This is a genomic window from Mesorhizobium sp. HAY1-8B, from assembly GCF_056868045.1.
The window spans coordinates 954,631-1,011,277 of record NZ_CP200321.1 but is presented as its reverse complement, the minus strand read 5'-3'; the positions used below and the strand labels follow the sequence as shown (position 1 = coordinate 1,011,277).

51 protein-coding genes (2 of these 51 running past the window's edge) are annotated in these 56,647 nt (G+C 64.2%); 26 read left to right on the top strand and 25 right to left on the bottom strand.

The annotated features are described in order from the left end of the window. Positions 1-1,926 carry the 3' portion of an ABC transporter ATP-binding protein/permease gene (locus AC1VON_RS05070; protein ID WP_483120754.1) on the top strand. Its footprint begins 138 nt before the window's first position, so 1,926 of the gene's 2,064 nt are visible here — the last part of the coding sequence; its start codon lies off the left edge, out of view; its stop codon occupies positions 1,924-1,926. An 18-nt stretch (positions 1,927-1,944) separates the two neighbouring features. Here AC1VON_RS05070 and AC1VON_RS05065 read toward each other — a convergent pair whose 3' ends face one another. From AC1VON_RS05065 to AC1VON_RS05045, 5 genes are all read right to left on the bottom strand, one after another. Then, the gene (locus AC1VON_RS05065) at positions 1,945-3,459 is read right to left on the bottom strand and encodes a malonate--CoA ligase (RefSeq protein WP_483120752.1); all 1,515 of its coding nucleotides are present in this window, start codon (positions 3,457-3,459) and stop codon (positions 1,945-1,947) included. Between the two features lie 168 nt (positions 3,460-3,627). Beyond that, positions 3,628-4,371: a GntR family transcriptional regulator gene (locus AC1VON_RS05060; RefSeq protein WP_483126273.1), complete on the bottom strand. Its 744-nt coding sequence runs from the start codon at positions 4,369-4,371 to the stop codon at positions 3,628-3,630. A 453-nt stretch (positions 4,372-4,824) separates the two neighbouring features. Then, positions 4,825-5,502: a ribulose-phosphate 3-epimerase gene (rpe, locus tag AC1VON_RS05055; protein ID WP_172347651.1), complete on the bottom strand. Its 678-nt coding sequence runs from the start codon at positions 5,500-5,502 to the stop codon at positions 4,825-4,827. A gap of 220 nt (positions 5,503-5,722) precedes the next feature. Continuing rightward, positions 5,723-9,589, bottom strand: coding sequence for a DUF7929 domain-containing protein (locus tag AC1VON_RS05050; RefSeq protein ID WP_483120749.1), 3,867 nt, complete (start codon positions 9,587-9,589; stop codon positions 5,723-5,725). 10 nt (positions 9,590-9,599) lie between these two features. After that, positions 9,600-11,855, bottom strand: coding sequence for a hypothetical protein (locus AC1VON_RS05045; RefSeq protein WP_483120747.1), 2,256 nt, complete (start codon positions 11,853-11,855; stop codon positions 9,600-9,602). A 207-nt stretch (positions 11,856-12,062) separates the two neighbouring features. Here AC1VON_RS05045 and dnaK point away from each other — a divergent pair, with 207 nt between their 5' ends. The 9 genes from dnaK to AC1VON_RS05000 all read left to right on the top strand — a co-directional run bounded on the left by dnaK (position 12,063) and on the right by AC1VON_RS05000 (position 19,570). Continuing rightward, positions 12,063-13,979: a molecular chaperone DnaK gene (gene dnaK, locus AC1VON_RS05040; RefSeq protein WP_056573851.1), complete on the top strand. Its 1,917-nt coding sequence runs from the start codon at positions 12,063-12,065 to the stop codon at positions 13,977-13,979. Positions 13,980-14,202: 223 nt separating this feature from the next. Then, on the top strand, positions 14,203-15,333 hold the full coding sequence (gene dnaJ / locus AC1VON_RS05035) for a molecular chaperone DnaJ (protein WP_172347654.1): 1,131 nt from the start codon (positions 14,203-14,205) through the stop codon (positions 15,331-15,333). Positions 15,334-15,482: 149 nt separating this feature from the next. Next, the gene (pmtA, locus tag AC1VON_RS05030) at positions 15,483-16,088 is read left to right on the top strand and encodes a phospholipid N-methyltransferase PmtA (RefSeq protein WP_140770892.1); all 606 of its coding nucleotides are present in this window, start codon (positions 15,483-15,485) and stop codon (positions 16,086-16,088) included. Positions 16,089-16,231: 143 nt separating this feature from the next. After that, positions 16,232-16,828: an NADPH-dependent FMN reductase gene (locus AC1VON_RS05025; protein ID WP_483120744.1), complete on the top strand. Its 597-nt coding sequence runs from the start codon at positions 16,232-16,234 to the stop codon at positions 16,826-16,828. Positions 16,829-16,854: 26 nt separating this feature from the next. Beyond that, a complete protein-coding gene (gene pyrF / locus AC1VON_RS05020) occupies positions 16,855-17,553 on the top strand; it encodes an orotidine-5'-phosphate decarboxylase (protein WP_483126272.1) in 699 nt (232 codons plus the stop codon). A 179-nt stretch (positions 17,554-17,732) separates the two neighbouring features. Further along, on the top strand, positions 17,733-18,020 hold the full coding sequence (locus AC1VON_RS05015; RefSeq protein WP_483120742.1) for a DUF1330 domain-containing protein: 288 nt from the start codon (positions 17,733-17,735) through the stop codon (positions 18,018-18,020). A 308-nt stretch (positions 18,021-18,328) separates the two neighbouring features. Then, positions 18,329-18,649: an ArsR/SmtB family transcription factor gene (locus tag AC1VON_RS05010; protein WP_056573871.1), complete on the top strand. Its 321-nt coding sequence runs from the start codon at positions 18,329-18,331 to the stop codon at positions 18,647-18,649. Then, the gene (locus AC1VON_RS05005) at positions 18,646-19,110 is read left to right on the top strand and encodes an SRPBCC family protein (RefSeq protein ID WP_483120740.1); all 465 of its coding nucleotides are present in this window, start codon (positions 18,646-18,648) and stop codon (positions 19,108-19,110) included. The genes AC1VON_RS05010 and AC1VON_RS05005 overlap by 4 nt, the downstream gene beginning before the upstream one ends. A gap of 43 nt (positions 19,111-19,153) precedes the next feature. Further along, a complete protein-coding gene (locus tag AC1VON_RS05000) occupies positions 19,154-19,570 on the top strand; it encodes a GFA family protein (protein WP_483120738.1) in 417 nt (138 codons plus the stop codon). Positions 19,571-19,585: 15 nt separating this feature from the next. On the opposite strand, the gene AC1VON_RS04995 is transcribed toward AC1VON_RS05000, so the two are convergent. The 8 genes from AC1VON_RS04995 to AC1VON_RS04960 all read right to left on the bottom strand — a co-directional run bounded on the left by AC1VON_RS04995 (position 19,586) and on the right by AC1VON_RS04960 (position 29,132). Then, a complete protein-coding gene (locus AC1VON_RS04995; protein WP_483120737.1) occupies positions 19,586-20,854 on the bottom strand; it encodes a low temperature requirement protein A in 1,269 nt (422 codons plus the stop codon). Positions 20,855-20,969: 115 nt separating this feature from the next. After that, positions 20,970-22,043, bottom strand: coding sequence for a D-alanine--D-alanine ligase family protein (locus AC1VON_RS04990; RefSeq protein ID WP_483120735.1), 1,074 nt, complete (start codon positions 22,041-22,043; stop codon positions 20,970-20,972). A gap of 244 nt (positions 22,044-22,287) precedes the next feature. Beyond that, positions 22,288-23,169: an SMP-30/gluconolactonase/LRE family protein gene (locus AC1VON_RS04985; RefSeq protein ID WP_483120733.1), complete on the bottom strand. Its 882-nt coding sequence runs from the start codon at positions 23,167-23,169 to the stop codon at positions 22,288-22,290. Next, positions 23,169-23,807 carry a 2-dehydro-3-deoxy-6-phosphogalactonate aldolase gene (locus AC1VON_RS04980; RefSeq protein WP_483120731.1) on the bottom strand — a complete coding sequence of 213 codons (639 nt, stop codon included), beginning with the start codon at positions 23,805-23,807 and terminating at the stop codon, positions 23,169-23,171. The genes AC1VON_RS04985 and AC1VON_RS04980 overlap by 1 nt, the downstream gene beginning before the upstream one ends. Beyond that, positions 23,804-24,757 (bottom strand): 2-dehydro-3-deoxygalactonokinase, encoded by a 954-nt coding sequence (locus AC1VON_RS04975; protein WP_483120730.1) that lies wholly within the window; start codon positions 24,755-24,757, stop codon positions 23,804-23,806. The genes AC1VON_RS04980 and AC1VON_RS04975 overlap by 4 nt, the downstream gene beginning before the upstream one ends. Then, positions 24,754-25,521: an SDR family NAD(P)-dependent oxidoreductase gene (locus tag AC1VON_RS04970; protein WP_172347663.1), complete on the bottom strand. Its 768-nt coding sequence runs from the start codon at positions 25,519-25,521 to the stop codon at positions 24,754-24,756. Before AC1VON_RS04970 ends, AC1VON_RS04975 begins: the two co-directional genes overlap by 4 nt. A gap of 256 nt (positions 25,522-25,777) precedes the next feature. Further along, positions 25,778-27,127: a putative bifunctional diguanylate cyclase/phosphodiesterase gene (locus tag AC1VON_RS04965; RefSeq protein ID WP_172347664.1), complete on the bottom strand. Its 1,350-nt coding sequence runs from the start codon at positions 27,125-27,127 to the stop codon at positions 25,778-25,780. Positions 27,128-27,338: 211 nt separating this feature from the next. After that, positions 27,339-29,132 carry a GtrA family protein gene (locus AC1VON_RS04960; protein WP_483120727.1) on the bottom strand — a complete coding sequence of 598 codons (1,794 nt, stop codon included), beginning with the start codon at positions 29,130-29,132 and terminating at the stop codon, positions 27,339-27,341. A gap of 164 nt (positions 29,133-29,296) precedes the next feature. On the opposite strand from AC1VON_RS04960, the gene AC1VON_RS04955 reads away from it, so the two are divergent. From AC1VON_RS04955 to AC1VON_RS04940, 4 genes are all read left to right on the top strand, one after another. Beyond that, the gene (locus AC1VON_RS04955; protein WP_172347666.1) at positions 29,297-30,301 is read left to right on the top strand and encodes a glycosyltransferase; all 1,005 of its coding nucleotides are present in this window, start codon (positions 29,297-29,299) and stop codon (positions 30,299-30,301) included. 4 nt (positions 30,302-30,305) lie between these two features. Next, positions 30,306-30,680, top strand: coding sequence for a GtrA family protein (locus AC1VON_RS04950; RefSeq protein WP_483120724.1), 375 nt, complete (start codon positions 30,306-30,308; stop codon positions 30,678-30,680). Positions 30,681-30,838: 158 nt separating this feature from the next. Further along, a complete protein-coding gene (gene gshB / locus AC1VON_RS04945) occupies positions 30,839-31,780 on the top strand; it encodes a glutathione synthase (protein WP_172347668.1) in 942 nt (313 codons plus the stop codon). 182 nt (positions 31,781-31,962) lie between these two features. Continuing rightward, complete coding sequence (locus AC1VON_RS04940) at positions 31,963-33,495, top strand: YifB family Mg chelatase-like AAA ATPase (protein WP_172347669.1); 1,533 nt, start codon at positions 31,963-31,965, stop codon at positions 33,493-33,495. Between the two features lie 63 nt (positions 33,496-33,558). On the opposite strand, the gene AC1VON_RS04935 is transcribed toward AC1VON_RS04940, so the two are convergent. After that, positions 33,559-33,924 (bottom strand): DUF4267 domain-containing protein, encoded by a 366-nt coding sequence (locus tag AC1VON_RS04935; RefSeq protein ID WP_483120722.1) that lies wholly within the window; start codon positions 33,922-33,924, stop codon positions 33,559-33,561. A 118-nt stretch (positions 33,925-34,042) separates the two neighbouring features. Between AC1VON_RS04935 and AC1VON_RS04930 the strand changes: the two genes are divergently transcribed. From AC1VON_RS04930 to efeO (AC1VON_RS04910), 5 genes are all read left to right on the top strand, one after another. Further along, entirely contained in the window at positions 34,043-34,615 is a 573-nt protein-coding gene (locus AC1VON_RS04930; RefSeq protein WP_483120720.1) for a TetR/AcrR family transcriptional regulator, read from the top strand. Positions 34,616-34,852: 237 nt separating this feature from the next. After that, positions 34,853-35,698 (top strand): iron uptake transporter permease EfeU, encoded by an 846-nt coding sequence (efeU, locus tag AC1VON_RS04925; protein WP_483120718.1) that lies wholly within the window; start codon positions 34,853-34,855, stop codon positions 35,696-35,698. Next, positions 35,695-36,870, top strand: a complete 1,176-nt coding sequence (gene efeO, locus AC1VON_RS04920) for an iron uptake system protein EfeO (RefSeq protein WP_483120716.1) — start codon at positions 35,695-35,697, stop codon at positions 36,868-36,870. The genes efeU and efeO (AC1VON_RS04920) overlap by 4 nt, the downstream gene beginning before the upstream one ends. After that, a complete protein-coding gene (gene efeB, locus AC1VON_RS04915; RefSeq protein ID WP_483120715.1) occupies positions 36,867-38,162 on the top strand; it encodes an iron uptake transporter deferrochelatase/peroxidase subunit in 1,296 nt (431 codons plus the stop codon). Before efeO (AC1VON_RS04920) ends, efeB begins: the two co-directional genes overlap by 4 nt. Positions 38,163-38,200: 38 nt before the next feature. Further along, positions 38,201-39,016 carry an iron uptake system protein EfeO gene (gene efeO, locus AC1VON_RS04910; protein ID WP_172347675.1) on the top strand — a complete coding sequence of 272 codons (816 nt, stop codon included), beginning with the start codon at positions 38,201-38,203 and terminating at the stop codon, positions 39,014-39,016. A 91-nt stretch (positions 39,017-39,107) separates the two neighbouring features. Here the strand turns inward: efeO (AC1VON_RS04910) and AC1VON_RS04905 are convergent, their stop codons facing one another. Next, on the bottom strand, positions 39,108-39,761 hold the full coding sequence (locus AC1VON_RS04905) for an outer membrane protein (RefSeq protein ID WP_172347676.1): 654 nt from the start codon (positions 39,759-39,761) through the stop codon (positions 39,108-39,110). Between the two features lie 213 nt (positions 39,762-39,974). Between AC1VON_RS04905 and AC1VON_RS04900 the strand changes: the two genes are divergently transcribed. Beyond that, a complete protein-coding gene (locus tag AC1VON_RS04900) occupies positions 39,975-40,250 on the top strand; it encodes a GNAT family N-acetyltransferase (RefSeq protein ID WP_172347677.1) in 276 nt (91 codons plus the stop codon). Positions 40,251-40,504: 254 nt separating this feature from the next. Here AC1VON_RS04900 and AC1VON_RS04895 read toward each other — a convergent pair whose 3' ends face one another. The 5 genes from AC1VON_RS04895 to AC1VON_RS04875 form a co-directional block, all read right to left on the bottom strand. Further along, the gene (locus AC1VON_RS04895) at positions 40,505-42,676 is read right to left on the bottom strand and encodes a malate synthase G (RefSeq protein WP_483120712.1); all 2,172 of its coding nucleotides are present in this window, start codon (positions 42,674-42,676) and stop codon (positions 40,505-40,507) included. A 335-nt stretch (positions 42,677-43,011) separates the two neighbouring features. Beyond that, the gene (locus AC1VON_RS04890) at positions 43,012-45,054 is read right to left on the bottom strand and encodes a hydantoinase/oxoprolinase family protein (RefSeq protein WP_172347679.1); all 2,043 of its coding nucleotides are present in this window, start codon (positions 45,052-45,054) and stop codon (positions 43,012-43,014) included. Between the two features lie 325 nt (positions 45,055-45,379). Further along, the gene (locus tag AC1VON_RS04885) at positions 45,380-46,006 is read right to left on the bottom strand and encodes a CDGSH iron-sulfur domain-containing protein (RefSeq protein ID WP_483120710.1); all 627 of its coding nucleotides are present in this window, start codon (positions 46,004-46,006) and stop codon (positions 45,380-45,382) included. 121 nt (positions 46,007-46,127) lie between these two features. Next, entirely contained in the window at positions 46,128-46,499 is a 372-nt protein-coding gene (locus AC1VON_RS04880) for a hypothetical protein (RefSeq protein WP_483120708.1), read from the bottom strand. A 127-nt stretch (positions 46,500-46,626) separates the two neighbouring features. Further along, a complete protein-coding gene (locus tag AC1VON_RS04875) occupies positions 46,627-46,875 on the bottom strand; it encodes a DUF1127 domain-containing protein (RefSeq protein ID WP_246740871.1) in 249 nt (82 codons plus the stop codon). Positions 46,876-47,104: 229 nt separating this feature from the next. Between AC1VON_RS04875 and AC1VON_RS04870 the strand changes: the two genes are divergently transcribed. Continuing rightward, positions 47,105-48,622, top strand: coding sequence for a winged helix-turn-helix domain-containing tetratricopeptide repeat protein (locus AC1VON_RS04870; protein ID WP_483120706.1), 1,518 nt, complete (start codon positions 47,105-47,107; stop codon positions 48,620-48,622). Between the two features lie 12 nt (positions 48,623-48,634). Here AC1VON_RS04870 and AC1VON_RS04865 read toward each other — a convergent pair whose 3' ends face one another. From AC1VON_RS04865 to AC1VON_RS04855, 3 genes are all read right to left on the bottom strand, one after another. Then, the gene (locus AC1VON_RS04865; protein ID WP_483120704.1) at positions 48,635-48,991 is read right to left on the bottom strand and encodes a hypothetical protein; all 357 of its coding nucleotides are present in this window, start codon (positions 48,989-48,991) and stop codon (positions 48,635-48,637) included. A 68-nt stretch (positions 48,992-49,059) separates the two neighbouring features. Beyond that, positions 49,060-50,547 (bottom strand): pyridoxal phosphate-dependent decarboxylase family protein, encoded by a 1,488-nt coding sequence (locus tag AC1VON_RS04860; protein WP_483120702.1) that lies wholly within the window; start codon positions 50,545-50,547, stop codon positions 49,060-49,062. A 13-nt stretch (positions 50,548-50,560) separates the two neighbouring features. Beyond that, a complete protein-coding gene (locus AC1VON_RS04855; protein ID WP_172347686.1) occupies positions 50,561-51,649 on the bottom strand; it encodes a PLP-dependent cysteine synthase family protein in 1,089 nt (362 codons plus the stop codon). A gap of 216 nt (positions 51,650-51,865) precedes the next feature. On the opposite strand from AC1VON_RS04855, the gene AC1VON_RS04850 reads away from it, so the two are divergent. The 5 genes from AC1VON_RS04850 (at position 51,866) to AC1VON_RS04830 (ending at position 55,623) form a co-directional block, all read left to right on the top strand. Beyond that, positions 51,866-53,890 (top strand): transcriptional regulator, encoded by a 2,025-nt coding sequence (locus AC1VON_RS04850; protein WP_483120699.1) that lies wholly within the window; start codon positions 51,866-51,868, stop codon positions 53,888-53,890. A 147-nt stretch (positions 53,891-54,037) separates the two neighbouring features. Then, positions 54,038-54,217, top strand: coding sequence for a hypothetical protein (locus tag AC1VON_RS04845; RefSeq protein ID WP_172347688.1), 180 nt, complete (start codon positions 54,038-54,040; stop codon positions 54,215-54,217). 78 nt (positions 54,218-54,295) lie between these two features. After that, complete coding sequence (locus tag AC1VON_RS04840; protein ID WP_172347689.1) at positions 54,296-54,676, top strand: YkvA family protein; 381 nt, start codon at positions 54,296-54,298, stop codon at positions 54,674-54,676. A gap of 108 nt (positions 54,677-54,784) precedes the next feature. Further along, on the top strand, positions 54,785-55,267 hold the full coding sequence (locus tag AC1VON_RS04835; RefSeq protein ID WP_483120698.1) for a DUF2127 domain-containing protein: 483 nt from the start codon (positions 54,785-54,787) through the stop codon (positions 55,265-55,267). A 62-nt stretch (positions 55,268-55,329) separates the two neighbouring features. After that, a complete protein-coding gene (locus tag AC1VON_RS04830; RefSeq protein ID WP_483120696.1) occupies positions 55,330-55,623 on the top strand; it encodes a hypothetical protein in 294 nt (97 codons plus the stop codon). A gap of 23 nt (positions 55,624-55,646) precedes the next feature. On the opposite strand, the gene AC1VON_RS04825 is transcribed toward AC1VON_RS04830, so the two are convergent. Together AC1VON_RS04825 and AC1VON_RS04820 are read right to left on the bottom strand one after the other, a co-directional pair. Then, positions 55,647-56,186, bottom strand: coding sequence for a cytochrome b (locus AC1VON_RS04825; protein WP_483120694.1), 540 nt, complete (start codon positions 56,184-56,186; stop codon positions 55,647-55,649). Between the two features lie 236 nt (positions 56,187-56,422). Beyond that, positions 56,423-56,647, bottom strand: the 3' portion of a protein-coding gene (locus tag AC1VON_RS04820; protein ID WP_483120692.1) for a UBP-type zinc finger domain-containing protein. It continues 84 nt past the right edge of the window; 225 of the gene's 309 nt are visible here — the last part of the coding sequence; the start codon falls outside the window, past its right edge; its stop codon occupies positions 56,423-56,425.

The window sequence follows — 56,647 nt, the reverse complement described above, 5'->3', positions numbered from 1 at the left end:
ACGTCGACCGTCGAAGCCGCAGCGTCCGAGATCGTCGACGAAACACCACCGCCGGAGGCCGTCGAACCCGATCCGGAGCTGACGCCCAAGCAAGCCGAAGAGGCGCGCAAGAAGTACCTGCTGAAGCGGTTCTGGATCAGCGGGCGCGGCTATTGGGGACGGCACGGCGACAAGCTCGGCTGGCCGTTGACGATCGGGCTGTTGATCCTGATCGGGATCAATGTCGGCTTCCAGTACGGAATCAATGTCTGGAACCGCGCCATATTCGACGCCATCGAGAAGCGCGACGCCCACACAGTGTATTTCCTCAGCGCCGTGTTCGTGCCGCTCGTGATCGGCAGCATGAGCCTCGTCGTCGCACAGGTCTACCTGCGCATGACCATGCAACGCCGATGGCGCTCCTGGCTGACCACCTCGGTGATAGCGCGCTGGCTCGCCAATGGCCGCTATTACCAGCTGAATCTGGTCAAGGGCGACCACCAGAACCCCGAGGCCCGCCTCTCGGAAGATTTGCGTGTCGCCACGGAGTTCCCCGTCGATTTCGTCGCCGGGGTCATTTCCGCTTTTTTGTCAGCCTCGACCTTCATTGTGGTGCTGTGGACGATCGGCGGGGCCTTGAGCGTCACTCTGGGGGGCTCGACCATCACCGTGCCCGGATTCCTCGTCATTACCGCGGTAATCTATGCCGCGATCACCTCCACATCGATGTTCCTGATCGGCCGCGATTTCGTGCGGCTGTCGGAGGAGAAGAACCAGGCGGAAGCCGAATTCCGCTACGTGCTGACGCGCGTGCGCGAAAACGGCGAAAGCATCGCCTTGCTGGGCGGTGAGGATGAGGAACGCAGCGGTATCGACAAGACCTTTGCCGGCGTGCTGAAGCGTTGGGCGCAACTGACCGGCCAGCACATGCGCACGGCGGTGGTTTCGCAGGGCTCCAGCCTGTTCGCGCCTGTCGTGCCGGTACTGCTGTGTGCGCCAAAGTTTCTCGAAGGGTCGATGTCGCTCGGCCAGGTCATGCAGGCCGCCTCCGCCTTCGCCATCGTGCAGGGCGCCTTCGGATGGCTGGTCGACAATTATCCGCGCCTGGCCGACTGGAACGCCTCCGCACGGCGTATCGCTTCGCTGATGATGTCGCTCGACGGGCTGGAGCGCGCCGAGCAGAGCGACGAGCTCGGCCGCATCCAGCATGGCGAGACCAAGGGCGACGCGATGCTTTCGCTCGACGATCTGTCCGTGACGCTCGACGACGGCACGTCCGTGGTCAAGGAAACGGAGGTCGTGGTCGAATCGGGCGAGCGGGTGCTTGTGTCCGGCGAATCCGGCTCGGGCAAGTCGACGCTGGTTCGGGCGATCGCCGGCCTCTGGCCATGGGGAAGCGGCGGCGTCAATTTCCATCCCGACAAGCAATTGTTCATGCTGCCGCAGCGGCCCTACATCCCTTCTGGCACGTTGCGCCGGGTGGTCGCCTATCCCGCGGCGGCCAACAACTGGAAGCTCGACCAGATCAAGGCCGCCCTCGACAAGGTCGGCCTCAGCCACCTCGCCGGCCGGATCAAGGATGAAGCGCCCTGGGACCAGACCTTGTCGGGCGGAGAAAAGCAGCGGGTCGCCTTCGCGCGCCTATTGCTGCACCGCCCGGACATCGTCGTGCTGGACGAGGCGACCTCGGCGCTGGACGAAAAGAGCCAGGACCAGATGATGGAAACGGTGATCCGCGAATTGCCCGAGGTCACCATCGTCAGCGTTGCGCACCGCACCGAACTGGAAGCCTTTCACACCCGCAAGATCACGCTCGAGCGGCACAAGGGCGGCGCGAAACTTGTCAGGGATATCGACCTCGTGCCGCGCAACCGCAAACGCGGCCTGCTCACGCGCGCCTTGTGGGGCTCGGGCACGACGACCGAAAAGCCGCGCAAGACGAAGTAACGGTGCGCCCCCCGCCACCTAGGACGCATAGAGATCCTTGTATGTCTCGCGCAGCAGGTTCTTCTGCACTTTGCCCATGGTGTTGCGCGGCAATTCGTCGACGAAGATCACCTGCTTCGGGTGCTTGTACCTGGCCAGGCGCCCGGCGATGGCACCGAGAATTTCGGCACCGGTGATCCGCGATGCCGGCGCCCGCACGACGACCGCCGTGACACCTTCGCCGAAATCCGGATGGGCGACGCCGATGACGGCGCTTTCGTTCACTCCATCAAGCGCGTCGATCTCGCTTTCGAGCTCCTTCGGATAGATGTTGTAGCCGCCCGAGATGATCAGGTCCTTGCCGCGGCCGACGATATGGACATAACCGTCGGCGTCGACCATGCCGAGATCGCCCGTGATGAAGAAGCCGTCGGCGCGGAATTCCGCCTTGGTCTTTTCCGGCATGCGCCAGTAGCCGCCAAAAACGTTCGGACCCTTGACCTCGAGCATGCCGATCTCGCCCTGGGCCAGCGGCTTGCCGCTATCGGGATCGGTGATGCGAAGCGACACGCCAGGCAGCGGGAAGCCGACCGTGCCGGCGCGGCGCTCGCCCTCATAGGGGTTGGACGTGTTCATGTTGGTCTCGGTCATGCCGTAGCGCTCGAGGATGGCGTGGCCGGTGCGCTCGCGCCAGGCCTTGTGCGTCTCGGCCAGCAGCGGCGCCGAGCCGGACACGAACAGGCGGATGTTCCTCGCCGCCTCGCGGTCCAGCCCGTCCTGCTGCAGCAGCCTGGTATAGAAGGTCGGCACGCCCATCAGCGCCGTGGCGCGCGGCAGCAGCGAGATGATGCGGGCCGGATCGAATTTCTGCTCGAACAGCATCGAGGCGCCGGCCATCAGGATGACGTTGGTGGCGACGAACAGGCCATGAGTATGGAAGATCGGCAGCGCATGGATCAGCACATCGCCTGATGTGAAGCGCCATTGGTCGACCAGCACGCGCGCATTCGATGCCAGGTTCCCATGGCTGAGCATGGCGCCTTTCGAGCGGCCGGTCGTTCCCGACGTGTAGAGGATTGCCGCGAGATCGTCCTCGCCGCGCTCGACATCATGGAAATCGGAGGATTGCCGCGATGCCTGGTCCGTCAGCGATCCCCGGCCATTGCGGTCGAGCGTGACCACGACGGCACCGGATGGTGCGACCATCCGCTCGATATCCGCCGATTTCGCCGGATCGCAGACAATGACCCGAGGCGTTGCATCCTCGAAGAAATATCCAAGCTCGGTCAGCGTATAGGCCGTGTTGAGGGGCAGGAAGACGGCACCGGCGCGCACGCAGGCGATATAGAGCAGCACCGCCTCCGGGCTCTTTTCGACCTGCACGGCGATCCGATCGCCGGGCTCGACATGCAATTGCAGGAGCGCGTGCGCGAGCTGCGCCGACCGCGCCAGCATGTCGCCATAGCTGAGCGAGCGCCCATCATCGGTTTCCATCAACAGGCGCCCGGGCGCCGGCATCCGGGACCGGAACGCGTCGAACAGATGATTGCTCATGAAATTTTCCTGCTGTGATGGCAATGGCGGCGCCGGCAATGCCCTTGGGGCGCGCAGAGTTCGCGTTTCCGGACCATGTCGTCAAGACCGCAAACGGCGGTCCGGCGCGTCACATCGGCCGAAAAGCCGCGAACGATGGCAACAAGCTCTGGCAAAAGGAAATGATCGTTACCGCCGAGCGCGTTCGGCCGAAGCGGCGGCTTTTGAGACTTCGCCTTGCTTGAAGCGCTCCATGCATATGGAAGCGGTCAGCTGGTAATGATCGATCAATGCCTGGACGGCGCCGTCGGCATTGCCGTCCAGCGCGTATTCGGCAATCCGCCGGTGTTCCCCGAAATCGTCGCGCTGGATGTTCTCGCCGTCATTGGCCATTTGCCGATAGCGATAGGCGTGATCGGAAAGCTGATCGCAGAAACCCACCAGCCAGTGCGACCGGCAGGCCGAGATCAGCACACGGTGGAAGGTGCGGTGCAATTTCTCCCAGTCCGGATCGAGCGACGAGAGATGTTGCGGCGAACGTCGCGAGGCGCGGCCCAGGCGATGCAGCGCCAGCACCAGTTGTTCTTCCCACTCGGTGGTGCGGTGCGCAATGGATTCGCGAAGCGCGCGTTCCTCGAGCCAGCAGCGGGTGCGCGTCAGCTCCTCGAGCTCCGTCGCACTGACCGGCATGATGAAAAAGCCGCGCTGATCGTGACGGCCAAGGAGTCCCTCGGAGGCAAGGCGATTAAGGGCTTCACGGACAGGGGAGGCACCGGCGCCATACTTGGAAACAACCCACTCGACCCGCAGCTTGCTTTCGGCTTCCAGAGCGCCGCCAAGAAGATCATCCCGCAATTGATGATAGACCGTACTGGCAAGCGTACTCTTGGATCCTGTGCCGTCGTCGTTCAGGTTGGCAGCGCCGTATGTCAAATTCGACTCCTTGTCCCCATTTCTCTCTGGGCAATTCGAGTCCGAAAAGAATCCTTCGTACATGTACCCTACAGTGCCTTCGTCAAGAGGCTCAAGCACGAGATGCCATCCTTGTACTTAAGCACGAAGGAATATGACGTTATCCGCCGCCTGATCGGGGGAATTCGCGCGCCTCTACAACCAATGGAAACTTAACATGTTTTTTATGCACGCAGAATCATCTGTTTCTTGTGTGCCCGTGCGAGCATCTTTTCTGTCGCGCGCAAAATAACGCACGGCTCGGCCGGCTCATACCTCCTGTACCGATCTGATTCGGACGGAAGCGGGCTCCTGAAGAACCGTATCCGCGCAACGGCTGTCAGACAGCCAGCCTGTTGGATTCGAAGCGGGATGATCGCGATGCGTTCGAGCAATTCAGAGCGGTTCACCGTTTCCTCGAAACGGCCAACCGCTCTAGCCGGCGGCGTTGTCGGCCGCTGTCCTGATCGCCTCGATGTTGGCACGGTACGCCTCGACGCTGCCGCCCTTGAAGATCGCTGCACCGGCCACCAGCACATCGGCCCCGGCTGATGTGACCAAAGGGGCCGTTTCGGGCGAAACGCCGCCATCGATCTCGATGCGGATCGGCCGGTCGCCGATCAGCGCCTTGACCCTTCTCACCTTCTCGACGATCCCCGGGATGAAGGCCTGGCCGCCGAACCCCGGATTGACGGTCATGATCAGGATCAGGTCGAGCCGGTCGAGCACATATTCGATCATCGTTTCCGGCGTCGCCGGATTGAGCGACACGCCGGCCTTCTTGCCGAGGTTCCTGATGGTCTGCAACGAGCGGTCGAGATGCGGCCCGGCCTCCGCATGCACCGTCATGCCGTCACAGCCGGCCTCGGCGAAGGCGGCGAGATAGGGATCGGCCGGCGCGATCATCAGATGGCAGTCGAAAAAAGCCTTGGTGCGGTTGCGGATCGCCTTGATCACCGGCGGACCGAAGGTGATGTTGGGGACGAAATGGCCATCCATGACATCGAGATGGATCCAGTCGGCACCAGCAGCCGCGACGGCTTCGACCTCGTCGCCAAGCTTCGAAAAGTCCGAAGCCAGCACCGATGGTGCGATCAAGGTCTTCTTGCTCATCTCGCGGCCTTTCCGGGCGTCCTTTTCATACCGTTCACCCTGGATCGACTGCCTAATGCCCGGCGGGTGACTTGTCGAGGGTGCAGGCGCGTGGGCTCCACAGGCTTGGGCGGCGTTGCGGCGTCTCCGATCCCGCCCAGCCAATTTCCGCTTGCCGGGACATGACGAAGAACCCGCCGGATTGCTCCGGCGGGTCCCAGGTCTGGCGTCGAGCGGACGGCTACTGCTGCTGGAGCTTCAGGATCCTGTTTGGTGCCGGATCCTGCTGCTGTTCAGCCTGCGGCAGGCGCCGTGGCAGGACCTGCTGCAGCAGCAGGCCCGGGTTGAGCTCCAGTGACGGCTGCCCGCGCATCGGTCGGCAGTTGGGATAGCGTCCAACCGTGCCTTCCGGACAGCGCCTCTTGAAGATCGGCTGGCACTGGCCATTGATCATCTGCGAGCCCGGTGCGCATTCCGTCTGTTGCCTGGATTTGCGGCATGCGCCGTCGATCACCTCGGTCCCACGCGGACAGACGCACTCGCCGCGCTTGTTGTGGACCTGGCCGCGTATGTCGCACTGCTCCACCTGCGGCTGCTTGCGCCGGCAGGCATTGCCTTTCACCTCGGTACCTCGCGGGCAGACGCAATCGCCGTTGGCATCGTGCACCTGACCCCGGATGGTGCACTGGTCGGGCTTCGGCCGGACCGGACGGCAAGCGCCGTTGCGCACCTCCGTGCCTTGCGGACAGACGCAATCGCCATCGGCATTGCGGATCTGGCCCGGGATGCGGCACTGCTGAGGCTTCGGCCGGACCGGACGGCAGGCGCCGTTGCGCACCTCCGTGCCTTGCGGACAGATGCAATCGCCATTGGCATCGTGGATCTGGCCACGGATGGTGCACTGCTCGGGCTTCGGCCGGATCGGGCGGCAGGCGCCGTTGCGCACTTCCGTGCCTTGCGGGCAGACGCAGTCACCATCGGCATCGTGGACCTGGCCACGAATGGTGCACTGCTCGGGCCTGTCGGTCCTGACGCAGGCGCCGTTTTCCAGCGCCGTGCCGCGCGGGCAGACGCAGCGCCCGTCCTCGGTACGGATCTGGCCTTCGAGCAGCACGCAGCGCTTCGGTGGCGGCGGTGGTGTCGGCAGAATGTTGGTGCCGCCGCCCGTGCACTGGCCGTTGCGGAAGGTGGTGCCTTCCGGGCAGACGCAGCGGCCGGCGTCGTTCATGACGAAGCCCGGCGAGCACTGGTTCTTCACCTCATGCGTGATGGTGAAGGGGTGGCAGGCATAGGCCTTGCCGCGATCGCCCTGCACATTGGTCGCATCCTTGGACAGCACGTCGCCGCCCTGGACCCGCGTGTCGGGAGACAGGACACCAACGCAGTTCTGGCCATTGACGTTGCCCTGCAGATTGGCAAGGCGCCCGTCGTCGGGAATGACCACGGTGACATGATGCGACTGGCTTTCGCCGGCGCCAAGCGTCAGGTTGGCTATGCAGGACAGAGGCAGGCTTGCCGGTTCGGGCGAGCAGCCGAAGGGCGGGTCGATCGAGGTGATCGCAACGCCGTCCAGCCGGCCGAGCCCTTCCACGCCGATCGCATCGCCGATGCGAACCGGGCCGGAGAACGGGCTCGTCCCGTCATTGGATATGGTGATGTCGAACGAGCAGGGCTGGCCGAGCCGGCATTCGCGATCGCCGGTCTTCTCGACACGGATGGTCGAGGAGCCACCGCCCTTGGCGCAGGCCTGGCCAATCGGGTAGACGACATCGTCGCCTTGCGCCGGCCCATAGGAGCCGCGCGCGCAGTTCTCGAACTCGCCAATGGCCGAGACCGTCACGTCGAAGTGGCGGCTGATCCCGGGCGTCATGACGGCACCGGGAATCTGGCACGACAGCGTGTTGGCCGGAACCGGTCCGCACGTCCATTCCGCGCCGTCTGGAGTGACGGTCTGGATCTGGACGGGCGCGCCGCCCGACACCAGCGTGGCGGCATCGTTGACCCGCACCGGACCGGTGGGGGCCGCCGTGCCGGCGTTGGAGACGGTGATGCGGCAAGAGACGGCCGCGGCACCGGCCAGCGAACCGCTGCACACCTTGGTGATGCGCAGGCCGGGCTGGCCACCATTGGGACGACGGATGCGTTCCTTGGCGCAGGCCTTGTTGTTGGTGAGGTCGACCTCACCGGGAATGGCCTTCACCTCGGCGCAGTTCTCGACCATGTCCGACCGGTAGTCGGCCGGCATGACCGCCTTGACGAAGATCGGCGTCGAGGCGCCCGCGGGCAGCGCGATGCCGGGATTGTCGCAGCGGAACTGGCCGGGGCCATTCGGGCCGCATGTCCAGGGCGGGCTCGGCCCGAAAGTCGAGGAGGCCGGCGCGCCGCCGGGATAGTTGTCGATCACCGTCAACGGCCCGTTATAGGTCGATGTGCCGTTGTTGATGATGTCGATCACGAAGAAACAGACGCCGTCGGCCGTGCAGATTTCGGTGCGGGCACGCTTCTTCAGGATCAGGTCGACCTTCTTCTCGACCGGCGGCTGGCAGTCGCGGTCACGATCGCCACGGCGGCAGATCGGGATCGAGGCGCAGCCACGGTCGTTAGACTGGCTGCCGAACAACGGCTTGCCGCTGGCGGCATAGTTGTAGGCGGCGCAGTTGCGCAGCGCACTGCCTTGCCAGCCCCCGGCCGGCTTGAAGCCGAGCTTGAGGTCGACAAAGGCCCCCGGATTGAGCGTGGTCACCGGATAGGTGCACGTCATCGGGGTGGTGCCGGGCACGCAGACCCAGGGCGGATTGGGCCCTGAACTCAACGTCGAGCCGACCGGCAGCGTCACCTCGTCGAGCACGATCTTGCCGTTGTAGGGCGCGGTGCCGACATTGGTGACCCTGATGGTGAAGTCGCAGCCGCCGGCCATGGTGCAGCGCGCGACATCGGCACGTTTCTCGACCTTGAGATCCGGCTCCTTGTCCCCGGGCGGGCACCGCTGGTCGCGCGGGATGACGATGTCGATGGTCTGCGTGCAGCACAGGCCCCAGCCCTCCTTCGGGCCGGCATAGGTCTCGATGCCGGTGACGATGAGGTGGATGACGTCGCCGGGCGATGCGCCGACGATCTTCCAGTTGAGCACGCCGCCGCCCACCGGCACCAGCTGGGTATCGGGGATGATGGTGATGCCGGGCGTGGTGGTCGACACCTGCACCCACTTGCCGCCCATCTCCGGGCCGACCGGCATGTGGTAGATGAAGGCGCCGCCGCCGGGCACACAATCGACCGTGCCGCGTTCCACCTTGAAGCATTCCTTGCCGGGAGGTGGTGGCGGCGGGTTGCACTTGGTGACATCGATCTTGATCGAGGTCTTCGCGCCGGTCTTGTAGTCGCCATCGTCAGGCTTGCTCGGATCCTGCGACGGGATGATGGTCCCGGTGCCGGCTCCGTTGCTCACCTTGATCAGGCCCTGATTGTCGATGATCGTCGGCGAGGGAAACGCCGCATGGTCGATCCTGGCCGTGATCTGGAAATTGATGACGCGTTCATTGGCGGCCCCGGCGCCGTCGAGATCGGCGGCGGAGAGCCGGAAATCGGACACCGTTGCCGTATCATTGGGACCCGCCGTATTGCCGATCGTCGCGGCCGGCAGTGGCCCGCCGGAGGCATCCGTGCCGTCGCCCGACAGGTTGACGTTGACGATCGAAAGGCCGTGCGGAAGCTGGTCCTTGAACTCGATCTTGAGTTTCTTCAGCAAGTCCACAAGGCCCGGATCGGCAAAGCCCCGCGGGTCACCGCGCAGGCCGAAGCTCAGGGAGTAGACAACATAGTCGCAGCCTCGCTGGGTGCCTTTCTTGGTGAAGAACGGCACGACCCGTTCCGGCCTCGGATTGACGACGCGCGAATTGTCGAGGTCGAGCCTCAATTCCGGTGTGATCGGAGCGGCGTCTTCCGCGTGGCTTGCGAGAGGGGTGAGCATGGCGACCGCGATACCGGCCGCCATCAGCCAGCGCGCGCCGCGCCTGGCGTATGACAGGGGTTTCATGATCGTCTCCATGACAGTTGACTGCTTGTCGGCTGAGTTGTTTCGCGCGAGCGGGGAGATTGCGAGATTGTTCATCTTCCCCTCCTCAACGTTCGCAGCTGACGGCTGGGGTGCGGAGCGGCAAGGTCATCTTGCAGCAAGGGTAGTAGCCACCCTTGTCCCTGTCGGACTTCCTGTAGAAGCAAAGTCCAATATCCACTCTGTCGCCTGGATAGTGGCCGGTGATGTTGATCGTGTAGGGCTTGCCCGGCACATGCGACATGGGTGTGGTCACCCCGACGCCGGGCGACCTGGACTTTGTCTCATTCGAAGGCTGGGCCTTGATCGAATCGCCGCCAAAGCCGGCATGGTCATGGAGATAGAGATCGGCCTCGAGGCCCGAAGGCGTGCAGTAATACCTGATATCTTCAACATCGAGACAGGGAGGCAGGTTGCCGGGCGGTGGGAAGTCCGGCGGGTAGAAGGGTGGCAGATAGCCGCCCGGGATTTCTTCATAATAGCCGGCGCGGCCCTCGCATGGGTGCCAGACAGCGACGTCGCCGACATGGCCTTCCACCTCGGGATCCTCGAAATAGCCGTCGAAATCGACGAACCAGGAGCCGAAGGGCGGCACGTTGGCCGGCTTGACCAGATCCTTGGGCGTGATCTGCACGCCATGCACGGCAAGCGGTCCGCCGGCGGCGAGTTGCTCGGCAAGGGTTGGATTGTCGCGCAATTTGTCGCCGGTGTTGACCAAGGTCTGGGTGCAGACCGACGTGTCCAGATTGCCGTCGGCGTCATAGCCATATTGCAGGTCGAGGCCGCCGGCCGACTGCCGGTTGCCCTGCGGGAAGCCGACCGCGTATTCCTGCGGCGCGTCCACCCAGACCGATTCCGTTGCCGGATCGTCGGGATTTTCTCTGAAGTAGCGGATGACCTCGCCCTTGCCGGAATCGGCGAACCGGCTGTAGTCGTAGCGGTTCTCGATCGGGCCGCGCTGGGCGAGGTACATGAAGCCGCTGTTGTCGAAGGCAATGTCGGTGACGGCGTAGTCCTTGTCGGCCTTGACCGTCAGCTCCCAGCGCGGGTCGCCGGCAAAGCTGCCGTCTCGCGCGATGCCGACCGACCAGATCTCCGACTTTTCGCCGACCGAGTAATAGAGACGGCCGCCATGATAGGAGACGGCCCAGACGCGGCGCTCGTCCTGGGTGTAGCCCCAGGTCTCGGGGTCCTCGGTGTCGAAGGCCGCGCCCTGTATGTCCATCACCGCGCCGTCGTCGGCGACGGGAGCCAGGCCATGCGCCGGTCGCCCGGCGACGCCATGATCGAAGGTGTCGATAAGCTTGCCATTGGCGTCCATGCGATGGATCAGGCCGGTGTCGAGGTCCGAGGCGAAGAACTGGCGGTGGTTGGGATCGAATGTAATATTGCCGATGCCGGGACCACTGTTGGTGTCGATGTCGGCGAATTTAGCGACCTGGCCGGTGATACCGTCGATCTTCCAGATGGTGCCCGGCCCGCCACCATTTTCGGTGCCGAACTGGCCATCCATGAAGGTCGCGCCTGCCGTGCCGCGGCGCTGCCGCTCCGGCCTGCCATCCTTGTCGGCGTCCGGCGTGACGATCTCGATGCCATGCAGCGAGGTCGCGGCGACATAAAGGTTGGGAATGCCCGACGGGACACCATCGCGCACGCCGTCATCATAGGTGAGGCCGAACACCTCGCCGATCTGGCCTGATGTCACCTCGAAAGGCGGCGGCGTGAAGACGAGCTGGCCCGAGGCCGGCCCGCCGAGATGCGAAACGTCGAACACACGCAAGGTGGCGCGCGTGGTGTCGATGAAGGTTTCGTCGACCGGATCGACCCCGGGCGGCAAGCCCTCATCGAAATTAGGGATGACGGTGCCGGGAAAGCCGGTGACCGCCATCGAGCCTGGATAGATGATCTGGGTGTCCTGCGCCCGGGCGGCACCGCCGAGCCAAAGGCCGGCGGTCAGGGCGAATGCAAGAACGCCGCCGGTTGTCTTGATCAGGCGGCGCAAACGGCTGGCGCGAGAAGACACTGACAGGCCGTGATCGCAAGACATAGAACTCCCCCCGAAGTCTACGGGAGGAATCTCCGGCTGTGCCGCGCAAATCAGAGCAGGGCGCGGCGGTCCGGCACGTTCTTCCCTGATCGAATTGTCTGCTTTCCTCTTCATTACGATACGCCTGCTCTTACCTAGGGTCAACGGAATCAGCGGAAAGCCCAGCGCGTCGACCCCGTCCCGAAGGCGGTGGTCGCGCCGAGCTCCTGTTGTTCCCGGAGACCGCGGAGCCTCTGGGTTGCTGGTCATGGGGACTTCCTTTCCGGGCCGCACCATGCGGCACCTGGACGTCAGTCGCGCACGGAGGTGGAAAGGTTCATGGAAGCCTTGCGCAGAATGCTTGCGCCCGATGCTGCCTGTTCTTATATACGCGCCAAGCCGTGCGGCGGCGGAACACCGGTGCCGAACGGGATTTCTTATGAACAGGGGCTTTCGTCGGAACGCCTTCATGGGTCCTGAAAGCCTGCTTAGAGGAGAGAAAAAATGGCAAAAGTAATCGGTATCGATCTCGGCACCACCAACTCCTGCATAGCCATCATGGATGGCAAGGAGCCGAAGGTGATCGAGAATGCGGAAGGCGCGCGCACGACGCCTTCCATCGTCGCCATCTCGGGCGACGGCGAACGTCTCGTCGGCCAGCCGGCCAAGCGCCAGGCGGTCACCAATCCTGAAAACACCATCTTCGCGGTCAAACGCCTGATCGGCCGCCGCTACGACGATCCGGTGACGGAGAAGGACAAGAAGCTTGTCCCCTACAAGATCGTCAAGGGCGACAATGGCGATGCCTGGGTCGAGGCCGGCGGCAAGAAGCAGTCGCCCTCGCAGATCTCGGCCATGATCCTGCAGAAGATGAAGGAAACGGCGGAAGCCTATCTCGGCGAAAAGGTCGAGAAGGCGGTCATCACCGTTCCGGCCTATTTCAACGACGCCCAGCGCCAGGCGACCAAGGATGCTGGCAAGATCGCCGGCCTCGAGGTGCTGCGCATCATCAACGAGCCGACGGCGGCAGCGCTTGCCTACGGCCTCGACAAGAAGGACGGCAAGACCATTGCCGTCTATGACCTTGGCGGCGGCACGTTCGACATTTCGGTGCTCGAAATCGGCGACGGCGTGTTCGAGGTGAAGTCGACCAATGGCGACACCTTCCTCGGCGGCGAGGATTTCGACATGCGCCTGGTCGAGTACCTGGCGGCCGAGTTCAAGAAGGAACAAGGCATCGACCTGAAGAACGACAAGCTGGCCCTCCAGCGCCTCAAGGAGGCGGCTGAAAAGGCCAAGATCGAGCTGTCTTCGACGACGCAGACCGAAATCAACCTGCCCTTCATCACCGCCGACGCGACCGGGCCGAAGCACCTGACGCTGAAGCTGACGCGCGCCAAGTTCGAAAGCCTGGTCGAGGATCTCGTCCAGCGCACCATCGAACCCTGCAAGGCGGCGCTCAAGGATGCCGGCCTGAAGGCAGGCGAGATCGACGAAGTGGTCCTGGTCGGCGGCATGACCCGCATGCCCAAGATCCAGGAGATCGTGAAGCAGTTCTTCGGCAAGGAGCCGCACAAGGGCGTCAACCCGGATGAGGTCGTCGCACTCGGCGCCGCCATCCAGGCCGGCGTGCTGCAGGGCGACGTCAAGGACGTGCTGCTGCTCGACGTGACGCCGCTGTCGTTGGGCATCGAGACGCTGGGTGGCGTGTTCACACGGCTGATCGAGCGCAACACGACGATCCCGACCAAGAAGAGCCAGGTGTTCTCCACCGCCGAGGATTCGCAGTCGGCGGTGACCATCCGGGTCTTCCAGGGCGAGCGTGAAATGGCGGCCGACAACAAGGCGCTTGGCCAGTTCGACCTGGTCGGCATTCCGCCGGCGCCGCGCGGCGTGCCGCAGATCGAGGTCACCTTCGACATCGACGCCAACGGCATCGTCAATGTTTCGGCCAAGGACAAGGGCACCGGCAAGGAGCACCAGATCCGCATCCAGGCTTCTGGCGGTCTTTCGGACGCCGACATCGAGAAGATGGTCAAGGACGCCGAGGCCAATGCCGAGACGGACAAGAAGCGTCGCGCCGTGGTCGAGGCCCGCAACCAGGCCGAGGCGCTGGTGCATTCTTCCGAGAAGTCGCTGAAGGAATATGGCGACAAGGTCTCGGAAGCCGAACGCACGGCGATATCGGATGCGATCGCGGCGCTGAAGACCGCAGCCGAGGGCGACGACGCGGCCGACATCGAGGCCAAGAGCCAGGCACTTGCCGAAGCTTCGATGAAGCTTGGTCAGGCCATGTACGAGGCCTCGCAAAAGGAAGCGGCGGAAGCCGACGCCAAGGCGGATGCCGCCAAGGACTCCGACGTGGTCGATGCCGATTTCGAGGAAATCGACGAGGACGACGACAAGAAGAAGTCGGCCTGAGCCGCCCGACGGCAAAATAAAGCGGAAAGCCCGGCGTAAAGCCGGGCTTTTTTGCAACCCTCGCCGAAAAAGTGCGGGGCCTTGCCGAAAAAACGACAGAAAAGCCCGGACAGGCGCACGCCAGCACTGGCATCCGGGCGGCACCGATCCTAAATCGAGACGACGTGCCGGCAAACGACGCAACAATGCATCAAGACGTTGAGCATCCGGACAGCGGGAAAAAATGAAAGCTGATTTCTACGAAACGCTGGGCGTGCAAAAGGGCGCCGACGAGAAGGAGCTCAAGAGCGCTTTCCGCAAGCTCGCCATGCAGTTCCATCCCGACCGCAATCCCGGCGACCATTCCTGCGAGCACAAGTTCAAGGAAATCAACGAAGCCTACGAGACGCTGAAGGACCCGCAGAAGCGCGCGGCCTATGACCGCTTCGGTCACGCCGCCTTCGAGCAGGGCGGCATGAATGGCGGCGCGCAAGGCTTTGGCGCCGGCGGCTTCGCCGACATCTTCGAGGATATTTTCGGCGACATGATGGGCGGGCGTCAGCGCCGCTCGTCGGGTGGCCGCGAGCGCGGCGCCGACCTGCGCTACAACATGGAAATTTCGCTGGAAGAGGCCTTCGCGGGAAAGACCGCGCAGATTCGCGTGCCGGCCTCGATCTCCTGCTCCGAATGCTCAGGCAGCGGCGCCAAGCCGGGCACCCAGCCGGTGACCTGCTCGATGTGCAACGGCCACGGCAAGGTGCGCGCCACCCAAGGCTTTTTCTCGATCGAGCGCACCTGCCCGCAATGCCAGGGCCGCGGCCAGACCATCAAGGACCCGTGCCCGAAATGCGCCGGGCAGGGCCGCGTCACCGAGGAACGCTCACTGTCGGTCAACATTCCGGCCGGCATCGAGGACGGCACCCGCATCCGCCTGGCCAATGAAGGCGAGGCCGGCCTGCGCGGCGGGCCTTCGGGCGACCTCTATATTTTCCTGGCGGTGAAGCCGCACGAATTCTTCCAGCGCGATGGCGCCGATCTCTACTGCAAGGTGCCGATCTCGATGACGACGGCAGCGCTTGGCGGCTCCTTCGAGGTGACGACGCTGGACGGCAGCCAGACCAAGGTGAAAGTGCCCGAAGGCACCCAGAACGGGCGCCAGTTCCGGCTCAAGGGCAAGGGCATGCCGGTGCTGCGCCAGCCCAATGTCGGGGATCTCTATATCCAGACCGCGGTCGAGACGCCGCAGAACCTTACCCGCCGCCAGCGCGAGTTGCTGGAGGAGTTCGAACAGCTCTCCTCGCAGGATAATTCGCCCCAATCGAGCGGGTTTTTCGCCCGCATGAAGGATTTCTTCGAATCCTTCGGCGAGCGTTGACAGAGCAGGAATGGCACCGGACTCGATGAAACGCGCCGCATTTTGAGACGCGACGAAATCTATCTTATCCACGACATGCGTCTCGCTGCGCCTTGCCTTGCGTCAACCAGGTGTTAAGTAGCTTGCGGGGAGCCTTGAGGAGAGCTTGCATGACACGTGGTCACGGACTGCGGAAGGCGCTTGCCGAGAAGTTCGACGACGAACTCAAATTCTTCAAGGGCTGGATCGACAAACCGAAGACGGTCGGCTCGATCGTTCCAACCAGCTCGATCACCGCGCGCAAGATGGCCTCGATCGTCAATCCCAGGTCCGGCTTGCCGGTGCTCGAGGTCGGCCCCGGAACCGGTGTGATCACCCGCGCCATCCTCGCCCAGGGCGTGCGGCCCGAAAACCTCTACGCGGTCGAATACAACACGGATTTCGTGCGCCACCTGCGCCGCCTCTATCCCGGTGTCAACGTTATCGAGGGCGATGCCTTCAACCTCAACGCCACGCTTGGCGAGCGGAGCGGGATGATCTTCGATTCCGTCGTTTCCGGCGTGCCGCTGCTCAACTTCCCGGTCGCCCAGCGCATCGCCTATATAGAGAGCCTGCTTGACCGTATCCCCGCCGGGCGTCCCATCGTGCAGCTGACCTATGGCCCGATGTCGCCGATCCCGGCCGGCCGTGGCGACTATACGGTCAAGCATTTCGATTTCATCATCCGCAACATCCCGCCGACGCAGCTGTGGATCTATCGCAGGGAAGCGCATTGAGAGAGAGGGCAGTAAGGGAATAGGAAATGACGATTCAATTTCCGGACTGCTCCCGACTGCCCTATTCCCTTACTCCCTATTCCCCATCCAGCCGTTGATTTGGGCGGCCTCTGGCTGTACCTGTCCGGGAACAAGGATGGCCAATGGCAGTGATCCCGAGAATCCTCGTCTTCGCCGGCTCGAACCGGACGGGCGCCTATAGCGGCAGGACCGCCGACGTGGCACAGAAGGAACTTGCGGTGCAAGGCGCCGAGGTGACCCGCATTTCGCTCGCCGATTATCCCCTGCCGATCCTCGACGAGGACCTTGAGAAGGAAAAGGGCGTTCCGGAAAACGCCGTCAAGCTCGGCCGTCTGATCACCGCGCATGACGGGTTGCTGATCGCCACGCCGGAATATAACGGCTCGATCCCGCCGCTGCTCAAGAACACGATCGATTGGGTGAGTCGCGTGCGCCGCGATGGTGGCCGCCCGGTCAGGCCGCTTGCCGGCAAGGTGGCGGCCCTCTGCTCCTCCTCCAACGGACACTTCGCCGGCATCCGCTGCATCAACCATCTGCGCGCCGTGCTGGTGCGCTGCCAGATGGAGGTGGTGACGCCGGAATGCTCGGTGCCCGACGGCGGCGACGCCTTCGCCGACGGCGGCAATTTTCGTGACGAGAGACTGCACAAATCGATGGAGCATCTATGCCGCACGCTGATCGAAACCTCGCGCATGCTGTCCACGCGGATCGAGGCGTGATCGCCGCAACCATGCAGACCCAACCCATGCAGGCCAAATCCATGCAGGAAAGACTGATCGTCGGTCTCGACGTGCCGACCGTGAGGGAAGCCGAGCAGGTGGTGCGCGAACTCGACGGTGTCGTCTCCTTCTACAAGATCGGCTATCAGCTGGCCTTCGCCGGCGGATTGGACTTCGCCAGGGAACTGGCCAGCGGCGGCACCAGGGTCTTCCTCGACATGAAGCTGCTCGACATCGACCACACGGTGGCCAAGGGCGTCGAGAACATCGTCAAGATGGGCATGACCATGCTGACCATCCACGCCTATCCGAAGGCAATGCGCGCGGCGGTGGAGGCGGCACGCGGCAGCGACCTTTGCCTGCTCGCCGTCAGCGTGCTGACCTCGATGGACGAGCAGGACATGATCGATGTCGGCTATGAATATGATCCGCACACGCTGGTGCTCAGGCGCTCTGAACAGGCGCTGCACGCCGGCATGGGCGGCATCGTCTGCTCGGCCGCCGAAGCCGAAGCCGTGCGCCGCATCGTCGGACCCGACATGGCGGTGGTGACGCCCGGCATCCGGCCGGCGGGCAGCGACCATGGCGACCAGAAACGCGTGGTGACGCCGGCGCAGGCGATCCGCAACGGCGCCAGCCATCTTGTTGTGGCTCGGCCTATCGTCGCGGCGGCCAACCGACGCGAGGCGGCCGAAGCCATTCTGGAAGAAATGCGCTCGGCCTGAGGACCAGTTCCAACTCTGCTCCCACGGCGCTCTGGCGGCGTTTTCCGCGCTTCCGATGCTCATCCGCTTTGGGTACGCTGCGCTTGTCACCCTGCGGTGACCCAAGAATACCACGAGCCGTCTTGGAGCGATTCTTAAGACCGGTCTTCGCTTGACGGACAGAAACTCGGAGAAAAAGCATGCCCAAGGGATATTGGATCGCCCGCGTCGATGTGCGCGATGCCGAAGGCTACAAGGAGTATGTCGCCGCTTCAAAGCTGGCCTTCGACCGGTTCGGCGCGAAATTCCTGGCGCGCGGCGGCGCGCATGAAAAGGCCGAAGGGCCAGGGCGCGGACGCAACGTGATCATCGAATTCGAATCGCTCGCGGTCGCGCATGACTGCTACCACTCACCCGAATACCAGCGCGCGGTCGCCATTCGCCAGAAGGTCGCCGACGGCGAGATCGTGCTGGTCGAAGGCATCTGAGGCCCCATCCCGTCAGAACGGGAAGCGGGAATGATCCCGGCGAAGTCGTGAAGGCGAGCCCCGTGCTTGGCCCAAGGGCGGAGCACCCACTCCTGTCCCTACGTGTAGTCCTTGACGTTGTCAGCCAGCCATGCGGCCTGGCCGACGACCCGCCGGAGCCGTTGGGCGGCAACGAGGACGGCGCGCTAGCCATCCGGCAATCGACATCAGCGTCCGAATAGCCTCGTCGAGCAAGGCGAGGCGGAATGGTTGACGATTGACATGCAGGTATTTACCTGCATATTGTGACCCACAACAGATTGAGACCGATGGACGCCGACAAGGTTTTCAAAGCGCTGGGCGACCCGACACGCAGACGGTTGCTTGACCTTCTCTGCGAGAAGAACGGGCAGACGCTCGGCCAGCTTTGCGAACATCTGGACATGGCAAGGCAATCCGCCACCCAGCACATCGACCTCCTGGAGGCGGCCAATCTGGTGAGCACGGTCAAGCGCGGCCGCGAGAAGCTGCACTTCATCAACCCGGTGCCGCTGCACGAAGTCTACGAGCGCTGGGTGCGAAAATTCGAACGGCAGCGGCTCAGCCTGCTGCACGACCTGAAGCAAGAACTTGAAGGAGAGGGCCAATGACCCGAGAGACGACCAGTTTTGTCTACGTGACCTACATCCGCTCGACGCCGCAAAAAGTGTTCGAGGCCATAACCAGGCCCGACATGGCACGGCGCTACTGGGGTCACGAGAACGTCTCCGACTGGAAGGCGGGATCGAAATGGGAACATATCCGCGCCAATGACGAGCGCACCGTCGAACTGGTCGGCAAGGTCGTCGAAATCGAGCCTCCGACCCGTCTGGTGATGACCTGGGCGAACGCCTCGCAGGCCGACGACCCGTCGAAATACAGCCGGGTGACGTTCGGTATCGAGGAATACGACACCATGGTGCGGCTGACCGTCACCCATGACGAACTCGAAGCCGGCAGCGGCATGGCGAAAGGCATCAGCCAGGGCTGGCCGGCCGTGCTGTCCAGCATGAAATCCTTCCTCGAAACCGGCAGCGGCATCGACCTTTTCGCCAAGCCGAAATCGGCCTGACGTGCCGCGATATCGCGCGGAACCAGGCCAACGGAGAACGACAATGACCAAGCGCTATAGAGGCGGCTGCGCGTGCGGCGCCATCCGCTATGAGACCAGCGGCGAGCCGATCTTCCAGAACCATTGCCAATGCCGCGATTGCCAGAGGCGCGCGGGCACGGGCCACGGATCCTATCTGACCTTCGGCCAGCGCGCCGATATGGCGATTACCGGCGACGCGAGCACCTGGCGGGTGGCCGCTGACAGCGGCAACGAAAAGGTCCACGCCTTCTGCCCGACCTGCGGAACACCGGTCTGCCTGACATTCGTCGCCATGCCGGAGCTGATCGCCGTTCCCGCGACCAGCCTCGACGACCCCGGCGATTTCAAGCCGCAGGCCATCACCTACACGATCCGCGGCCATGGCTGGGATACCGTCGATCCTTCCTTGCAGGCATTCGAGCGAATGCCTACGGGATAGCCCGGAGCAGTCCGGCTAAGTCACCGTCGAATGCCCGTCGCTGGCCAGCGCTTCCGCCTGGTGGCGATGCCCGAGCGTTTCGTAACCGACGACGGTGACGGCCGGCGCCAGCATCAGGATCACGAGGCAGACCGCCATATCGACACCGGCAAGCGCGGCGAGGATGGCGAGCGCCACGACCGCCACTGTTGCGACCAGCAGCCAGATGTGGAACGGGTCGAAGCGCCTGACGAGATAGGTGTAGAGCGCATAGATCGCCGCCAGGAAGACACTGACGGGAATAGCGGTGGCAAGCAGCGTCGCAAGCGGACCGACATGCGCCTTGTGCTCGATGAAATAGGCCGCGACATGCAGGCCGGCGCCGGTCGCGACAATGGCGGTGACGATCAGCATCTGGCCATAGCCCCAGACGAAAGCGCGGTTGCGGTGGGCGTGCAATATCGGCGCGGAGGGCAGCATGTAATAGACCCACCACATGCCGAAGGTGAGCCCGGTGCCGGCGATGCAGACCAGGGCCGCATCCAGGGACCAGCCCTGTTCCTCAACCACGGCCGACAGGCTCGCGAGCGTGCCGACAACCCCTTCCCCCAGCGCGATGATGGCGAACAGGCTGTAACGTTCGGCCATGTGGTGCGCATGCCACGGCGTGCCGCCATCCCTGCGTTCGGCAATCACCGGCCCCGCCAGTTCGATGAGGCCGAGGATGACGGCCAGTATGATGCTGGTGCCGACCGGGAAATCGACAACGATCTGTACCACCCAGCCGATCTGGGCAACCGCGATTGCCTTGGCATAGGTAACGCAGGCGCGGCGCCGGGCGGGATCCTGTCTCGCGGCACGCAACCACTGGAAGATCATGGCCACCCGCATGATCACATAGCCCAGCACCATCACCGAATTGTCGAGATGCTCGCCGTGCTCGATGGAAGCGAACATGCGCGGCAGGCCGACGGCCAACACCAGCACGCCGATCATCTGCACCATGGTGACAAGGCGGAAAACCCAGTCGTCGGTGTCATAGGCCGAGGAGAACCAGGAGAAATTGATCCAGGCCCAGCAGATGGCGAAGCTGGCGAAAGCAAAGCCGAGCAAGGCCGAGGTGTAATGGCCTTCGGCCAGTGCGTGGGCTAGCTGCGAGGAGGCAAAGCTGAACGCCGTCACGAAGGTCAGATCGAACAGAAGTTCGAGCGGGGTGGCGACACGATGCCCTTCATGCGGATCGCGGCCGGTCATGCGCCTGATGTGATGGTGCAGGGTTTCAGGGATGACAAGCGTGGTGTTCATCGCGCGACCTTGGCAAGAGTAAGTTGTCAAGCCGACACTAAGGGCAGAGCGGGACGCGTCAAGGCGTGCAGCCCGCGCCACACGCCGTCAAGTTCGGCGGTTTCGGCGGTGCGGTCTAAATCAGGCGCTTCTGGCCGATCAGCCGGCTCGCCGCGGTTTCGGCCATGGCGTCGGCAAGCTCCAGACCCCACTGCTGGCGGCAGTAGGCGCGGAAATCGAAGCAGGGCAGGCCGGGGCAGACCTCGAATTCGATCAGATGCACCGTGTCGTCCGCCTCGACGCGCAGGTCGACGGAAAACACGTCGCGCAGACCAAGCCCGCTGATCAGCCGCCCGGCGATCGCACGAATCCTGGCGTCGGCGACGGGTTGAAGGTCGGCGACGGCAACCAGTTCCGGTTCGGCATAGAGTCCTGCCGCCTTCGCGGCCTCGCCGGTTTCACCGTAGAGCGCCAGACTGTCCGCCATGGTCTGGAAATCGCCGCCCGAATCGACAAAGGCAATGCCGAGCGCTTCGGTGCCGGTTTCCGGCGTCAGGCCGAGGAAGCTGGCGCGCACGTTGCGGCCGGCAACATAGGGCTGGACGACGACGTCGTCACGATAGGCGGCGAAGACGCGCCGGCTAAGCTCCAGCGCGTGACTGAGATCAGCCGCACGCGAATCCGGCCAGATGCCGATCTTGGCGCCCAGCCGGTTTGGCTTGACGAACCAGCCGGCGGCGGATGCTGGCGGCTCGACCAGCCATTTGCCATCCCGGGCAAGACCGGCCTGCGGCAATGGCAGGCCGAGCGCGCCGAGCACGGCACCGGAGCGGAACTTGTCCTGGCAGAGCGCGAACAACGAATCGTCGGCGCCGATGGTCCTCAATCCCTTGAGCCTGGCCAGCGCGGGTGCGGCGCCGCCACGGAAATAGGCGACGCCGTCCGACAGCGTCCAGACCAGCGTGTTCTCCGCATCCCCGCCGTCAAGCGCTTGGACAGCATCGTCGAGTGCCACCGGGCTAAAGGCGAGACCGCGCGCCTCGCAGGCGGCGGCAAGCGCACCGAATTCGGGGGCAAGATCAGTCGACTGCGCCAGGTAGGACGAGATTTCAGCGGCACGCTGCGGTGGGTGGCCGTCGGCGATCAATCGGTCGAAGCAGGCCTTTTCCGGCTCGTAGACAAGGATCAGCTTTGGCTTGTGGCTCGACATCAGATGAACGGTTCCTGGAGCATGATGCCGAAAAGCGTGGAGCGTTTTCGGACGACGTCATGCTCTATCTCTTTGATCTAGAAACGGATTCGGATTTCAGGCCGATTCGACCTGAAATCACCCGGCTCTGGCGGTGCGATCGCCTACCATCGCACGGCCAATGCAAACGGCTTTCGCGAAACCGACCCACGCCGGACGCCTGCGCGACAACACCGCCGGCAGCAGCGCCGATCGTCCAGTCGGTTCAGGCTATCAGCACGCGCGGCTCGAACCGGCCATTGACGGGAATGTCGAGCAGGAAAGTCATGCCGCCTTGCAGGTCGAGCAGGCGCTGCTTCTCACTCTTGCCCGACCAGGCCGACGTGACCGCCAGACGATCGGCGTTCTTGCCGACGAAGGCCGGACAGGATGGCTGTGTCACCGGCATGGCGACCGTGCGGACGAGCTTGCCGTCGGGTGCATAGGCCTCGATGACACTCCCGCCCCAGACGGCATTCCACAGGATGCCGTCGCGGTCGAGCACCGAACCGTCGATATAGCCCTTGGCAGAACGGTGATCGACGAAAATCTTCGGCTCGCCCGCCGGCAGGCCGGTCGCCGGGTCGCAGGCGACACGCATCAGCAATCCGGTCGATGTGTCGGTATAATAGGCAAGCGCGCCGTCGGCGGAAAAGCAGATCGAATTGGAGACGGTGATATCCGAAAACAGGCGGCGCAGTTCGCCCTTGAAGAACCAGTAGATCGAGCCGGCGCCCTTTTCCTCGCCCTTGCCCATCGTGCCGGTCCACAGCGCACCGCAGGGATGGACGCGCGAATCGTTGGAGCGGGTGACCGGATTGTCGGCTTCGATCGGCGTGTGCAGCGTCATCTTGCCGCTCGTGACATCGCGGACATGAAGTCCAGTCTCGGTGGCGATTAGCTGCCGCTTGTCGTCGATGATGGCAATGGCGCTCGCCATCTGGCCGAGCTCATGGACCTTGGTCGCGCCGCCGGACAGCTGCTTCTCCAGAAGCTGGCCGTTGACGATGTCGAACCAGAACAGCGCATCGGTGGCGGGATCGTAGCTTGGTCCTTCGCCGAGTTGGCAGACATGGTCGGAAAAAACAGAAACGATCGCCTCAATCATCATGCGTCTCCGAACACCGCATCCCAGGCCGTGACGGCGGCGTGCGCACGCCCTGCCACATCGTCGACGCTCATGCCGGGCTTGAACAGGCTGGAGCCGAGGCCGAAGACCGTGACCCCGACCGCCTTGTAGCCGGCAAAATCCTTTTCCGAAACGCCGCCGACCGCGCCGACCAGGGTCTGTGCCGGCAGCACGGCCCGGATCGCCGAAATACCGCCCGCCCCGAGCACGCTCGCCGGGAAGAATTTCAGGGCCGAAGCGCCCAACCGGATCGCCTGGAAAGCCTCGGTGGGCGTGAACACGCCGGGCATCGTCACCATGCCGTGGTGCATGGCACGCGCCATCACCTCGGCATCGATGTTGGGGCTGACCAGGAGCCGCCCGCCGGCCTGGTGCAGGCCGTCGACATCGGCCGCCGTCAGAACCGTGCCGGCACCGACCAGGGCCGACTTCGGCAGCACTTCGACAATCCTGGCGATCGATGAGAAAGGCTCGGGCGAGTTCAGCGGCACCTCGATCGCCTCGATGCCGGCATCGAACAGCGCCTGCCCCATGGCAATCGCCTCCGTGGGTTTCAGGCCGCGCAGGATGGCGACCAGTCCGCGCTTGAGTTTCGGAAAGGCTGCGGTCTCGGTCATGCCAAGGCTCCGGTTGTGGCGATCATGCCGTTCTCGCGCGCGGCCTCGATCAGGCCGGCGCGCACCGCTTCATCCGCATCGACCGTGCGGAAGGCAAGTCCTGCAAGGTCGAGCGCTGCCGAATAGAGCGAAGCGAGCGCGCCGGACGCGATCAGCACGATCGGCGCATGGCCGGCGCCATAGCGGCGCTTCGCCGAGGCGATCTCGCCGCCGATCAGAAGCCCTGACAGGCAGGCCGACGCATCCTGCGACCGCAGGTCCTGAAGGAGCCCGGCGGCACGGATGGCAAACAGCTTCGAGGTGACATCGCCGCCCTCCCCAAGCGCCCGTTCGCACCATTGCCGGAAGAATGGGTTGTCGACCGTCACCGGAGCCGGATGCTCGCCCAGCGAATGCTTGAGGATGGAATGCGCCGATAGTACCGAGAACAATTCGCCCGTCGGCCAGGTGCCGAAGCCGGCGACCGCGCCGTCCTCGACCACGACCCATTTCGAGTGCGTGCCCGGCATGCAGGCGAGATGCCGCCCCTTTGCCGGCAAACCAGCGCCGGCAAGCTGTGTTTCCTCACCGCGCATGACATCCGGCGCGTCAGCCAGACGCTGGGCGAGGCCCGGCACGATGCGGATGTCGCGGCGCCCGTCCTCGATGCGGACCGCACCGCGCAGGATGGCGCCGATCGGCGCCGGCACGGACACATAGGGCGCCTCGATCCAACCCTGGCGGGAACCAGCCATGCCGCAGATGATGACGGGCAATTTTTCCGGTGCTCCCATGGCGCCAAGGTGACCCTCGAGGACGTTGGAGAACCCTTTTTCGCGCGCCGTGATCAAGCCATCATCGCCGCGACGCTCCGCCAGCACCTTGCCGCTGCCGTCAATGAGCCATGCCCGAAGCCGGGTCGTGCCCCAATCGAGCGCCGCGACCGCGGGAGCCTTGCTGGCTGGGCTCACAGGAAGCCTCCGTCGACGATCAGCATTTGCGCCGTCAGCATGCGCGACGCGTCCGAGGCCAGGAACAGCACCGTGCCGACCATGTCGTCCGGGCGCATGACGTCCTTGATGCACTGCTTGGCGACATGGGCGGCAAGCGCCCCTTCGGTCACCCAGCGTTCCTGCTGCCGTTCAGTGATCACCCAGCCGGGCGCGACGGCGTTGACGCGGATACGATCGGGTCCGAGCTTGCCGGCCAGGCCCTTTGTCAAACCGAGGATGCCCGCCTTGGCGGCGGTGTAGGCCGGCATGTCGGGGTGGTTGATGAGGTAGGATGTCGAGGTGAAATTGATGATCGAGCCGCCGCCGGCCCGCTTCATGCCCGGCGCCACCGCCTGCGCGGTGAAGAAATGCGGCCTGAGGTTAATCGCCTGGTTGTTGTCCCAGAACTCCACCGTCACGTCCTCGATGGCATGTCGCTCGTCCCAGGCGGCATTGTTGATGAGCACCGTGACATCGCCATGCGCCTCGGCCGCCTTGGCCGCCGAGGCCCGCAGCGCCTCGATGTCGCGCAGATCGGCCTTGAGGTAGAGCGGCCGCCGGCCGAACTCCTTCTCGATGCGGTCGGCAAGCAGCGTGCTCGGGCCGTCGGCGATGTCGATGAAGGCGACGTTGGCGCCCTGGCGCATAAACCCCTCGGTCAGGGCCGCGCCGATCCCGGAACCGCCGCCGGTGATCAGCACCGAGGCTCCCCTGAGGTCGGCAAAATCCGCCGATGGCATCATGTCTTTTCTCTCCTCGCGCATGACCCCGAAAATCGGATCGATTTTCGGAAGGGCTCATGTGCAAACCAAAACTGCTGCAGCGTCCTTTACGCGTGCTGAAGGACGCGTGGCGCTGCAGCCTAACCGGCGCGCATCCTAGCCACGCAAGTCGCGCGGGCAAGGGCGAAAAGCTGGATTTGGGGGCTTATGTCAGACAAAACGACAATGCGCCGCATTCGGCGCGATGTCGCGATGGTCGGCCGAACAGAGATCCCGGTCAGATCGCCTTGGCGCGCAAGGCACCCCGGAAGGAATCGCGGAGATAGCCGAGCGTGGCGTCGGCATCGACCGGCCTGCCGAACAGATAGCCCTGCCCGCCGGCGCAGCCGAACTGGACCAGGCGGTCGGCCTGCGCTTCTTCTTCGATGCCTTCGGCGACCACGTCCATGCCGAGCCCCTCGCACATGGCCAGAATGGCGCGGATGATGTGTTCGGACGGCCGGTCATCGAGAATGGAGGAGACGAAGGCGCGGTCGATCTTGAGCTTGTCGAAATGGAATTCGCGCAGGCGGCCGAGCGAGGACTGGCCGGTGCCGAAATCGTCGAGCGAGACTCGGATGCCGACGCGGCGCAGATCCTCGACGATCTGTGCCGCCGAGGCCGGATCGTTCATCAGGCCGGTCTCGGTGATCTCGATCTCGAGGCGGCGCGGGTCGAAGCCGGTGCGGTCGAGGATCGCCAGTATGTGCAGGCCGGTGTTCTGGTCGACGAGCTGCGAGGGCGAAAGGTTGAAGGACAGGAACAGGTCATTCGGCCAGCTCCTGGCCGCCTCGGTCGCCTTGCGCAGCACCAGCTGCGACAACGGGCCGATGATGCCGCGTTCCTCGGCGATGGGGATGAAGACCGTCGGCGGCACCGCGCCGAGGTCGCGATCGGTCCAGCGCGCCAGCGTCTCGAAGCCGATTGTGCGACGCGTGGTGAGATCGACGATCGGCTGGAAATGCGGCTCAACCTCGCCGGCCGAGACGGCACGGCGAAGCGCCTGCTCGATGCGGGTGACGCGCTTGGCCGCCTCTTCCATCTCACGCGTGTAGACGACGACCCGGCCCCGGCCAGAGCGCTTGGCGTGGTAGAGCGCCGTTTCGGCCTTGTTGATGAGGATCTCGGTGGTCTCGTCGCCGGAATAGAACAGCGAGCAGCCGACCGAGGCCGACAGCCTGGCGGTTCGTTCGCCGACATCATAGGGCGCCGACAGGATCTCGATCAGCATGCGGGATTTTTCCGCCGCCGCCTCCTCCGAGAACACCAGCGGATAGAGGAAGGCGAATTCGTCGGCGCCGATGCGGCAGACTGTCGAGTGGCCGTCCATCGAGGCGCGCAGCCGCATGGCGACCTGGATCAGGATGTCGTCGCCGGCCTTGTGGCCGAACAGGTCGTTGATCGGCTTGAAGCCGTCAAGGTCGAGAATGCCGACGGTAAACGGCGCGGGATCGTCGGCGCGGTCGCTGATCAGGCGATCGACCTTGTCAAAGAAGCGGCGATGGTTGCCAAGCCCGGTCAACGGATCGGTGAAGGCCAGATCCGTGCTCTCCCTGCTTGCCTGACCGGTGCCAAACGGAGTTTGCATCGGTGTCCCTGTTTTTTGACGTCGGAATTTATTTCCGAGACTGGCAGCAAACCCTTTAGGAAACGTATCCTGAAAACCAATTTTTCGCGGCCGGCGCATGATCCCGGAAAATAGACCCGGGTTTCACCGGCGATCTTGCCCAGACAGACAGCCGGATGCCTTCGGGAGGCCGGGCACAAGGAGCATCAGGCCATTGTTTTCACGCGGATTTTCAGCTGCTTGATTTGACGCGGTAGAGTTCAAGTGGCGTGCCACGGGTTCCCGCCACCGGCTCCAGCCAGTCCGGGACGCTGCCGCGCATCAGCCCGGCCAGGAAGCCGTCCGGCGCCTTGGCCGCGAACAGCCGGCTTTCCGCGTTGCCGCGGCAGAGCGCGACAAGGCCGACATGGTGGCTTTCGACGATGGCTTTCGCGTCGGCGGCCGAGCCCAGCAAGGCATCGAACACGAGCAGGTTTCCAGCGACGTTGCGATGGTAGGGACCGGCGAAAACGCGATGACCGGTGAAGGCGAGGATCGGCGAGCCAAGATTGGAGATGGCAAGGACCGTGGTGGGGGGCATCGTGCCGAGTGCCGCGAACGAAGCCTTGCTGTTGCAGGGCGCATCGGTGCTGGCATCGCTGGCGGGTGCACCGGTCTCGAAGGCGTTCGATGCGGCTTGAGCGGCGCCCGACCAGATCGCATTGACCGAGATCAACCAGGCCGCGGCCATCCTGAGCATCGAGCCGCTGGACGGGCTGGTCTCGGCCTGCTGCCGCCATTTGCCGATCCAAGCCGAAAGCGGGATCACCGCGAAGGCAATGGAGAAGGTCGAGCCGCGTACTTCCCAGGCGCTGACCAGGACCGCAACGATCAGCAGCGCGCCGACGAGGCTGTCCTGCCGCCGCCAGCCGCCATGGCTGAAGCGAAGCGCCATCAGCACAATCGCCACCAGCGGCGTGGCAAAACGCGCCACCACCCTGGCCGGGTCATCGGAGACGAGCTGGACGATCGACTGCGCCTCCTCGATATGGCCGAGCCACATCTGCTGCAGGCGCGGGTCGAGATGGGCATAGGGCGCCGCCAGGCATTGCGGGAACAGCAGCACCACGACCAGAGCGAGCGTGACGGCAAGCAGGCCAAGCGAGGTCAGGCGCCGGGCAGCCGTTGCGTTGGCGGCCCTCAGGGAGGCGATGACAGCCAAACCAGCTCCGGCAAGCCCGGTGACCGCGAATTGCACGACCGAGAATGTGTCGCACTGGGCCTGGCCCCAGGATGAAACAGGGATGGTGGTGACGAAGACAAGGGCCGAGACGCCGGCGACGCCGAGGCCGAAATCCCTGGCGATCAGCCTTTCGGCATCACCCGCGGCGAGAAACAGCAGCGCGACGACCGCGCCGAGGGCTCCGGCATAGGGAGCGCTTTCCATGCCGATGGCCAATGTCAGCGTCGCGCAGATGCCCGCGACAAACGCGGCCGATCGGCGCGTGGGTGCCTCAAGCAGCAGGGCGAGGCTCGCCAGGGTCAGCATCAGCTGGACATTGTGATGATCGAGCGCGCCGGGCGAAAAAATACCGATGTAGTACAGGGCCGCGCCACCAACGACGGCGGCGGGCAGCACCGCGTGTGCCTCGCCGAAGGCGCGCGCCGCGCGGATGATGAAGAACATCGCGAGAAAGAATTGCAGGGTAGGCCAGACTATTTGCACGATCTGTTCGGCCAGGGAGGTGCTGCCCGTCAAGACCGAAACGGCGAGGATCGCAAGCGCCAGCGGCGCGTCGAGCAGCCGCGACCAGTGCATGACGAAGCCGCCCTCCAGGCCCATCCTGTACTGGTGCAGGTCGAACCAGCCCTGGCCGGCCAGCAGATCGCGGACCTCGACCAGTTGCAGCAGGCTGTCATTGTCGCCCGCCGGATTGGCCAGTTGCGAGAACCCGGCACAGGCATTGAGGACCAGCAGCAGCAAGGCGGCGAGCAGCGCGAACGCGATATCGGACTTCCCTGCGGAAGTTCCCCTTGCTGTGCCCATCCCGATCGCCCTTGGCGGGAATGCCGGGCCTTTCCAGGCCAATCGACACTCATGAAGTCGGTCTTAAACCTAGCCTTAACGGCTTCAATAAATAGTAAAACCGCCTGGATGAGGCCGGTTTCCGGCGTGCGGCCGTGTGGTCGACAAGGCATTCGGAGACGAAAATGCCGCAAGACCACGAACCTGTCATCGCCGTGCTCCTGCCGTGCTACAATGAGGAGCCGACCATTGCCGAGGTGGTGCGGCGGTTCCGCGAAGCGCTGCCGGCCGCCACCGTCTATGTCTATGACAACAATTCGAAGGACCTGACGGCCCTGCGCGCCCGAGCCGCCGGTGCCATCGTCGTGCGCGAGCCGCGCCAGGGCAAGGGCAATGTGGTGCGTCGCATGTTCGCCGACATCGATGCCGACATCTATCTAATGGCCGATGGCGACGGCACCTATGCGCCCGAGGACGCGCCACAGCTGATCAACACACTGCTGACCGAACGTTCCGACATGGTGGTGGGCACCAGGCGCGGCGTCGCCGACGATGCCGGACGGGCCGGCCATGCTTTCGGCAACCGTGTCTTCAACGGACTCTACAAATGGCTGTTCGGCAGCGATTTCACCGACATCTTCTCCGGCTACCGCGTCTTCACCAGGCGCTTCGTCAAGAGCTTTCCAGCCGTCTCCGGCGGCTTCGAGATCGAGACCGAAATGTCGGTACACGCCTCGCAGCTCAAATTGCCGGTCAGCGAAATCGCGCTCGACTATGGCCGCCGGCCGGTCGGGTCGTCGTCGAAACTGTCGACCTTTGGCGACGGCGCCAGGATCCTGTGGATGTTCGCCATGCTGATGAAGGAGACGCAGCCGCTGCGCTTCTTCGGCGCCTTTTCGCTGTTCTTCCTGGCCTCGAGCCTCTTCCTGATGGCGCCGGTGCTGGTCGAGTTCGCTGAAACCGGCCTTGTCCCGCGCATCCCGACCTGGGTGCTGTCGGTCGGTTTGCTGCTCCTGTCCATGCTTGCGGCGGTGACCGGGCTGATCCTTGATTCGGTGTCGCGCGGGCGGGCCGAACAGAAGCGCATCTTCTATCTCTCCATGCCTTCGGGCCGTGCCGAGCGGCGCACCAGCGCGATCGCGCCCGCCGCGGCAAAGGTCGCGCCGGGCAAGACACCGCGGGCAGCCTGAGGCGGTGAACCGCCTCGTCCGCTTCGTTTTTGCCGGCGGAATCGGTTTCTTCGCCGATGCGGCGGCACTCTGGCTGCTGCTCAGTTTCACGCCGCTCGGGCCCTTCGCCGCCCGCGTGCTGTCGATAGGCTTTGCGCTCTGCGTCACCTGGCAGATCAACCGGCACCTGACCTTCGCGCCCTCGCGCCGCGGCATGGCAAGAGAAGGCGCCCGCTATGGCGGCGTCGGCGTCGCCACCAGCATCGTCAACTACCTCGTCTATTCCGCGATCCTGCTCGCGCTGCCGGGAGCGCCGCCGCTTGCCGCCCTCGCCATCGCCTCGCTGGCCGCCATGGCGCTGTCCTTCCTCGGTTATTCCAGGCTGGTCTTCGACCGTTGATGCATGTCGCGCAAAAGTGGCTCCGGTGTTGGGACAACGACATGCACGAAACCAAGATCTAAAGCGCGTCGCAAGGATGCGCTTTAGATCGCTGGCCCGATTGGCAGAAGGCGCCGCGACCCTTATATCGCTCTCGTCGACTGCGCTGGGGACCTGCCATGAAGTTAAAAATCGCCGTCCAGATGGACCATATCTCCGCCGTGTCGATCGCCGGCGACACGTCTTTCGCACTGTCGCTGGAGGCGCAGCGGCGCGGTCACCAATTGTTCCACTATACGCCCGACCGGCTGTCGCTGCGCGACGGCAAGGTATTTGCCCGCATCGAGGAGATGCAACTGCGCGATGAGAAGGGCAATCACTACTCGTTGGGCGACAAGGTGCGCACCGATCTCTCCGAAATAGACGTCATCCTGCTGCGCCAGGATCCGCCCTTCGACATGAACTACATCACCACCACGCATATACTGGAGCGCATCCATCCGAAGACGCTGGTCGTCAACGACCCGGCCTGGGTGCGCAACAGCCCGGAAAAAATCTTCGTCACCGAATTTTCCGACCTGATGCCGGAAACGCTGATCACCAAGGACCCGCTGGAGGTGGCCGCCTTCCGCAAGGAGTTCGGCGACATCATCATCAAGCCGCTCTACGGCAATGGCGGCGCCGGCATCTTCCATCTGCTTGAGGCCGACCGCAACCTCGCCTCGCTGCTCGAAATGTTCGGCCAGCTTTTCCGCGAGCCCTATATCGTGCAGCGCTACCTGAAGGAAGTTCGCAAGGGCGACAAGCGCATCATCCTGATCGACGGCGAGCCGGTCGGCGCCATCAACCGGGTACCGGCCGAACACGATTCCCGCTCCAACATGCATGTCGGCGGACGCGCCGAGAAAACCGAGCTGACGGAACGCGAGCGCGAGATATGCGCCCGCATCGGACCATCGCTCCGGGAACGCGGCTTCATCCTGGTCGGCATCGACGTCATCGGCGACTACATGACCGAGATCAATGTGACGTCGCCGACCGGCGTGCGCGAGGTGCAGCGTTTCGGCGGCGCCGACATCGCCAGCCTGTTCTGGGACGCGGTCGAGGACAAGCGGAAGTAAGCGTTTTCATTTTGTCTTAACCATGTTCCGCTTTTGCAACCGGGCGCAGTTCGGCTGCAACCCCAGCGATTGCCCGTTCCCGTAATGTTCTTGATTTGGCCGAGAAACTGTGGTTGTCTCGCCAAAGGGCCATTCTGGCCTGATCGCAGGGGCTGGGGCCAGCCCGCATCCGGGGTGGGAAAATGGTGGCGCGGGTTCGCACGGTCGCTTTCCAGGGCATCGAGGCCGTGCCGGTCGACGTGCAGGTGATGATCGCGCCCGGCAAGGTCGGCATGCAGATCGTCGGCCTGCCCGACAAGGCGGTGGCCGAAAGCCGCGAGCGCGTACAGGCCGCGCTTCATGCGTCGGGCCTGTCGATGCCGTCGAAGAAGGTGACGGTCAATCTGGCGCCGGCCGACCTGCCCAAGGAAGGCAGCCACTATGATTTGCCGATCGCGCTCGGGCTGATGGCAGCCCTTGGCGCCATTCCGGGCGACATGCTGGCCGGCTATGTCGTGCTTGGCGAACTCTCGCTCGACGGCACGATTGCCGCTGTCGCCGGCGCCTTGCCGGCGGCGATCGGCGCCAATGCCGAGGGCAAGGGCCTGATCTGCCCGTTCGCCTGCGGGCCGGAAGCGGCGTGGGCCGGCAAGGACTTCGACATTTTGGCACCGCGCAGCCTGATCGCCATCGCCAACCATTTCCGTGGCACGCAGGTGCTGTCGCGGCCGGAGGCCGGCATCCACGCCTCGGCGCGCGACCTGCCCGACCTTGCCGACATCAAGGGCCAGGAGACGGCCAAGCGGGCGCTGGAAGTGGCGGCGGCGGGCGGCCACAATCTCTTGATGGTCGGCCCGCCCGGATCGGGCAAATCGATGCTGGCGCAGCGGCTGCCGTCGATCCTGCCGCCGCTGGCGCCGAAGGAATTGCTGGAAGTCTCGATGATCGCCTCGGTGGCGGGCGAGCTTGGCGAAGGCAAGCTGACCGACCGGCGGCCGTTTCGCGCCCCGCACCACTCGGCCTCGATGGCGGCGATGGTCGGCGGCGGCATACGCGCACGGCCGGGCGAGGTGTCGCTGGCGCATCACGGCGTGCTGTTCCTCGACGAGTTCCCCGAATTCACACCGCAGACCCTCGATGCGCTGCGCCAGCCGCTGGAGACCGGCGACTGCATGATCGCGCGCGCCAACCACCGCGTCACCTATCCGGCGCGCATCCAACTGGTGGCGGCGATGAACCCGTGCCGCTGCGGCATGGCCGGCGAGCCGGGCTATCGCTGCCTGCGCGGCGAGCGCTGCCGCACCGACTACCAGGCGCGCATTTCCGGTCCGCTGCTCGACCGCATTGATCTCAGGATCGAAGTTCCCGCGGTCTCGGCCAGCGACCTGATAAGGCCGGACCGGGCGGAGAAGAGTGCAGCGGCGGCGCTGCGCGTGGCACGCGCCCGCACCTTGCAACGCGAGCGTTTCGAACGGCTCGGCGTGACCAGCGCCACCACCAACGCGCATTGCGCGCCGGCCGTCATCGAAGACATCGCCATGCCCGACGCCGCCGGCCTGTCGCTGCTCAGGGACGCCAGCGAGAAACTCGCCTTCTCGGCGCGGGCCTATCACCGCGTGCTGAAGGTCGCGAGAACGCTGGCCGATCTCGACGCCAGCGAAACCGTCGGCCGCATCCATCTGGCCGAGGCGATTTCCTATCGCATGAGCTCGGAGCGGGTGGCGCAGGCGGCGTAAATGCCACTGCCATCGAGCCACTTTCGTCCTTCTAGCCTTTAAGTTGCAGTGTTCAGAGCGTTTTTACTTGGCGCCCAGGATGAGGCACGCGCCAGTTGCGACGATGACCAGCCCTGTAAGGCCATGCATGCCGAAGGCGAGGGCGCGGTTTCCCCGCGAACGGAGGACTGTCACCATGTCGCCAAACGCGATGAGGCTTGCGATGAGCATGAATTCGCCGAGCAGGCGCGGCGAGCCATTGGCCATGAGCAGGATGACAAAAAGGCCCGACGCGATATCGCGCGTGCCCTTCACGGACAGCCACGCGGCAAATCCTGTCGATGACGGGGGTGAACCGGCAATGCCGAAGTCCGCCGAAGCGGCGTGAGGAGCCCACCAAAAGCGTGCACCGAGGAACATAATTGCGGCCGCGATCAGGCCGGAAAGCACATATCCAGTTTGTAGCATGGCTAACTCCTATCAGTCGCAGAACAACTAGCGCCGCTAGAATTTTGCGTCAACAAAAATCTAGCGTTGACAGAAAAAGGTGCATTGGTAGGGTTTCTGGATGTCGATCGCCGAACGCAAAGAGCGCCAGCGCGCCGAGCGCTATGAACTCATCCTGTCCACGGCCCGCGAACTCGCCGAAGCCGAGGGCTGGGACGCCGTCACCACCCGACGTCTCGCGGACCTGATCAACTACAGCCAGCCGGTGCTCTACAGCCACTTCAAAGGCAAGGCGGACATCATGGCCGCAGTGGCCACCAGAGGATTCGAGGACCTTGCGACGCGATTGACAAAGGAAGCGGCGAGCGGTGCTGGCGCTCCGGACGTTTTGCGCAATGTCTGTGCCGCTTATCTTGATTTTGCCCGTTCGCGGCCAGTTGTCTATGAGGCAATGTTCGTCCTGCCGACAAAGATCAAATTCGCCAGCGAGGAAACGCCGCCGGCGCTGCGTGCCGCCTTCGCCGCCCTTGTCAACGCACTCGGCCCCGATCGGCAAGACTCGGTGTTCTTGGCCGAAGTGCTGTGGAGCGCATTGCATGGAATGGTCGTGCTCGAGCAATCAGAACGTATCCCCGCTTTCGGCGCCGAGGATCGATTGAAAATTCTCGTCCAGAAGTTCAGCACCGTTCAATGAGACCGTGTTGACGCGCTTTAGCCGGTGAGAGGCCGAGTCGAGTTCATGACGCCGCCATCCACCGCGATCACATTCACATCTCACGGATGTGATCGCGCCGCCCTTGTGTAGCGCGAGCCGTCGAGAATAAAAGCTGACTGCTCTGCACAAGTTTTCAGCCTCGCTCTTGAGGGCCGCCAACTTCAGCAGGTGCAGCCTCCACAAAAAGGCCTCCTCGTCGGCGCGGCTGGACAGACAATGCTGGTACCGTTTCTGATCATGTTCCGCGAGGGCGTCGAGGCCGCGCTGATCGTCGGCATCATCGCCAGCTACCTCGACCGCACCGGCCGTGGCGCCTGGATGCCGGTGGTGTGGATCGGCATTTTTCTGGCGCTCGCCTTCTCGCTCGGCGTCGGTGCCGTCCTGCAATTCGCCAGCGTCGAGTTTCCGCAGAAGGCGCAGGAACTGTTCGAAGCCATCATCGGGCTGGTCGCCGTCTGCGTGCTGACGTCGATGGTGTTCTGGATGCGCAAGGCGGCCCGTTCGATCAAGGCGGAGCTGCACAATTCCATCGACGCGGCCTTCGAGACGCCATCGCGCAAAGGCTTCGGCTTGATCGCCATGGTCTTCCTGGCCGTGGCGCGCGAAGGTGTCGAGTCTGTGTTCTTCCTGCTCGCCGCCTTCCAACAGGAAAACAGTCTTGCGCCGCTGGCGGCACTTGCCGGCGTGCTGCTGGCCGCGGCTGTCGGCTACGGCATCTATGCCGGCAGCGTGCGGCTCAACCTCAGACGCTTCTTCCGCTGGACCGGCGCCTTCATCCTGATCGTCGCCGCCGGCCTTCTCGCCAATTCGGTCAACGCGCTGCATGAGGCCGGCCTGTGGAACCATGGGCAGACGGTCGTCTTCGACGTCAGCGGCGTGCTGCCGATGGACAGCCCGCTGGGCTCGGTGCTTTCAGGCATTTTCGGCTATATCGACGCGCCAACGGTCAGCGAGATCGCCATCTATCTCGGCTTCCTCTTGCCGTCGCTGTGGCTCTTCCTGGCCGACCGGCCGGGTCTGCAATCGGCAACGGCCTCCAAACAAGGGCGGCCGGCGATATGACCGTGACGCCGCAATCCCCCGTATTGCCGCGCACGGCGGTCCGCATCGGCCTGGCGTTTTCCCTCGTGCTGCTGGTCGCGGCTGCCGCCGCCTTCACCCATGCGACACGGGTCGCGCAGAAAGGACGCCATCTCGCTGCGTCGGCGACCACGGTGGCGATCACCGGAAAATCCTGCGAGCCCAACGAGCTGAGCGTCACCGCTGGTCGTCATGTGTTCCAGATCGAAAACCGCTCCGACCGCGCCGTGGAGTGGGAAATCCTCGACGGTGTGATGGTGCTGGAAGAGCGCGAGAACATCGCGCCGGGCTTCACCCAGACCTTGGCGACGCGGCTTGAGCCCGGTGATTACGCCATCACCTGCGGCCTGCTCTCGAACCCACGCGGCAGACTGCATGTGCTGCCGGCTGCCAATGCCGGCGCGGTGCAAAAACCCGATCTCGCTGCCTATATCGGCGCGCTTGCCGAGTACAAAGTGTTCCTGGCGACTGAGAGCGATACCTTCGTTCAGGCGGTGAACGCCTTTGCCGGCGCGGTGAAAGCGGGCGATCTGGCCGCGGCCAAGGCGCTGTATCCGCCGGCCGAGACCGCCTACGCGCATCTGACCCCGGTGTCGCCGCTGTTTTCGGACCTCGATGCGGCGATCGACGGGCGCGCCGACGCGTTCGGCCAGCGAGAGGCCGATCCGGCCTTCGGTGGCCTGCACCGCCTCGAATACGGGCTGTTCCACCAGGGCAGCGCCGACAGCCTCGCGCCGGTCGCCGACAGGCTGGTGAGCGACGCAGCATCGCTCAAGACGCGCATCCACGATCTGCGCATCATGCCGGAGAGCATGGTCAGCGGATCGGTTGCAATCCTGGAGCGGCTCGCCGCGCCAGGCCCGGATTTCGGCGACAGCCCCTACGCGCATGGCGACCTTACCTCCTTCGAGGCGGCGGTGACGGGCGTCCGCAAGGTGTTCGACCTTTTGCGTCCAGTGGCAGTCAAGACCGCGCCTGACATCGTGGCGTCGCTCGACAAGGATTTCGCCGTGCTGGGGGACATGATCGCGATGCGCCGTGCGGAAGCCTCCGACGCGCTCTCCGATCCCGCCAAGGCCGAGCTTGGCAAGGCAGCAACCGTGCTCGCCGGCGACCTCTCCCGATTGCGTGAAAGCATGGACCTCAGCCAATGACAACCAGGGAAAAACCTGTCGACGCGAACGCGGCCTTCTCACCCTCGCGCCGCTCGGTGCTGATCGGCGCTGTCGCCGGGGCACTTGCCCCGCAAGTCGCCGTGGCCGGCGCCGGCAGCGTCACCAATGCGCCGGAGAGTGACACGCTCGACCAGGTGCAGCCTTTCCATGGCGAGCACCAGCCGGGCATCGTCACGCCGCGGCCGGCCGCCGGCCTGGTCGCCTCCTTCGACGTGCTTGCCCAGAACCGCGCCGGGCTGCAGAGGCTGCTGCACACGCTGACGGAACGCACGGCCTTCCTGATGGCGGGCGGGACGCCGCCCGCGCTCGACCCGAGGTTTCCCGCCCCTGATTCCGGCATTCTCGGCCCGGTGGTGACGCCGGACAATCTGACGATAACCACATCGCTCGGCGCGTCGATCTTCGACGATCGTTTCGGCCTGCAGGGGCTGAAACCGAGGCATCTCGTCCAGATGACCTCTTTCTCCAACGACGCCTTGCAGGAAGAGTTCTGTCACGGCGACCTGTTGCTGCAGTTCTCGTCGAACACGCCGGACACCAACATCCATGCGCTGCGCGATATCGTGAAGAACACGCCTGACACGTTGCTCCTGCGTTGGAAGCAGGAAGGTTCGGTGCCGGTGCGACCGGCCAATCCTGGGAAGCCCAAGCAAAGCGCGCGCAACTTCCTTGGTTTTCGCGATGGTTCGGCCAATCCGGATTCCACCGATGCCGAGCTGATGAAGCGGATCGTCTGGGTACAGCCGGGCGGCGGCGAGCCGGCCTGGACATCAGGCGGTTCCTACCAGGTGGTGCGCCTTATCAGAAATTTCGTCGAGCGCTGGGACCGCACGCCACTGCGGGAGCAGCAGACGATCATCGGCCGCCAGAAGGCCAGCGGCGCGCCGCTGGAAGGCGGCACGAGCGAGGCCGATGTTCCTCACTTCGCCAGCGACCCCCAGGGCAAGGCCACACCGCTCGACGCGCATATCCGGCTTGCCAATCCGCGCGACGCCGAAGCGCAAAAGCACCTGATCCTGCGCCGGCCGTTCAACTATTCGAATGGCGTCAGCAAATCCAACCAGATGGACATGGGCCTGCTGTTCATCTGCTACCAGGCCGACCTCGAACAGGGTTTTGTCGCCGTGCAGACCCGCCTCAACGGCGAGGCGCTCGAGGAATACATCAAACCCTTTGGCGGCGGCTATTTCTTCGTCCTGCCGGGCGTGAAGGACGATCAGGATTATCTCGGCCGGTCACTGCTCGAAATGGCCGCTTCGACGCATGCCTGAACCCCGAACCCACTTCACACCATGAGAGGATATATCCGATGAGAACCCTGCTTGCCGCCTCCGCAATCGCGCTGCTGACCGGCCTCGCGCCGGCGCACGCCGCCGTCTCGCCGCTCGATCTCGTCCAGCCGATCGCCGACTACAAGCTCTACGTTCAGGGCAAGATCGAGACGCTGGTGACGAGCACCAAGGCGTTTACCGATGCGGTCAAGGCAGGCGACCTCGCCAAGGCCAAGGCGCTTTATGCGCCGGCCCGCGTCAACTACGAGACCATCGAGCCGATTGCCGAACTGTTCTCCGACCTTGATGGCGCCATCGATTCGCGCGCCGACGACCATGAGCAGAAGGAAAAGTCGGCGGACTTCTACGGCTTCCACCGCATCGAATACGGCCTGTTCAGCCAGAACACCACGGATGGCCTCGGTCCGCTGGCCGAAAAGCTCGACGCCGATGTGTTCGACCTGCAGAAGCGCGTCGCCGGCCTGACCGTGCCGCCTGAAAAAGCCATCGACGGAGCGGCTGGGCTGCTCGAGGAGGTGGCGTCCAGCAAGATTTCAGGCGAGGAAGACCGCTACAGCCACACCGATCTGTGGGATTTCCAGGCCAATATCGACGGCGCCCAGAAGATCGTCGCTTTGGTGCATCCGCTGGTCGAGAAGGAGAACCCCACTTTGATCAAGACCGTCGACGACAATTTCGCCACCGTGGACGCCATCCTGGCAAAGTACAAGACATCAGACGGTTTCGAGACCTACGACAAGCTGTCGGATGCCGACCGCAAGGCGCTGGCCGGCCCGGTGACGGCGCTGGCCGAGGATTTGTCCAAGCTGCGGGGGACGCTGGGATTGAACTGACGGTTCGCGCGTGGGCCGCGGATCGAAATCGATCGCGGCCCGGACCGTCCGGTCATGCGGACATCAAGCACCGGCTTTGCGTGGCCGAAAGTCAGAATTTATAGGCAACGGCAGCGCGAACGACGCTGAAATTCGTCTTCACGTCATAGGACGCGAACGGATCAAACCCGAAATCCTTCTTGCCAAGGTCGACGTAAAGATATTCCGCACGGACGGTCCAATTGTTGTTGAAGGCATATTCAGCACCGCCGCCGACCGCATATCCGGTCTGGAACTTGGTCTCGGCCGCCCCGAAGACATGCTCATCAATTTTCACATTGCCCATCGCAACGCCGGCTGTGACATAAGGAAGCCAGCGATCAAAGGCGTAGCCGACGCGGCCTCGGATCGTTCCGAAGGCATCCACGCTCGCTTCAGCGCCGAGACCGCCACCGTCGACGCCAGGCGAAAATTCTTTCTTGAATCCCAGGTAGTTGATGTCGCCTTCAACACCGAGAACCCACTGACCGTATTGATAGTTGACGCCGACCAAACCGCCACCGGTGAAATTCCCGATGTCAGCCGAGCCGAGAATCCCGGTGTAATCTCCGTCGACTTTGCCGAAGGCTCCGCCAGCGTTTGCGCCGACATAGAAGCCGGTCCACGAATATGGAATATCCATGGCAGCCACCGGTTGAACAATGTCTGCCGCTTTGGCCCCAGTGATGGTCATGCCTGCAAGCAGGAAACCTAAAACAAGTCGCATGGATCACCCCCAAGCCGAGTTGTCGTCACCATTATCATGGTAGATATACGCCGAAATTCCCGGGAAAGCTGTATCAAAATGGCCACTGACTAAATTAGTGATTGCCGATACGCTGCACGTCGTGAGGCCCGCCTGACGGGTCGCGTAGTCTCACGGGTGATGCACTCACCGGGGGGGTTGAGATGGTTTCGATTTCGCCGGCGCTTCGAGACAATGGCCGGGCTTTGCCGCAAGCTGGCGCGATGGGATGCCGAAGCCGTGCGGCCCTACGGTGTCTCGACAGAAGACGTGATGGCGATTTTCCATCCCGAAACGAGCGGCGGCGGATTGGCGCGAAGTTCGGCGCCGGATGCCATGGCTTTCATCGCACGATCGGAGAACCAGCCGGCGGGTTGCCTCGCCTTCGATCGGTTCGACGACGAGAGGGCGGAGGTTCATAAGTTCTTTGTCGATGAATCGTTTCGCGGAAGGGGGTTGGCCGTGCCCTGATGGGGGCCGCGCTGGTGGAGATCGGGGAGGGCCGGAGCCGGACGGTGCTCGCCCATACGGCGTTCTAAATGACAAGTGCGATCGGCGTCTACGAGTTGTTCGGCTTCAGGTCCGGCCCGCCCTTTCGCGAACCCCCTGAGCATGTCAGCCATACCGACATCTTCATGTCGCCCGCGATCCGGTCCTTATAAGGGGAAGAGGAGCGCCGCGCTTCCGCCCCTCAGCCGGTGCGTAATCTCTTCTGGACCTTGTGTTCAGGCCGTCGCTTTCGCCTTCAGCTCCAGCCGCCGCGCATGCAGCACCGGCTCTGTGTAGCCATTCGGCTGGCTCGTGCCCTTGAACACCAGGTCGCAGGCGGCCTGGAAGGCGATCGAGGTGTCGAAATCCGGCGCCATCGGCCGGTAGAGCGGATCGCCGACATTCTGGCGGTCGACGATGGCCGCCATGCGCTGCAGGGAATCACGCACCTGGATTTCCGAACACACCTTGTGGCGCAGCCAGTTGGCGATGTGCTGCGAGGAGATGCGCAGCGTGGCGCGGTCTTCCATCAGGCCGACATCGTTGATGTCGGGCACTTTCGAGCAGCCGACGCCCTGGTCGATCCAGCGCACGACATAGCCCAGAATGCCTTGCGCGTTGTTGTCGAGTTCGCGCTGGATTTCATCCGGCGTCCAGTTCGGCCTAACGGCGACCGGCACCGACAAGATGTCGTCGAGTTTCGCCTTCGGGCGGCTCTTCAGCGCCGCCTGTACGGCATGCACATCGACCTTGTGGTAGTGCGTGGCATGCAGTGTCGCGGCCGTCGGCGACGGCACCCACGCTGTATTGGCGCCGGCCCTGGGATGGGCGATCTTCTGTTCCAGCATGGCCGCCATCAGGTCCGGCATCGCCCACATGCCCTTGCCTATCTGGGCATGGCCGGCCAGCCCACATTCGAGCCCGGTGTCGACATTCCAGGCTTCATAGGCGGAAATCCAGGCGGCCTGCTTCATGTCGCCCTTGCGGATCATCGGGCCGGCTTCCATCGAGGTGTGGATTTCGTCGCCGGTGCGGTCGAGGAAGCCGGTGTTGATGAACACGACGCGTTCTTTTGCCGCGCGGATCGCTTCCTTGAGGTTGACGGTGGTGCGCCGCTCCTCGTCCATGATGCCCATCTTGATGGTGTTTTTCGCCATGCCGAGCAGCGCTTCGACGCGGTCGAAGATCTCGACGGCGAAGGCGACCTCTTCCGGCCCGTGCATCTTCGGCTTCACCACATACATCGAGCCGGCGCGGGAGTTGGCGCGGCGGCCGTTTGGTCCGACGTCGTGCAGCGCGATCAGCGCCGTCAGCGCCGCGTCCATGATGCCTTCCGGCACCTCGTTGCCGTCGCGGTCCAGGATCGCCGGATTGGTCATCAGGTGGCCGACATTCCTGACCAGCATCAGCGAGCGGCTGGGCACGGTGAGCTGACCGCCGGCGGGCGCGGTATAGGCGCGGTCGGGATTGAGCTTGCGGACAAAACTCCGGCCAGCCTTGGTGATCTCCTCGGCGAGATCACCCTTCATCAGGCCGAGCCAGTTGCGGTAGACGACGACCTTGTCCTCGGCATCCACCGCCGCGACCGAATCCTCGCAGTCCTGGATGGTGGTCAGCGCCGATTCCAGGATGACGTCGGCGATGCCCGCCGGATCGGTGCGGCCGATCTGGTTGGCGCGGTCGATCACGATCTCGATGTGCAGCCCGTTTTTCACAAGCAGCACGGCATCGGGATTGGCGGCATCGCCGCGATAGCCGACGAATTGCTTGGGATCGGCCAGTGTGGTGCCGCCGGCGCCGGCGCCGAGCTTCAGCGCGCCATTGGCCACGGACAGCCCGTTGACGCCTGCCCATTTGCCCGAGGTGAGCGGCACCGACTGGTCGAGAAAATCCTTGGCCCAGGCGATGACCTTGGCGCCGCGCATCGGGTTGAAGCCCTTGCCTTTTTCCGCGCCGCCCGTCTCGGGAATGGCATCGGTGCCGTAGAGTGCGTCGTAGAGCGAGCCCCAGCGCGCATTGGCGGCATTGAGCGCATAGCGCGCATTCATCACCGGCACGACCAGCTGCGGCCCGGCGACGACTGCGATTTCCGGGTCGACATTCTCCGTCGACACGCTGAAGGCCGGCCCTTCGGGGAGGAGATAGCCGATCTCCTTCAGGAAGGTCCTGTAGACGTCCATGTCGACGGGCGCGCCATTGTCGCGGTACCAGCCGTCGAGCTTTTCCTGCATGGCGTCGCGTTTTGCCAGAAGCGACCGGTTCTTCGGAGCGAGATCGTGGACGATGGCCGAAAACCCGTTCCAGAACGCATCGGCGGCGATGCCGGTGCCGGGCAAGGCCTCGCCGGCCACAAAATCATGCAGCTCGGGGGCAATCCGCAATCCGGCGATCTCGACGCGATCGGTCATCAGGCTACTCCAGATGAAAGGCTTTGCGGGGCGTTTGGCATGTTGAGTTTGCCGGGTCAATTCAGCTTAGGGTGAAGGTGGGGCATTTTGGCCCCGTTCGAAGTACCGATCGTTACTCTGAACCGTGCATTCTACGTCCAACGTCACGACATGGATCCTAGGGTCTCCGCGACGTCGCTTCGCTCCTGCTCCGCCCTAGGATGACGAAGGCGCGGGATTCAGGTCAGGCCGAGCCGAAAATAGTGGCGTCCGAGAACCGGAGCGGAGCGTACTTTTGGGTACGTGAGCACCGGAAGCGCAGGACGCCGCCATTTGCAGGCCGGCCTCACCTGAATCTACACCGCGATCCTTGGCCGTCCCGAGGCCACCGCCACCACATGCGCCTCGATGAACATGCGCTGGGCTTCGACCGTGGAAACCCTGAATTCGGTCGCGACGTCGATCTCGGCGTTGTCGGTGCCGGCGTCCCGGGCGCGTTCGGCGACAATCGCCCGCACATCGGCCTCGGCCGCCGCGATCGCCGCCGCCTCGTCGAGGAAATCGCGCACCGTCTCACCCGAGGCAAGCCGGAACAACCCTTCCTTTGGCTGGCTGACCCGCGCTTCGGCCGACACCCTGACCTGGCCGACGACGGCGCCGAGCGCGTTGGCGACATCGGTGTCTTCCGGCACCACGCAATCATTGCCAACCAGGGGCGCCAGGCCGGCATAGTGCAGAGGCGCCGAGGCACCGAGACCGATGACGGGGCGGTCGAGCGCGACGCTCAGCCGGGCGATACCGGGATGGGCGTCGACGGCGCGCTGCACCAGCGCGTGCGCCACGGTCGCGGCGCCATCCAGCCCGTCCTCGGCGAAAGCGGTTTCAAGGATGTATTCGGCCGACCAGCGTGTCAGCGTCACCAACACCCGCTCCGAAATCGCTTCCGGGGAAGCCGCGATGGGCTGGCCACGGCCATCGCGCTTGCGGGCGAACAGGTCGGCGCCAAGACGGGCGGTGGCGGCATCCCAATTGGCCTGCTTGCCAAGCACATGCGCCGCGTCCGACGGGGTGAAGCCGCAAATATGCACCAGCCCGCGCGAGACCAGCCGGTTCAAGGTGGCGTTCTGGGCATTCGACGTCAGCAGCCTGTCGAGGGCGAGCGGCGTCGCGCCGATCGCCTCGTAGAGCCGCGCTTCCGGGGCGGTCAGCCCGGCGGCGAGCCTGTCCGGGACGCCGGTGCGAACCGCGAAGCGGCCGTCCATGCGGCCGGTGTTGGGCGCGCGCAGCTGACGCTCGAGTTCTGACGTCACCGCCTCGCCATGCGCCATGCCAGCCAGCGCCAAAGGCACCAGGCGACGGGGCCCAAGCAGGATTTTCGGGTTGAGCGCGCCATCCTCCAGCGCCACTTCTGAATCACCGCCCAGACCAAAAGTGCGCATGGCGACGGCCTCGACCATGGTGCGGAAGCCGCCGACGGTGGCGCCTTCCGGATCGAGCCGCGGCCGGCCGTTGTCGAGCACGGCGACGTCGGTGGTGGTGCCGCCAATGTCGGACACCATGGCATTGTCGAGCCCGGTCATGTGACGGGCACCGACCAGGCTGGCGGCGGGGCCGGAGAGAATGGTCTCGATCGGCCGCTGGCGGGCGAACGCCGCCGAGACCAGCGCGCCGTCGCCGCGCACCACCATCAGCGGGGCGGCGATGTTGCGTTCTGTGAGAAAGCCTTCGGTCGCCGCCACCAGGCGGTCGATCATCGAGATCAGCCTGGCGTTGAGCAGGGTCGTCAGCGCCCGGCGCGGGCCGCCGAGCTTGGCCGACAGTTCGTGGCTTGCCGTGACCGGCAGGCCGGTTTTCTCGCGGATCAGTTCGCGGGCGGCAATCTCGTGCGCCGGATTGCGGGTGGCGAAATAGGCGCAGACGGCAAAACCGGAGACCGAGGCCCCGAGCTCCGGCAAGGCGGCCTCAAGCCCGGACAGGTCGAGCTTGGCGGCATTGCCGTGGACATCATGGCCGCCTGGGCAAAACACCACCGGATCGGTGCCGAGCGCCGTCTTCAGCCCGTCGCGGGCGAGGTCGGCTTCGGAAAAGCCGATCATGACCAGCGCGACGCGGCCGCCCTGGCCTTCGACCAGCGCATTGGTGGCGAGCGTCGTCGACATCGAGACCAGCTTGATGTCAGCCGGATCGGTGCCGGCCTTTTCGAGCACCGCGTCGACGGCGCCGGAAATGCCGACGGCCAGATCGTGCCTGGTGGTCAGTGACTTTGCCTTGGCCAGCACCTTGCCCTTGTTCGGCCCCTGCTGCGGACCTTCGGTTTCAGACCACAGCACGGCATCGGTATAGGTGCCGCCGGTGTCGATGCCGAGGAACAGGGGTTTTGGCTTGGTCTTGGCGGTCATTTTTTAGCAGATCCGGAAGAGCAAATTTCTCTGGCCCAGCCCTTAGCCGATACGGGCGGGCCGATAAAGCAGCGAGCGATAGGCCAAGGGAGGATCTCCCCCTCGCGGGGGAGATGGCCGGCAGGCCGAAGGGAGCGCTGTCCCGCCGACCTTACCGCTCCTTGCGCATCGACCTGGCGTTTGCGCGATGTCTTGGAGGCAATGGCGTATGGGCATTGCGACGCTCGATGGCTATTGAAGTTGGTGCCCTACGGCGCCCTCCTCTGTCCTGCCGGCCATCTCCCCCACGAGAGGGGAGATTGGCTGCGTCGACCGCAGCATCAACCTATCCGACAAACCCAACCCGCTTATGCGACCCGTCGCAAAACGGCTTGTTGGCCGAGTGGCCGCAACGGCAGAGGAAGGCGCGTTGCGTGCGATCGATCGTATGGCCGGTGCCGGTGACGATTTCGACATTGCCCTCGAGCTTGAGCGGGCCGTTGGTGGTCGGCGTCACATTCAGCGGGCCATTGCGTGCTTCGAGCGCCGGCGTGTCCTTCAGTGCCGGTTCGCCGGTGGCGGTGAAGCCGGCCTTGCTGTGGCTGCCGTCGCAGAAGGGCTTGTTTTCCGATGCGCCGCAGCGGCACAGCGTGGCGCGGTAAAAGGTCTCGCCGTCGAGCACGATCTCGGCGTGAACGGCGAGCGGGCCGTTTTCGCGCAACCGCACGGTGTTGACCACCGGCGGCTGTTCCTGCGGCCCGCCATCCTTCCTGGCATAGGTGATGGCGCCGGACGGGCAGCTTTCGGCGATGGCGACGATCTTTTCGGCGCTGGCCGCCTCGGGGTGGATCCACTGCCCCGGCGCATTGGGCACGAAGACATGCGGGTCGCCGAGCACGCAATTGCGCGAATGGATGCAGCGCTTGCCGGAAAATCCGACGTCGATCTTATCGCTTTCGACCATGCCGGCCATCGCGGGGCTCCTGTTGCCTGGAGCACGCCGCGTTTCAAAGGAAGCCGCGCGGCGTGCTCGGGGTGATCGTCTCGGCGCAGGCTATGGCTCGAACAGGAAAACCGTCAAGCTGGCAAACCGGTCAGGGGACGAGATCGATCTCCTCGGTCTCGCCGCCGCTGCAGGTGTAGCAGCAGTCGTCACATTTTTCCTTGTTGCCGGGGCCGACGCCCCAATAGGTGCCTTCGTCGCCATCGACCCAGGCGCCGTAGCAGATCGATTCGCCCTCGTTGCAGGAGATCGGCAGCGACTTGGTTTCGCCGTCGTCGAGGTAGAAATCCTTGCCTTCGCCCGGCCAGACATAGTCGCGGTCCTGGCTGTAGAGCTCAAGGCGCATGGCGTTGGGATGGCTGTTCTTGACTGTAAAGGTGACGTCGCCGGCATGGGCGGCAGGCGCAAACAGGACGGCAAGCGAAAACGCGGCGGCTAGCCGGCGCGCGGACGTGAAAGACATGAAAACCCCCGATGAAGAATCGGCACCCACGGCCGATGGAGGGGATCATGCCATGACGCGGACGGGCGCTAAAGGGATGATGGCGACAATCCCTGACTTAATCCGACGCCGGATCTCAAGACTTCGCCTATCGCTGCCAGAACGGCAGCTTGGCGATCTCATCCTCGACCTGTCGTCTGGTCAGGCCGATATCATCGATCAGATGCGGATTGACCTCCGAGATCCGCTTGAGGTCCCAGCGATAGCGCGTCCGTCCGCGCCAGGCCGCGATGGTGTTTCGCAGGGTCGCAAGGCTATAGCGACGACGCGACGCCTGCCCGACGGGGGTTCGCCGCCGTACGGCCCGATGCGGTACCGATGCAAAGCCATTGGTCATGGCAACCTCCATGTGGTTTGGGGCCCAAACGGTTTGAGAATGGGCAACCCTCGAACTGAAAGAGGCTGGATTCTGCAGGATACCGACGGCGCCGTAATTAAAGCCCGCCAAATAGTTCTCAAAAGTTCCAAATGGGCTCTAACTCATTGTTTTGACGCCATTCCCCGGGGAAAGCGCCCTGCGGTTTTCCGATAAACCGCCTCACGCTTTTCGCGGAATTGCTCTATAGATGCGCCCTATGCAGGGATCGCGCTTTGCCTTTGGTCCGTTCGTGCTTGATCCGGGTGCGGGAACGCTGCTTCGGAACGACGATCCCGTTGCCGTCGGCTATCGCGGGCTGAAGCTGCTTGCGGCGCTCGTCGAACGGCCAGGCGAAATCCTGGAGAAGGCCGAATTGATGGACGCGGCGTGGCCGGGCAAGGCGGTCGAGGAAGGCAACCTCACCGTCCAGATCGCACAGTTGCGCAAACTGCTCGGCCCTCCCGCCGACGGCGGCGAATGGATATCGACGGTTCCGCGCGTCGGCTACCGTTTCACGGGCGCCATCGAGCAGCTCGACCGCGCGAAGCGAAAACCCTTGCCGCTGCCCGACAAACCATCGATTGCGGTGCTGCCTTTCGTCAACCTCGGCAACGACCCCGAGCAGGAGGCCTTCGCCGACGGGTTGACCGAAGATTTGATCACCGACCTGTCCAGGGCCCCTGGCCTGTTCGTCATCGCGCGCAACTCGACCTTTGCCTACAAGGGCAAGGCGATGGACGTGCGCACGATCGCCGAGGAGCTTGGCGTGCGCTACCTCCTGGAAGGGAGTGCGAGGCGCGCGGCGGGGCGCGTGCGCATCAACGCACAGCTGGTCGACGCGTTGAGCGGCGAGCATCTGTGGGCGGAACGCTTCGATCGCGGCCTGGACGATATCTTTGCCGTCCAGGACGAGGCCACGGCCAAGATCGTGGAGGCGCTGCTCGGCCGGCTGCGCGCACCGCCGGCGCGCAATCGGCCCACCAACCTGGAGGCCTACGATCTGTGCGTGCGGGCGCGCAAGCTGATCGACGATTCGCCGCGGTCGGCACGGGAAGCGCATCTGATGCTGACGCGCGCGGTCTCCCTCGATCCGGCCTACGCCGAGGCCTATCGCTGGCTTGCCATGAACCACTGGATGGGATGGGTGCACTGGGGCGAGCCGGTCGAACCCAACCGCCGCATTGCCCTTGAACTGGCGCTCAAGGCCGTGGCGATCGACCCCAACGATGCCGGTTGCCACTGGGTGCTCGGCAATCTGCTTGCCTATGAGCGCGACTTCGATGAGGCCGACGCCGAATTCGCCAGGGCGTTCGAGCTCGACCCGAACGAGGCGGACGCCTGGGCGACGCTGTCGGACATCACGACATTGGCCGGGCGGGTCGAGGAAGGCCTCGAGCAGATCCGCAAGGCGTTCCGGCTGAATCCGTTTCCGGCAAGCTGGTACTATCTCACCCTCGGCCAGGCGCAATATGCGGCGCGCGACTACGAGGCCGCCGTCGAGACGCTGCGCCGGGACGAGACCTACCGGACGAGCTCACGCCGTTTCCTGGCGGCAAGCCTGGCTCAACTCGGCCGGCTCGACGAGGCGCGCGCCGAGGTCGAGCTGTTCCTCGTCGGCAACCCGCATTTCACCACCCGCCACTGGGTCTGGACGGAGCCATTCCGCGACACCGCGATGCTCGAGCATTTCGTGGACGGCTTCCGCAAAGCTGGACTGCCGGACTGACGTGCCGGTCGATCACGGTACCAGATCGATCGTCTCGGTCGAGTGTTCCACGCAGATGAAGCAGCAGTTGTCGCAAGGCTGATCGTTGTCCGGCCCGACGCCGGCCGAGATCTGGTCGTTGCCGTCGACCCAGGCGCCATAGCAGATGCGCTCGCCCTGATTGCAGGACAGCGGCACCGATTTCTGCGAGCCCGGATCGATCAGGAACACCTTGTCGTTGCCCGGCCAGACCGTCTCGCGGTCGCGGCTGAACAGCTCGACCGCAACCGCGCGGCTGTGCAGGTTCTTGACGAAGAAGGCCATGTCGGCGGCCTCGGCCGAATTGGTGCAGACCAGCGCCGCGAGCACGGCCATACGAAAGAGCATCACGGTCTGGCCTCCCGAATCATCGCCGCAGAATCGCATGGCCGCCCGTGCCTGTCGCTCGCGTTTTCTGACTATTTCCCGGAAGCCCCCTGCGCCGTGATCTCCCGACCCAGCCGCAGCGTCTCACCGACCAGGAGGTCGAGGTCGTCGCGCCTTGTGCGATGGTTGGCGATCGCCACGCGCAGCCAGTGCTCGCCATGCACGGTGGTGTCGGAGAGGGTGGCAATGCCCTGCTCCTGCAGCCGCAGCATGATCTCGGTGTTGAGCGCCTTCAGCGCCTCGCCAGTGACGCCAGGCTGGTAGCGGAAGCAGACGATGTTGACGGTTGGCTGTATCGCCAGCTCCAGCAGCGGCTCGGCTTCGATGCGTTCGGCGAGATAGAGCGCCTGCGCGATGTTCTGGTCGATCAGGCGGCCGAATTTGTCGACGCCATGCTCCTTCAGCGCCATCCATACCTTGAGCGCGCGAAAGCCGCGCGACGTCTGCAGGCCGTAGTCATGCAGCCATTCGCCGGAGGCAAGGCCGCGCGGCGTCGATTCCAGATATTCCGGCGTCACCGCGAAGGTCCGGCGATGCGCGACGGCATCCCTGACCAGGGCGCAGCCGACCTCGAATGGCGCGTGCAGCCATTTGTGCGGATCGAGCGCGACCGAATCGGCCCATTCGATGCCGGCAACGCGATGCGCGTTCTCAGGGGCAATCGCAATCAGCGCACCGATGCAGCCGTCGACATGAAACCACAGGTCTTCCTCATGAGCGAGTTTGGCCAGCGCCCGCAGATCGTCGATCGCGCCGGTGTTGACCGTGCCGGCATTGCCGATGACGCAGGCCGGCTTGAAACCCGCCGCGCGATCCTCCGATATGGCTGCTCGCAAGGCCGATATATCGATGCGCAACCCAGCATCGGTCGGGATCCGGCGCAGCGCCCGGTTGCCGAGGCCAAGCGCTTCCATCGCCTTGCGATGGCAGGAGTGGATCTGGTCCGAGCCGTAGAAGCGCAGCGGCTTTTCGATTGCCGCGACACCGTGCTCGCGCACGTCGATGCCGGCCTTGGTGTTGCGCGCCACCGTCAGCCCGATGATGTTGGCCATCGAGCCGCCGCTGACCAGCGTGCCGGAGGCGGAAGCGGGAAAGCCCAGCATCTCTTTGCACCAGTTGACCACTTGGCCGTCCATCAGCCCGGCCGCGTGGTTGCCGCCGCCGAGGTTGGAGCCCTGGATTGCCGCCAGGAAGTCGCCGAGCGCACCGGTGAAGTTGCTCGACCCCATATACCAGGCCCAGAAACGCGGATGGACGTTGCCCATCGGGTAGGACATCACGGTGCGCGAGACCTCGCCATAGACAGCGGCCAGCGGCGCCGGCGATCGCGGCAAGGATGCCGCGAAGGCTTCTCTCACATCCGCCGGCATTTCCCGCCAGGCCGGCCGGTCCCTGACATCGCGCAGATAGTCGACGGCATCGTCGATGACCTGATGCGACAGGGCCTGGACAGAGGCCCAGTCGGCGGGGTCAAGCGTTTCCTCGGCCACGATGCCGAGGGTCTCCTGCGCGATATCCATGACCAGTCTCCCGTCAAGCCGCCGGGAACTGGCAGCCGGGCGTCGAGCGCGACAGCGCCATCTCGTCGGCATCCATCTCTGCCTCGATGCCGTCGAACAGCGGCGTCGACATGTAGCGCTCGCCGGTGTCGGGCAGCATGCACAGGATCACCGATCCGGGCGGCGCCTTCTCCGCGACCTGCCGTGCCACGGCGAAGGTAGCGCCGCCGGAAATGCCGGTGAAGATGCCTTCCTTCTGCGCCAGGGCCTTGGCCCATTTAATGCCCTCGGGCCCGGCGATCGGCATCACTTCGTCATAGAGGCTGGCGTCGATCGCTTCCTGCAGCACATTGGGGATGAAGTCCGGCGTCCAGCCCTGGACGGGATGCGGCTCGAAGGCCGGATGGCTGGCCGCGGGGGCGCCATGGGCGCCGCGCTGCTGCGCCTTGCCGCTGCCGACCAGCTGGGCGTTGGCCGGTTCGCAGAGCACGATGCGGGTGTCCGGCCGCTCGCGGCGCAGCACGCGCGCCACGCCGACGACGGTACCGCCAGTGCCATAGCCGGTGACGAAGCAATCGAGCCGCGACCCGGCGAAATCATTGACGATCTCGCGCGCCGTGGTCGCCTCGTGGATGGCCGCATTGGCCGCCGTCTCGAACTGGCGGGCGAGGAACCAGCCATTGGCCTCAGCCAGTTCAACCGCCTTCTTGTACATGCCGAAGCCCTTTTCGGCGCGCGGCGTCAGCACCACCTTGGCGCCCAGCATGCGCATCAGCTTGCGGCGTTCGACGGAAAAGCTGTCGGCCATGGTGACGACCAGCGGATAGCCCTTTTGCGCACAGACCATGGCGAGCCCGATGCCGGTGTTGCCGCTGGTCGCCTCGACCACGGTCTGGCCAGGCTTCAGCGCGCCGCTGCGCTCGCCCTCCTCGATGATGTTGAGCGCCAGCCTGTCCTTCACCGAGGCGCCTGGGTTGAAGAACTCGGCCTTGACATAGATCGTCGCATGGGCCGGTCCGAGATTGTTGATGCGCACCACCGGCGTATCGCCGACAGTGTCGAGAATGCTGTCGAACAGGCGGCCGCGTCCGGTCGTGGTCCTGATTTTCTGCTTATTCAACATCGTTGATCTCCTCGATCGTGTTCATCTTCACAGGCCGGTTACAAACCAGCGGCTTGGGCGGCGAGGTTTCGAGACATGGCCGCGTTAGGACTGACGTGCCGACGATGCGGCAATAACGATTCCCGGCGTGGAAATTCGCCGCCGGATGCGCTGTGTCGTGTTTGGTGATACAGTAAAGGCCGGCGGGCCGGCGTGGGAGCAGGCGTGGAAACGGACGTGGAATCCGCACCATCGAGGCTGGACGGCGATAGGCCCCGCCTGTCCGTGCGCCTGCTCGGACCGCTGGAAATCTTGCGTGATGGGACGCCGATAGCGCTACCGGCATCGCGCAAGCTGCGCGCGCTGCTCGCCTATCTCGCGCTGGCGCCGCATCCGGTTGGGCGCAGCCGCCTGTGCGAGCTCTTATGGGACGTACCCAACGATCCACGGGGCGAGTTGCGCTGGTACCTGAGCAAGCTGCGCGCGGCCCTCGACACGCCGGACCGGCGCCGGGTCGAGACACGGGGCGACACGGTGGCGCTTGATCTCGATGGCTGCCTTGTCGATGCGCTGGACGTCACCCGCGCCGCCGCGCAAGGGATCGGCACACTCGATAGGGAGCGACTGCGGGCGCTGTCAGAACTCTTCGCCGGCGATTTGCTCGACGGGCTGGAGCTCGAGCGCAGCCCGCTTTTCGATAACTGGCTGATCGCCCAGCGCCGGCGTTTCCAAGCGTACCACGCCGCCGTGCTCGAACAGCTTGCCGTAAACCATCCGGCGGGCTCGGCCGAAATGTCCATGCATCTCGACAAATGGGTCGAACTGGCGCCGTTCGACACGCGCGCGCATCTGGCCTTGCTGTCCGCTCTGGCGGAGCGCGGCGCCATCGGCGCGGCCGAGGAGCATCTGGCTTCGGCGGCTCGCCTGTTCCAATCGGAAGAGCTGGATTTCGCTCCGCTTCGCGCGGCTTGGCAGGCAATCCGTGACCAACAGTCCGGCAGCTCGCTCAAGGCGCAACCAGCCTGCCTGTCCACGCCATCGCAATTGGCGGTCCCATCGGATGCCGGCACGGTCGAGCCAAGCCAAGCCTCGCTGGCGGTGATGCCGTTTGTCGAGGAAGCCGGCGAGGGCACACGCGGCGGGCTTGCCGACGGCTTCACCCATGACATCATCACCCGCCTCGCCAAACTTCGCGATTTCTTCGTCATCGCGCGCGGATCGGTGTTTGCGCTGGCCGAAAAGACCATCGCGCCGGAAGAAGCCGGCAGAAAACTTGGCGTCGACTATGTCGCCACCGGCACGGTGCGCAACACGGCCGGCCGGCTGATCGTCAGCGTGGAGCTCATCGAGGTGCGCACGGCCAGGATCGTCTGGGCCGAGATTTTCGAGCGCCGGCCCGACGACATTTTTGCCGTGCTCGACGATATCGGCGACAGCATCGTGTCGTCGATCTCGGCCGAGATCGAAACGGTCGAGCGCAACCGGGCCATGCTGAAGGCACCCAATTCGCTCAACGCCTGGGAGGCCTACCATCGCGGCCTCTGGCACATGTACCGCTTCACCCAGGCCGAGAACGAGCAGGCGCGGCATTTCTTTGACAAGGCCTTGCGGCTGGACCCAACCTTTGCCCGCGCCTATGCCGGCCTGTCGTTCACCCACTGGCAGAATGCGTTCCAGCGCTGGGGCGACCGCGACCGCGAAAGCGCTCTGGCCTATGAGAGCGCCGGGCACAGCCTGCTGGTCGACGACCACAATCCGGCCGCGCACTGGGCTATGGGCCGGGCGCTGTGGCTGCGCGGCGAGCAGGATGGATCGCTGTCCGAACTGGGGCGGGCGGTGGATCTCAGCCCGAATTTCGCGCTCGGCCATTACGCGCTGTCCTTCGTCCACTCGCAGTCGGGCGACCCGCGGGCGGCGATAAGTTCCTCCGACCATTCGCGTCATCTCAGCCCCTTCGACCCGCTGCTGTTCGGCATGCTGGGGTCACGCGCCATGTCGCATGTCCGGCTCGGCCAGTTCGAAGAGGCGGCCGACTGGGCGCTGAAGGCGGCGGCACGGCCCAATGCGCATACCATCATCCTGGCGATTGCCGCGCACTGCCTGGCGCTGGCCGGCCGGCTCGACGAGGCGCGCGGCTTTGCCGCTGCCATCCGCAAGACATTGCCTGATTATCGCGCCGACGATTTCATCGGCACCTTTCGCTTCGACCCCGATGCCGAGGCGCTGTTCCGGCAAGGCGCAAGGCGCATCGGGCTCAGCTGATTTAGAGCAGTTCCGGACGGAAAACCGTTCACACTTTTCCTGGAATTGCTCCGGGCTTTAATCCCGGCGTTAACGAAGTCGGAAGGAGTTGTTTAACCGTTCACCTCTATGTGACCTCCCCGGGGGGTCCATGGCAAAGTGAGTATGATGAGCGACAGCCCCGACAAGCGCAGCAACGAATGGCGCGCCATTCTTCATGTACAGGCCCGCGTCGCCGTCCTGTTCGTTCCGATTGTCGCCAGCCTGCTGATCATAGCGGCACTTGCCGGCAACGAACGCAAATCCGTTCCCGATATCGACCGCACCGTAACCGGGTCGGTGCGATAGACGGCACAACAGCCGGCCGCGAAAGCCCGCCGGGTGTGCGCTATTGGGCGCGTCATCCTTTGGCGCTACAGTCATCCAATGGCTACAGCACTGCGCGAATGGGCCCGAGCGATCAAGCGCGACGTGCATGCGCTCTACCTTGCCGCGCGCGATCCTCGAACGCCGTGGTACGCCAAGGCGCTTGCCGTGTGTGTCGCGGGCTACGCCTTGTCTCCAATCGACCTGATTCCCGATTTCATCCCCTTGGTTGGTTACCTTGATGATGCGATCCTGGTTCCCTTGGGAATCCTTGCCGTGGTCAAGATGATACCGCCCGAGGTCATGGCAGAACACAGGGAGGCCGCCGTCCTTGCCGTTGACAGGCCCGTGAGCCGCAGCGCGGCGGTGGTCATCGCCTGTATCTGGGCCGCCTCGGTCGCGCTGGCGGGATGGCTGGCGTATCGATACTTCGCCGGCTAATCTTGAAGCCGCGTCCTGTAACGTGGAACAGCGCGATTACGCCCTCGAATGCGTCTTTAGAGCAACATCCGTTCGCATCGGATTCCGTGGTTGGTGTGAGGTGGATTCTTGAAGCTTGTCGATGAACACCGCATCCACCAGATCTTCGAAGTCAGCCTGTGGCTGAAGGGCGCGCATGCCCTGATCGAATGCATCGGCGGGATTCTGCTCTATGTCGTTACCACCGATACCATTGCCTCCTGGGTCAACGCCCTCACCGCGGAGGAGTTGATCGAAGATCCCAACGATTTCATAGCTGGCCATCTGTCGCGGATGGCAAGCCATTTTTCGGTCGCCAGCAAGGAGTTTTATGCCTTCTACCTGCTTAGCCACGGCCTGATAAAGCTTGCCTTGGTGGTCGGGCTTCTGAGAGGCAAGTTCTGGTCTTACCCTGCCTCGCTCGCGGCTTTGGGCTTGTTCATGGTCTATCAAGTCTACCGCTACTCATACACCCAATCATTCGGCCTGCTGGTCCTGACCGTCTTCGATGCGGTGGTCATGGTGTTGATCTGGCATGAATGGAGGATCGTGCGACAACATAAGCCGGCATGATGGTTGGGTTGCCGGCCTTGTCCCTGTTTCCTGAACGTCGGCACAAATGGGCCGACGGATCGATGGCAGACGCGGTTGCGATCCGGCTACAAACGCCTGATCGCAAGGAGCGCCTTGCCTTGCCGGCGGAACCCCACGCACTGTCGGACATTGTGTTCCAGGACAGCCCCCTGGAGGACATGATGACCAGAGCTTTCGATATCAACGACAACACAGAAGAAAATCCGAAGCGCCCGCCTCAGCCTGAGACCGGCGACGACCTCAGGAAAAAGAAGGTCGAGGGCAAAGCCTTCCAGGTGAATGAGAACAGCGTCGACAATCCGACACCAGCGCCGGTGAGGCCAAAGCGGGACTGATCGAAAAAGATGGCGTGCGCCTGTCAGGGCGCACTTTCCGGCAGCATTCGCTTGAGCACGTCATCCTTGCGGATGAAATGGTGCCACAGCGCCGCTGCCGCATGCACGCCGGCAAGAATGAGGATCGAATTGGCGCAGAGGCTGTGCATCTCCCTGATAAACCGGGCCGTGTCACGGTCCGGCGAGACCGGGGCCGGGATGGTGAAGAGACCGAAGAAACTCAGGGCATCGCCCCTGTACCAAGTCAGCACGATGCCGAGCACCGGAATCGCCACCAGGAGGGCGTAAAGCAGGAGGTGCGCGACTTTGGCCGCACTTCGTTCAAGCGGTGCCATTTCCTGCGGCAGGCCGGGCGTCCCCAGCGTCAGCCGCAGGCCGACACGGATGACGACCAGCGCGAAAAGCAGCAAGCCGAACGAAATATGCAGCCACCAGACGAGCGCCCGCCCCGGATCGCCGCGCGGAAAAACCTCCTCGACGTAGGTCAAGCCATAAAGACCGATGACCAGCAGGAACACTGCCCAGTGAATGGCTTTCTGCGAGCTTGTGTAGGTGGGGTGCATGCGAGCTTCCAGTTTTGAACGTTTCTAAACTAGCCGCGATCATCTCAAAGCTTTGTTCGGGGACGAACCCCTTCTTGAAGAGAACGTCCAAGGGCCGGGCCGTGATGATCGTGATTCGGTGGACACTGGAACAGGCAACCTGTCAGTTCGCTGACAACAGGGCATCCGATGGCACGATGCGGCATCCAAAGAAAGCCCGGATGAACCGGGCTTTTCTTCGGATTTCTCGGCGCCCCTCAATAGAAGCGCGGGATCGGACCGTTCTGCGGCGTGGTGCGGTCGCCGAGGTCGAGAAAAACCTCGTCGACATAGCACCAGCCCCAGCCTTCCGGCGGATCATAGCCCTCGATGATAGGATGGCTGGTGGCGTGAAAATGTTTCGTCGCGTGGCGGTTGGGCGAGTTGTCGCAACAGCCGACATGGCCGCAGGTGCGGCAGAGTCGCAGATGCACCCACCACGA

Bases quoted from the DNA above. Each gene is read 5' to 3' on its own strand.
- AC1VON_RS05065 (WP_483120752.1), bottom strand. From the start codon at position 3,459: ATGAGCAATCATCTGTTCGACGCGTTCCGGTCCCGGATGCCGGCGCCC.
- rpe (WP_172347651.1), bottom strand. From the start codon at position 5,502: ATGAGCAAGAAGACCTTGATCGCACCATCGGTGCTGGCTTCGGACTTT.
- AC1VON_RS05050 (WP_483120749.1), bottom strand. From the start codon at position 9,589: ATGAACAATCTCGCAATCTCCCCGCTCGCGCGAAACAACTCAGCCGAC.
- AC1VON_RS05045 (WP_483120747.1), bottom strand. From the start codon at position 11,855: ATGGTGCGGCCCGGAAAGGAAGTCCCCATGACCAGCAACCCAGAGGCT.
- dnaK (WP_056573851.1), top strand. From the start codon at position 12,063: ATGGCAAAAGTAATCGGTATCGATCTCGGCACCACCAACTCCTGCATA.
- dnaJ (WP_172347654.1), top strand. From the start codon at position 14,203: ATGAAAGCTGATTTCTACGAAACGCTGGGCGTGCAAAAGGGCGCCGAC.
- pmtA (WP_140770892.1), top strand. From the start codon at position 15,483: ATGACACGTGGTCACGGACTGCGGAAGGCGCTTGCCGAGAAGTTCGAC.
- AC1VON_RS05025 (WP_483120744.1), top strand. From the start codon at position 16,232: ATGGCAGTGATCCCGAGAATCCTCGTCTTCGCCGGCTCGAACCGGACG.
- pyrF (WP_483126272.1), top strand. From the start codon at position 16,855: ATGCAGGCCAAATCCATGCAGGAAAGACTGATCGTCGGTCTCGACGTG.
- AC1VON_RS05015 (WP_483120742.1), top strand. From the start codon at position 17,733: ATGCCCAAGGGATATTGGATCGCCCGCGTCGATGTGCGCGATGCCGAA.
- AC1VON_RS05010 (WP_056573871.1), top strand. From the start codon at position 18,329: ATGGACGCCGACAAGGTTTTCAAAGCGCTGGGCGACCCGACACGCAGA.
- AC1VON_RS05005 (WP_483120740.1), top strand. From the start codon at position 18,646: ATGACCCGAGAGACGACCAGTTTTGTCTACGTGACCTACATCCGCTCG.
- AC1VON_RS05000 (WP_483120738.1), top strand. From the start codon at position 19,154: ATGACCAAGCGCTATAGAGGCGGCTGCGCGTGCGGCGCCATCCGCTAT.
- AC1VON_RS04995 (WP_483120737.1), bottom strand. From the start codon at position 20,854: ATGAACACCACGCTTGTCATCCCTGAAACCCTGCACCATCACATCAGG.
- AC1VON_RS04990 (WP_483120735.1), bottom strand. From the start codon at position 22,043: ATGTCGAGCCACAAGCCAAAGCTGATCCTTGTCTACGAGCCGGAAAAG.
- AC1VON_RS04985 (WP_483120733.1), bottom strand. From the start codon at position 23,169: ATGATTGAGGCGATCGTTTCTGTTTTTTCCGACCATGTCTGCCAACTC.
- AC1VON_RS04980 (WP_483120731.1), bottom strand. From the start codon at position 23,807: ATGACCGAGACCGCAGCCTTTCCGAAACTCAAGCGCGGACTGGTCGCC.
- AC1VON_RS04970 (WP_172347663.1), bottom strand. From the start codon at position 25,521: ATGATGCCATCGGCGGATTTTGCCGACCTCAGGGGAGCCTCGGTGCTG.
- AC1VON_RS04965 (WP_172347664.1), bottom strand. From the start codon at position 27,127: ATGCAAACTCCGTTTGGCACCGGTCAGGCAAGCAGGGAGAGCACGGAT.
- AC1VON_RS04960 (WP_483120727.1), bottom strand. From the start codon at position 29,132: ATGGGCACAGCAAGGGGAACTTCCGCAGGGAAGTCCGATATCGCGTTC.
- AC1VON_RS04955 (WP_172347666.1), top strand. From the start codon at position 29,297: ATGCCGCAAGACCACGAACCTGTCATCGCCGTGCTCCTGCCGTGCTAC.
- gshB (WP_172347668.1), top strand. From the start codon at position 30,839: ATGAAGTTAAAAATCGCCGTCCAGATGGACCATATCTCCGCCGTGTCG.
- AC1VON_RS04940 (WP_172347669.1), top strand. From the start codon at position 31,963: ATGGTGGCGCGGGTTCGCACGGTCGCTTTCCAGGGCATCGAGGCCGTG.
- AC1VON_RS04930 (WP_483120720.1), top strand. From the start codon at position 34,043: ATGTCGATCGCCGAACGCAAAGAGCGCCAGCGCGCCGAGCGCTATGAA.
- efeU (WP_483120718.1), top strand. From the start codon at position 34,853: ATGCTGGTACCGTTTCTGATCATGTTCCGCGAGGGCGTCGAGGCCGCG.
- efeO (WP_483120716.1), top strand. From the start codon at position 35,695: ATGACCGTGACGCCGCAATCCCCCGTATTGCCGCGCACGGCGGTCCGC.
- efeB (WP_483120715.1), top strand. From the start codon at position 36,867: ATGACAACCAGGGAAAAACCTGTCGACGCGAACGCGGCCTTCTCACCC.
- efeO (WP_172347675.1), top strand. From the start codon at position 38,201: ATGAGAACCCTGCTTGCCGCCTCCGCAATCGCGCTGCTGACCGGCCTC.
- AC1VON_RS04905 (WP_172347676.1), bottom strand. From the start codon at position 39,761: ATGCGACTTGTTTTAGGTTTCCTGCTTGCAGGCATGACCATCACTGGG.
- AC1VON_RS04900 (WP_172347677.1), top strand. From the start codon at position 39,975: ATGGCCGGGCTTTGCCGCAAGCTGGCGCGATGGGATGCCGAAGCCGTG.
- AC1VON_RS04895 (WP_483120712.1), bottom strand. From the start codon at position 42,676: ATGACCGATCGCGTCGAGATCGCCGGATTGCGGATTGCCCCCGAGCTG.
- AC1VON_RS04890 (WP_172347679.1), bottom strand. From the start codon at position 45,054: ATGACCGCCAAGACCAAGCCAAAACCCCTGTTCCTCGGCATCGACACC.
- AC1VON_RS04885 (WP_483120710.1), bottom strand. From the start codon at position 46,006: ATGGCCGGCATGGTCGAAAGCGATAAGATCGACGTCGGATTTTCCGGC.
- AC1VON_RS04880 (WP_483120708.1), bottom strand. From the start codon at position 46,499: ATGTCTTTCACGTCCGCGCGCCGGCTAGCCGCCGCGTTTTCGCTTGCC.
- AC1VON_RS04875 (WP_246740871.1), bottom strand. From the start codon at position 46,875: ATGACCAATGGCTTTGCATCGGTACCGCATCGGGCCGTACGGCGGCGA.
- AC1VON_RS04870 (WP_483120706.1), top strand. From the start codon at position 47,105: ATGCGCCCTATGCAGGGATCGCGCTTTGCCTTTGGTCCGTTCGTGCTT.
- AC1VON_RS04860 (WP_483120702.1), bottom strand. From the start codon at position 50,547: ATGGATATCGCGCAGGAGACCCTCGGCATCGTGGCCGAGGAAACGCTT.
- AC1VON_RS04855 (WP_172347686.1), bottom strand. From the start codon at position 51,649: ATGTTGAATAAGCAGAAAATCAGGACCACGACCGGACGCGGCCGCCTG.
- AC1VON_RS04845 (WP_172347688.1), top strand. From the start codon at position 54,038: ATGAGCGACAGCCCCGACAAGCGCAGCAACGAATGGCGCGCCATTCTT.
- AC1VON_RS04840 (WP_172347689.1), top strand. From the start codon at position 54,296: ATGGCTACAGCACTGCGCGAATGGGCCCGAGCGATCAAGCGCGACGTG.
- AC1VON_RS04830 (WP_483120696.1), top strand. From the start codon at position 55,330: ATGGCAGACGCGGTTGCGATCCGGCTACAAACGCCTGATCGCAAGGAG.
- AC1VON_RS04825 (WP_483120694.1), bottom strand. From the start codon at position 56,186: ATGCACCCCACCTACACAAGCTCGCAGAAAGCCATTCACTGGGCAGTG.